At 38.4% G+C, this 57,671-nt stretch carries 47 protein-coding genes and 1 tRNA gene (1 of these 48 running past the window's edge); 22 read left to right on the top strand and 26 right to left on the bottom strand.

Annotation, left to right across the window (positions count from 1 at the left end; translation table 11 throughout):
* Nucleotides 1-48 precede the first annotated feature (48 nt).
* A complete protein-coding gene (guaB, locus tag AC1DDK_RS00840) occupies nucleotides 49-1,518 on the bottom strand; it encodes an IMP dehydrogenase (RefSeq protein ID WP_068887433.1) in 1,470 nt (489 codons plus the stop codon).
* A gap of 173 nt (nucleotides 1,519-1,691) precedes the next feature.
* Here guaB and AC1DDK_RS00845 point away from each other — a divergent pair, with 173 nt between their 5' ends.
* Both AC1DDK_RS00845 and AC1DDK_RS00850 read left to right on the top strand, forming a co-directional pair.
* Nucleotides 1,692-2,504, top strand: coding sequence for a hypothetical protein (locus AC1DDK_RS00845; RefSeq protein WP_172663787.1), 813 nt, complete (start codon nucleotides 1,692-1,694; stop codon nucleotides 2,502-2,504).
* 13 nt (nucleotides 2,505-2,517) lie between these two features.
* Nucleotides 2,518-4,188, top strand: coding sequence for an IPT/TIG domain-containing protein (locus AC1DDK_RS00850; protein ID WP_337715153.1), 1,671 nt, complete (start codon nucleotides 2,518-2,520; stop codon nucleotides 4,186-4,188).
* 78 nt (nucleotides 4,189-4,266) lie between these two features.
* On the opposite strand, the gene AC1DDK_RS00855 is transcribed toward AC1DDK_RS00850, so the two are convergent.
* The 6 genes from AC1DDK_RS00855 to AC1DDK_RS00880 all read right to left on the bottom strand — a co-directional run bounded on the left by AC1DDK_RS00855 (nucleotide 4,267) and on the right by AC1DDK_RS00880 (nucleotide 11,023).
* On the bottom strand, nucleotides 4,267-5,883 hold the full coding sequence (locus tag AC1DDK_RS00855) for a beta-N-acetylhexosaminidase (protein WP_477633754.1): 1,617 nt from the start codon (nucleotides 5,881-5,883) through the stop codon (nucleotides 4,267-4,269).
* Nucleotides 5,884-5,904: 21 nt separating this feature from the next.
* Nucleotides 5,905-6,675, bottom strand: a complete 771-nt coding sequence (locus AC1DDK_RS00860) for an SDR family oxidoreductase (protein ID WP_216854523.1) — start codon at nucleotides 6,673-6,675, stop codon at nucleotides 5,905-5,907.
* Between the two features lie 79 nt (nucleotides 6,676-6,754).
* Nucleotides 6,755-7,894: a DUF4861 family protein gene (locus AC1DDK_RS00865; RefSeq protein ID WP_337715157.1), complete on the bottom strand. Its 1,140-nt coding sequence runs from the start codon at nucleotides 7,892-7,894 to the stop codon at nucleotides 6,755-6,757.
* Between the two features lie 10 nt (nucleotides 7,895-7,904).
* Entirely contained in the window at nucleotides 7,905-8,747 is an 843-nt protein-coding gene (gene kduI, locus AC1DDK_RS00870) for a 5-dehydro-4-deoxy-D-glucuronate isomerase (RefSeq protein ID WP_172663791.1), read from the bottom strand.
* A 24-nt stretch (nucleotides 8,748-8,771) separates the two neighbouring features.
* Nucleotides 8,772-9,965, bottom strand: a complete 1,194-nt coding sequence (locus AC1DDK_RS00875) for a glycoside hydrolase family 88 protein (protein ID WP_172663792.1) — start codon at nucleotides 9,963-9,965, stop codon at nucleotides 8,772-8,774.
* Between the two features lie 23 nt (nucleotides 9,966-9,988).
* A complete protein-coding gene (locus AC1DDK_RS00880) occupies nucleotides 9,989-11,023 on the bottom strand; it encodes a LacI family DNA-binding transcriptional regulator (RefSeq protein ID WP_337715159.1) in 1,035 nt (344 codons plus the stop codon).
* A 342-nt stretch (nucleotides 11,024-11,365) separates the two neighbouring features.
* Between AC1DDK_RS00880 and AC1DDK_RS00885 the strand changes: the two genes are divergently transcribed.
* From AC1DDK_RS00885 to AC1DDK_RS00895, 3 genes are read left to right on the top strand one after another with little or no spacing between them, the layout of a single operon-like run.
* The gene (locus AC1DDK_RS00885; protein ID WP_288882353.1) at nucleotides 11,366-12,106 is read left to right on the top strand and encodes a (Fe-S)-binding protein; all 741 of its coding nucleotides are present in this window, start codon (nucleotides 11,366-11,368) and stop codon (nucleotides 12,104-12,106) included.
* A gap of 22 nt (nucleotides 12,107-12,128) precedes the next feature.
* Nucleotides 12,129-13,508: a lactate utilization protein B gene (locus tag AC1DDK_RS00890; protein WP_337715161.1), complete on the top strand. Its 1,380-nt coding sequence runs from the start codon at nucleotides 12,129-12,131 to the stop codon at nucleotides 13,506-13,508.
* The gene (locus tag AC1DDK_RS00895) at nucleotides 13,501-14,085 is read left to right on the top strand and encodes a LutC/YkgG family protein (RefSeq protein ID WP_337715164.1); all 585 of its coding nucleotides are present in this window, start codon (nucleotides 13,501-13,503) and stop codon (nucleotides 14,083-14,085) included. The genes AC1DDK_RS00890 and AC1DDK_RS00895 overlap by 8 nt, the downstream gene beginning before the upstream one ends.
* A gap of 8 nt (nucleotides 14,086-14,093) precedes the next feature.
* On the opposite strand, the gene uxaC is transcribed toward AC1DDK_RS00895, so the two are convergent.
* From uxaC to AC1DDK_RS00910, 3 genes are all read right to left on the bottom strand, one after another.
* Complete coding sequence (gene uxaC / locus AC1DDK_RS00900) at nucleotides 14,094-15,503, bottom strand: glucuronate isomerase (protein WP_337715166.1); 1,410 nt, start codon at nucleotides 15,501-15,503, stop codon at nucleotides 14,094-14,096.
* A 1-nt stretch (nucleotide 15,504) separates the two neighbouring features.
* Nucleotides 15,505-16,671, bottom strand: coding sequence for a mannonate dehydratase (gene uxuA, locus AC1DDK_RS00905; RefSeq protein WP_337715168.1), 1,167 nt, complete (start codon nucleotides 16,669-16,671; stop codon nucleotides 15,505-15,507).
* A gap of 161 nt (nucleotides 16,672-16,832) precedes the next feature.
* Nucleotides 16,833-17,372, bottom strand: coding sequence for a 5' nucleotidase, NT5C type (locus AC1DDK_RS00910; RefSeq protein ID WP_477633755.1), 540 nt, complete (start codon nucleotides 17,370-17,372; stop codon nucleotides 16,833-16,835).
* Between the two features lie 104 nt (nucleotides 17,373-17,476).
* On the opposite strand from AC1DDK_RS00910, the gene AC1DDK_RS00915 reads away from it, so the two are divergent.
* On the top strand, nucleotides 17,477-18,226 hold the full coding sequence (locus AC1DDK_RS00915) for a DeoR/GlpR family DNA-binding transcription regulator (RefSeq protein ID WP_172663799.1): 750 nt from the start codon (nucleotides 17,477-17,479) through the stop codon (nucleotides 18,224-18,226).
* Here the strand turns inward: AC1DDK_RS00915 and AC1DDK_RS00920 are convergent.
* The 5 genes from AC1DDK_RS00920 to AC1DDK_RS00940 form a co-directional block, all read right to left on the bottom strand.
* On the bottom strand, nucleotides 18,219-20,969 hold the full coding sequence (locus AC1DDK_RS00920; RefSeq protein ID WP_288882348.1) for a carboxypeptidase-like regulatory domain-containing protein: 2,751 nt from the start codon (nucleotides 20,967-20,969) through the stop codon (nucleotides 18,219-18,221). The genes AC1DDK_RS00915 and AC1DDK_RS00920 overlap by 8 nt on opposite strands.
* A 95-nt stretch (nucleotides 20,970-21,064) precedes the next feature.
* Entirely contained in the window at nucleotides 21,065-23,794 is a 2,730-nt protein-coding gene (locus AC1DDK_RS00925) for a TonB-dependent receptor (protein WP_337715171.1), read from the bottom strand.
* A gap of 91 nt (nucleotides 23,795-23,885) precedes the next feature.
* Nucleotides 23,886-29,465, bottom strand: coding sequence for a hypothetical protein (locus tag AC1DDK_RS00930; RefSeq protein WP_337715173.1), 5,580 nt, complete (start codon nucleotides 29,463-29,465; stop codon nucleotides 23,886-23,888).
* A gap of 70 nt (nucleotides 29,466-29,535) precedes the next feature.
* The gene (locus tag AC1DDK_RS00935) at nucleotides 29,536-32,052 is read right to left on the bottom strand and encodes a carboxypeptidase-like regulatory domain-containing protein (protein ID WP_477633756.1); all 2,517 of its coding nucleotides are present in this window, start codon (nucleotides 32,050-32,052) and stop codon (nucleotides 29,536-29,538) included.
* Nucleotides 32,053-32,057: 5 nt separating this feature from the next.
* The gene (locus AC1DDK_RS00940; protein ID WP_337715177.1) at nucleotides 32,058-32,879 is read right to left on the bottom strand and encodes a hypothetical protein; all 822 of its coding nucleotides are present in this window, start codon (nucleotides 32,877-32,879) and stop codon (nucleotides 32,058-32,060) included.
* Between the two features lie 144 nt (nucleotides 32,880-33,023).
* On the opposite strand from AC1DDK_RS00940, the gene AC1DDK_RS00945 reads away from it, so the two are divergent.
* Complete coding sequence (locus tag AC1DDK_RS00945; RefSeq protein WP_477633757.1) at nucleotides 33,024-34,553, top strand: choice-of-anchor I family protein; 1,530 nt, start codon at nucleotides 33,024-33,026, stop codon at nucleotides 34,551-34,553.
* Between the two features lie 12 nt (nucleotides 34,554-34,565).
* Here the strand turns inward: AC1DDK_RS00945 and AC1DDK_RS00950 are convergent, their stop codons facing one another.
* From AC1DDK_RS00950 to AC1DDK_RS00960, 3 genes are all read right to left on the bottom strand, one after another.
* Nucleotides 34,566-35,096, bottom strand: coding sequence for an anthrone oxygenase family protein (locus tag AC1DDK_RS00950; RefSeq protein ID WP_337715182.1), 531 nt, complete (start codon nucleotides 35,094-35,096; stop codon nucleotides 34,566-34,568).
* Between the two features lie 6 nt (nucleotides 35,097-35,102).
* Entirely contained in the window at nucleotides 35,103-35,954 is an 852-nt protein-coding gene (locus AC1DDK_RS00955) for an SDR family oxidoreductase (protein ID WP_172663805.1), read from the bottom strand.
* 92 nt (nucleotides 35,955-36,046) lie between these two features.
* The gene (locus tag AC1DDK_RS00960; RefSeq protein ID WP_172663806.1) at nucleotides 36,047-36,865 is read right to left on the bottom strand and encodes a helix-turn-helix domain-containing protein; all 819 of its coding nucleotides are present in this window, start codon (nucleotides 36,863-36,865) and stop codon (nucleotides 36,047-36,049) included.
* Between the two features lie 171 nt (nucleotides 36,866-37,036).
* Here AC1DDK_RS00960 and sufB point away from each other — a divergent pair, with 171 nt between their 5' ends.
* The 8 genes from sufB to AC1DDK_RS01000 all read left to right on the top strand — a co-directional run bounded on the left by sufB (nucleotide 37,037) and on the right by AC1DDK_RS01000 (nucleotide 43,598).
* Nucleotides 37,037-38,482, top strand: coding sequence for a Fe-S cluster assembly protein SufB (sufB, locus tag AC1DDK_RS00965; RefSeq protein WP_172663807.1), 1,446 nt, complete (start codon nucleotides 37,037-37,039; stop codon nucleotides 38,480-38,482).
* A 17-nt stretch (nucleotides 38,483-38,499) separates the two neighbouring features.
* The gene (gene sufC / locus AC1DDK_RS00970) at nucleotides 38,500-39,264 is read left to right on the top strand and encodes a Fe-S cluster assembly ATPase SufC (RefSeq protein WP_048904523.1); all 765 of its coding nucleotides are present in this window, start codon (nucleotides 38,500-38,502) and stop codon (nucleotides 39,262-39,264) included.
* 23 nt (nucleotides 39,265-39,287) lie between these two features.
* Entirely contained in the window at nucleotides 39,288-40,589 is a 1,302-nt protein-coding gene (sufD, locus tag AC1DDK_RS00975; protein WP_337715184.1) for a Fe-S cluster assembly protein SufD, read from the top strand.
* 1 nt (nucleotide 40,590) lies between these two features.
* Nucleotides 40,591-41,805 carry a cysteine desulfurase gene (locus AC1DDK_RS00980; RefSeq protein ID WP_337715186.1) on the top strand — a complete coding sequence of 405 codons (1,215 nt, stop codon included), beginning with the start codon at nucleotides 40,591-40,593 and terminating at the stop codon, nucleotides 41,803-41,805.
* Nucleotides 41,805-42,254 carry a SufE family protein gene (locus AC1DDK_RS00985; protein ID WP_288882334.1) on the top strand — a complete coding sequence of 150 codons (450 nt, stop codon included), beginning with the start codon at nucleotides 41,805-41,807 and terminating at the stop codon, nucleotides 42,252-42,254. Before AC1DDK_RS00980 ends, AC1DDK_RS00985 begins: the two co-directional genes overlap by 1 nt.
* An 11-nt stretch (nucleotides 42,255-42,265) precedes the next feature.
* A complete protein-coding gene (locus tag AC1DDK_RS00990; protein ID WP_337715188.1) occupies nucleotides 42,266-42,580 on the top strand; it encodes an iron-sulfur cluster assembly protein in 315 nt (104 codons plus the stop codon).
* A gap of 11 nt (nucleotides 42,581-42,591) precedes the next feature.
* Nucleotides 42,592-43,065, top strand: a complete 474-nt coding sequence (locus AC1DDK_RS00995) for an RrF2 family transcriptional regulator (RefSeq protein WP_172663811.1) — start codon at nucleotides 42,592-42,594, stop codon at nucleotides 43,063-43,065.
* A gap of 98 nt (nucleotides 43,066-43,163) precedes the next feature.
* Nucleotides 43,164-43,598: a PepSY-like domain-containing protein gene (locus AC1DDK_RS01000; protein ID WP_172663812.1), complete on the top strand. Its 435-nt coding sequence runs from the start codon at nucleotides 43,164-43,166 to the stop codon at nucleotides 43,596-43,598.
* 48 nt (nucleotides 43,599-43,646) lie between these two features.
* Here the strand turns inward: AC1DDK_RS01000 and AC1DDK_RS01005 are convergent, their stop codons facing one another.
* The 3 genes from AC1DDK_RS01005 to rnhA form a co-directional block, all read right to left on the bottom strand.
* Nucleotides 43,647-46,334: a PQQ-dependent sugar dehydrogenase gene (locus AC1DDK_RS01005; RefSeq protein ID WP_337715190.1), complete on the bottom strand. Its 2,688-nt coding sequence runs from the start codon at nucleotides 46,332-46,334 to the stop codon at nucleotides 43,647-43,649.
* A gap of 12 nt (nucleotides 46,335-46,346) precedes the next feature.
* Nucleotides 46,347-47,228 carry a sugar phosphate isomerase/epimerase family protein gene (locus AC1DDK_RS01010; protein WP_172663814.1) on the bottom strand — a complete coding sequence of 294 codons (882 nt, stop codon included), beginning with the start codon at nucleotides 47,226-47,228 and terminating at the stop codon, nucleotides 46,347-46,349.
* 207 nt (nucleotides 47,229-47,435) lie between these two features.
* Nucleotides 47,436-47,903, bottom strand: a complete 468-nt coding sequence (gene rnhA / locus AC1DDK_RS01015; protein WP_172663815.1) for a ribonuclease HI — start codon at nucleotides 47,901-47,903, stop codon at nucleotides 47,436-47,438.
* A 177-nt stretch (nucleotides 47,904-48,080) separates the two neighbouring features.
* Between rnhA and AC1DDK_RS01020 the strand changes: the two genes are divergently transcribed.
* Nucleotides 48,081-48,157, top strand: a tRNA-His gene (locus AC1DDK_RS01020).
* A gap of 104 nt (nucleotides 48,158-48,261) precedes the next feature.
* Here AC1DDK_RS01020 and AC1DDK_RS01025 read toward each other — a convergent pair.
* From AC1DDK_RS01025 to AC1DDK_RS01035, 3 genes are read right to left on the bottom strand one after another with little or no spacing between them, the layout of a single operon-like run.
* Nucleotides 48,262-48,585: a PIN domain-containing protein gene (locus AC1DDK_RS01025; RefSeq protein WP_477611798.1), complete on the bottom strand. Its 324-nt coding sequence runs from the start codon at nucleotides 48,583-48,585 to the stop codon at nucleotides 48,262-48,264.
* Nucleotides 48,564-48,728 carry a PIN domain-containing protein gene (locus AC1DDK_RS01030; RefSeq protein WP_477611733.1) on the bottom strand — a complete coding sequence of 55 codons (165 nt, stop codon included), beginning with the start codon at nucleotides 48,726-48,728 and terminating at the stop codon, nucleotides 48,564-48,566. The genes AC1DDK_RS01025 and AC1DDK_RS01030 overlap by 22 nt, the downstream gene beginning before the upstream one ends.
* Nucleotides 48,712-48,939, bottom strand: a complete 228-nt coding sequence (locus tag AC1DDK_RS01035) for a UPF0175 family protein (RefSeq protein ID WP_245870024.1) — start codon at nucleotides 48,937-48,939, stop codon at nucleotides 48,712-48,714. The genes AC1DDK_RS01030 and AC1DDK_RS01035 overlap by 17 nt, the downstream gene beginning before the upstream one ends.
* Before the next feature lie 133 nt (nucleotides 48,940-49,072).
* Here AC1DDK_RS01035 and AC1DDK_RS01040 point away from each other — a divergent pair, with 133 nt between their 5' ends.
* From AC1DDK_RS01040 to AC1DDK_RS01060, 5 genes are all read left to right on the top strand, one after another.
* Nucleotides 49,073-50,365: a TOTE conflict system archaeo-eukaryotic primase domain-containing protein gene (locus AC1DDK_RS01040; protein WP_337715194.1), complete on the top strand. Its 1,293-nt coding sequence runs from the start codon at nucleotides 49,073-49,075 to the stop codon at nucleotides 50,363-50,365.
* Nucleotides 50,366-50,928: 563 nt separating this feature from the next.
* On the top strand, nucleotides 50,929-51,324 hold the full coding sequence (locus tag AC1DDK_RS01045; RefSeq protein ID WP_477611734.1) for an ArsR/SmtB family transcription factor: 396 nt from the start codon (nucleotides 50,929-50,931) through the stop codon (nucleotides 51,322-51,324).
* Between the two features lie 5 nt (nucleotides 51,325-51,329).
* Entirely contained in the window at nucleotides 51,330-52,175 is an 846-nt protein-coding gene (locus AC1DDK_RS01050; protein WP_172663823.1) for an SRPBCC family protein, read from the top strand.
* Nucleotides 52,176-52,194: 19 nt separating this feature from the next.
* Entirely contained in the window at nucleotides 52,195-52,608 is a 414-nt protein-coding gene (locus tag AC1DDK_RS01055; protein ID WP_172663824.1) for an SRPBCC domain-containing protein, read from the top strand.
* A 481-nt stretch (nucleotides 52,609-53,089) separates the two neighbouring features.
* Nucleotides 53,090-54,187: a Fic family protein gene (locus AC1DDK_RS01060; protein WP_288882320.1), complete on the top strand. Its 1,098-nt coding sequence runs from the start codon at nucleotides 53,090-53,092 to the stop codon at nucleotides 54,185-54,187.
* Between the two features lie 447 nt (nucleotides 54,188-54,634).
* Here the strand turns inward: AC1DDK_RS01060 and AC1DDK_RS01065 are convergent, their stop codons facing one another.
* Nucleotides 54,635-55,084 (bottom strand): hypothetical protein, encoded by a 450-nt coding sequence (locus AC1DDK_RS01065; RefSeq protein ID WP_172663826.1) that lies wholly within the window; start codon nucleotides 55,082-55,084, stop codon nucleotides 54,635-54,637.
* Nucleotides 55,085-55,383: 299 nt separating this feature from the next.
* Here AC1DDK_RS01065 and AC1DDK_RS01070 point away from each other — a divergent pair, with 299 nt between their 5' ends.
* A complete protein-coding gene (locus AC1DDK_RS01070; RefSeq protein ID WP_288882319.1) occupies nucleotides 55,384-56,967 on the top strand; it encodes a Na+/H+ antiporter in 1,584 nt (527 codons plus the stop codon).
* A gap of 34 nt (nucleotides 56,968-57,001) precedes the next feature.
* On the opposite strand, the gene AC1DDK_RS01075 is transcribed toward AC1DDK_RS01070, so the two are convergent.
* Nucleotides 57,002-57,671 carry the 3' portion of a glycoside hydrolase family 43 protein gene (locus AC1DDK_RS01075; RefSeq protein WP_172663828.1) on the bottom strand. 395 nt of this gene lie beyond the right edge of the window, so 670 of the gene's 1,065 nt are visible here — the last part of the coding sequence; its start codon lies beyond the right edge, outside the window; the stop codon is at nucleotides 57,002-57,004.

The following is a 57,671-nucleotide window of genomic DNA, read 5'->3' on the forward strand; positions in this document are numbered from 1 at the left end:
GAATCACCACTGATTCAGGCCCTTTTTTGAATTATTTAATCCAAATTATTAACGTGAATAATTTGGAGCTTCTTTAGTGATTGAAATATCATGAGGATGACTCTCTCTCATTCCGGCAGCTGTAATGCGTACAAATTTAGCTTTCTGTAAATCTTCAATAGTTGCAGCACCACAATAGTGCATACCTGCTCTTAAGCCTCCTACATATTGATAAATCACCTCGGCCAATGTTCCTTTATAAGGTACGCGACCAACAATACCTTCCGGCACCAATTTGGTAACTACATCTTCCTCATCCTGGAAGTAACGGTCTTTTGATCCTTGTTGCATTGCTTCAACAGAGCCCATACCACGGTAAGATTTAAACTTACGTCCTTCGTAAATGATGGTTTCACCTGGCGACTCCTCTACTCCGGCGAATAAAGATCCTGCCATAATAGAGCTAGCTCCGGCTGCTATAGCTTTAACAATATCTCCTGTTTGTTTGATACCACCATCAGCAATTACAGGAATTCCTGTGCCAATTAATGCCTGAGCACATTCAAAAACTGCATATAACTGTGGTACACCAACACCAGCAATGATTCTGGTAGTACAGATAGAACCTGGACCAATACCCACTTTTACTGCATCAGCTCCGGCAGCTGCCAAAGCTCTTGCAGCTTCCGCTGTAGCAATATTACCTGCAATAACCTGTAAGTCGGGGAACTTAGCTTTAATGGCCTTAACCATATCGATAACACCTTTAGAGTGACCGTGAGCAGTATCAACTGTAACTACATCAACTCCTGCTTGTACCAGTGCAGCAACACGATCAATGTTATCAGCAGCTACACCTACTGCAGCACCTACACGTAATCTGCCGCGTTCGTCTTTACAAGCTTTAGGATAGTTTTTATATTTTTGAATGTCCTTAAAAGTGATTAATCCTGCTAGTTTACCTTCTTTATCAATTACAGGAAGTTTTTCAATTTTATAATCCTGTAAAATTTCCTCTGCCTGTAAAAGAGTTGTACCCTCTGCAGCAGTGATCAGGTTTTCGCTAGTCATCACTTCAGAAACTTTACGTTGCATATCTTTTTGGAAGCGCAAATCTCTATTGGTAATTATACCAACCAATTTACCATCTGAATCTATAACAGGAATTCCACCTATTTTAAACTCTTTCATGATCTGAAAAGCATCGGCAACCTTGGCATCTTTACTTAAAGTAACAGGATCCTGGATCATTCCGCTTTCTGAGCGTTTTACTTTTCTTACCTCCTCTGCCTGACGCTCGATGCTCATGTTTTTGTGAAGCATACCGATACCACCTGCCTGGGCAATGGCAATAGCCAATCCAGATTCAGTTACAGTATCCATTGCAGCAGAAACTACAGGAACATTAATACGTATTTTTTTTGTAAGGAAACTCCCTGTATCCACGTCACGTGGCAGAACTTCAGAGTAAGCTGGTACTAATAATACGTCATCGTATGTTAGACCTTCGGCGATAAATTTATTGGGATCGAGTTGCATAGCAAATAATTTATGAGTTACTATTTGCCGGGCAAAAATACGATTATTATTGATACTGTGCAACAGTTTTAGAAATATTGGGCTTAGGCACTAAAAGTTTACAATTAAATTAAATAGCGCCAGAAAATAATATTGAGCAAATTGTTTTATACTTTTGCGTAAAAATTAACGACATGAAGAAAACGCTCTTTTCAATTGCGCTTGCAATTGCTACAACGGCATGCTATGCCCAAACGCCAAAAGTTAAAACTGACACAGTTATAACTGATCTATCTTACACAACTGTTGATAAAACTACCCAATCTCTAAAGCCAACTACAGGTGCAATAGTTACAGAACTTAATTTCAATCCCTTTAAAGGAAACTTAAGCTTAAACAACTCTCTTAATCAGATTAAGGTAAGATATTTTATTAGCCCCGACATTGCTTTAAGACTAGGTTTTCACGCAAGTCAAAAGGATTCAACCGCAAACGTAAATAATCCCTACGGGCCACAGGGTATTTTTGTTAAAAATGAAAGAAAAAGCACTTTAATTGGACTTAATTTCGGTGTTGAAAAACATTTCAAAGGCACCAGGCGCTTATCCCCCTACATCGCTGCAGATATTTCGGTAAGCAGTAAATCTGCAAATCAGGAAATTAAGGACAATGGCGTTTCTACATCCATTAAAAATGGCTGGCTCGAGACAATCTATTTACCAAACAATCAGAGCTATTACACTCAACTTCAAGAAAATGCATACACTCGATATGGCATCAATCTAATTACAGGCTTTGATTTTTATATTGCCAAAGATTTCTTTTTTGGTTATGAGTTCAATTTTAACTTATCAAAAACGGAATATAAAAATATTCGAACCACAGTTACGGGACAAAATACTGGCACAGGGCAACCGACTACCAACTTCAACGATACAGGAAAGAAATCTGCATCAACATTTGGCCCTACACTAATAAATGGCGTCCGTATTGGCTATTCATTTTAATACGGAACTCGATATGAAAAAGAATATATTACTAATAGCGATTACTTTAATTTCTTTACTTCAGTTTCAAAGCTGCAAAAAAGACAATCTTACCGGTCCGGAAATTCAAACGTTATCAGCGACTGCACTGGCGCCAAACGCTGCAACCTTTATTGGCAACATTGTTAGTAAAGGTAATTTTAATCCTTCTGACTACGGTTTTATATACAGTACAACATCAGATGTTAGTGATGTAAAAGGAACAAAAGTTTCTTTAGGTAAAGATGTACCTCAAGGAGAATTTACAAAGGAAGTCCGTAACCTTAGCCTAAATAGTCCATATTATCAATCAACCCTTTTTGTCAGGGCTTATATAACAGATGAAAAAGGAACTGCATTAGGGAAAACTATACAAATAAACCTACCTACTCAACAGGCTGGGAATGTTAGTCCAAATTCCGGAAAAGTGGGAGATCAGGTTAAGATTACCGGAAAATTCTATATAGAATCCGATAGCGCAATTGAAGTTACCTTTAATAACATAAAGGCCAAAGTACTATCTATTTCCGATACAGAAATTGTAGCTGAGATACCTCAAGGGATTCAAGCAAGACATGGTAATCAGCTTAGTATAGAAGTAAGCATTAGCGGACAGAAGGTTTCAGTTTCAAATGGTTTTACTATATACGCCAATGTTAAAGATTTTTCTCCAAAATCAGGACCAATAGGTACACTGGTTACTTTTACGGGTGACAATCTTCCTGACTACTATAATTACCCAAGTACTTTTAGCATATTTTTTGGAAACATACAGGTAAATACCTTATATGGAAGCATCCCTCAAATATCCGTGCCTTCTACCGTTGAGGTGAAATCAGAAGTTTCAGTAAGATTAGCCGATAAAAAATTTGTTTTACCAGGCGAGTTTACAGTTACTCCTCCAGTAATAACTGGCCTGAATCCAGCGGTCACTTTACCCGGAACTTCAGTTGCAATTTCCGGTAATAATTTCCCAGGCAATTTCGAACATAATCAAGGGATGCCTACTGCTACTATTGGAAGCACGGATGCGCAAGTTTTTCCTGATTATCAAGGTGGTTTTACTATGATCGTTCCTGAAAGCTTGTCAGCAGGTGATTATACAATTACCTTTAAATCAGGTCCAAATACGGTAACCGCACCTAAGAAGCTTAAAGTCCTTTCTTATGCATTTACTAATTTTTCGCCTGCATCCGGTGCTCCTGGTATGGAAATAGATATTACAGGAAATTTTATTAAAGATCAGAGTTATTATGTTTACTTTGGAACTATACCTTCTTCTGGCGCCGCTACTTCCGCAACAAATTTAAAAATAGCCGTTCCAGGAGGAATTAATGCGGGGAATGTAAAACTTTATCTGGAATTTGCCGGAAAAAAATATACAATAGCTAAAGAATTTAAAATGCTTGGACCCGCTATTACTTCTTTTACACCAACATCTGCCGTTGCTGGATCCATTGTAACGATTAAAGGTGAGGGCTTTGCGCAGAATTATTATAGCACTGTTGTTAAATTCGGCACTATTGAAGCACCGATTACAAGCATCACCGAAAACACAATCACTGTAGCCGTACCTTCCAATTTAAATCCAGGAACGATGAAATTAACTGTGATTTCGAATGGACAAACGGTGATAAGTTCTACTAATTTTACCGCTACAAACTAAAGTAATAAACACATTATATTAAACTAAAGAGCTTATCTAATAAATTGAGATAAGCTCTTTTAGTTTAGAAACAAACCTTTACAATCCAGTATCAAAACGCTTAACCCCTGTCCCTATTCTAACAGGTTCAGGATTCTTTGCAGGATTAAATGGATCATAATAATAAATTGATGCTTGCTGAAACAGCGGCATATGCTTTTTTAAACGCTGAATAAATGCTTGGAAATCCTTTGCGTTTTTACTCCATGCAGCTTCTGCAAGTGCAGTTATTCGCGGAAACAACAGGTAATCTAATCGTTGATCGCTTTGAATCGTCTCGGTCCATAGATCAGCTTGTATGCCCAAGATCTGTTTTTTACTTACTGAACCATCTAAGTAATTATCCTGGGAAAAGGAGTAAGCGCTTTCTAATGCATTGTATAATTTATTGCTCCATTTGCGGCCGTAATTATGGGTGCTATCCTGAACAAAATCAAAATAAAATGGCAGTCTCGGACACAGGACAGTTTGGTATCCCTTTTTAAGAGATAGAGTTAACATATCGGGTTTATCATGTCTCCACCAGAAGATAATTGTCTTGTCTTTAGGGAGATCAACTTCCGCCATCTCATCCCACACAAGTAATTTCGCATTCATACTGTATACCGAATCTGCCATACGTTTCATGAAGTATTTTTCTACTTCTTTAACATTTGCCAGTCMTTTACTTTGCATTAGCGTTTTAATATCCGCATTTGTAGACCATTGCTGATTGCCATAGCTTACCTCATCGCCCCCAAGGTGAATCATTCCTGAAGGAAATAATGCATTGGTTTCGCGCAGGATATTTGAAAGATATTGATAAGTACCTTCTTTACCAGGGTTGAATGTGAATTCAGGATGTCCTTCAGACCCACCTCCACTAAATTCTGGATATGCGCGGTTCGCGGCAGAAGCATGTCCTGGCATATCTATCTCTGGAATAACAGTAATAAATCTCTGGGCCGCATAAGCGACTACTTCCTTCACCTGTTCTTGCGTATAATACTGTGAGGGTAAAGTTCCATTCAAAAAATCACCAATGCCACCAATTAGAGCGAGTCCCGGATATTTTTTAATTTCAATACGCCATGCAGGCTCATCGGTAAGGTGCCAATGGAAACGATTCAATTTATAGAAAGCCATCCAATCCAGAATAGATTTAACTTTTGCTACACCAAAGAAATGTCTTGATTCATCAAGCATCAAACCTCGCCATTCGTATAAAGGACTATCCTGTATCTTCCATCCTTCTAACGAAAGTGAACCTTTTAGATTTTTCGACTGTCTGGCAATCTGCAGCAACGACACAACCCCATAGAAAGCCCCTTCAGCATCACTAGCTGTTATTGCAACTCCTTTTGAATTGATTTCCAAAGTGTATATGTCTGAGCTCTTTTTTGATGTAAGTACTAATTTTACCCCAGGTTCTTTTGATGTATTGGCAACACTTAAAGGTAGACCCTGCTCTTTCAGTAATTCTTGTTGAAGATAATGAGCCACCGATTTTAAAAGTTCAGATTCTGCAAGTATAGGAGTATGCCGAGTGAGCACAAAAGAGCCATCGGTTTTAGCAAACTTTACTGGCTGAGGGATAATCGGACATACTTCCTGAGCATTTGTGATTTGATAACCAATCAGCAAACTACAAACCAGTATTAATCTTTTTAAATTCATTTACTCAATTATTTTATACCATTATCTGCCCATCCATCCCCCATCTACTGTCATCACGGTGCCGTGCATATAAGATGAGGCCTCTGTAGCCAGAAAAACTATTGGACCTTTAAAATCTTCTGGTTCACCCCATCGCCCTGCAGGAATACGCTCCATAATAGAGCGACTACGGTTCTCATCAGCTCTCAGTGCAGTTGTATTATCGGTTGAAATATATCCGGGTGCTATTGCATTTACATTTACCCCTTTAGCTGCCCATTCATTAGCAAAAGCTTTTGTTAACTGGCCAATTGCCCCTTTACTGGCTGCATAACCAGGCACGGTAATGCCACCTTGAAACGTTAGCAGAGAAGCTGTAAAAATTACCTTTCCTTGTCCACGCAAAACCATTTCTTTTCCAATTTCCCTGGTAAGGATAAAAGGAGCTGATTGATTTACGGCGACCACTTCATCCCAATACTCATCAGGATGTTCGGATATAGGTTTTCTTAAAATTGTTCCTGCATTATTTACAAGAATATCTATTATCGGGTGATCTCTTTTTACCTGATCAATAAATAGTTTAAGTGAATTGCGATTGCTAAAATCGCATTGATATGCGTAGAATTTCCTGCCAAGCGAGGTTATAGATTTTTCTACATCACTTCCTGATAGCTCTAAATTGGCGGATACGCCAATAATGTCGGCTCCTGCCTCTGCAAGGGCCTCTGCCATAGCCTTACCTATACCTCTTTTGCACCCTGTAACTAAAGCCGTTTTTCCTTTTAAATTAAATAAATCAAGTATCGCCATTTTTTCTTTGTTAAGAGAGTACCTCGTCATCTCGGCGCCAGGAGAGATGACGATTAGTGCTTTTTTAAAACATCATTTATTATTGAACATTAACCTTCAACGGTTGATTTAATTTCTGATTAAAAGTGTCCAGATGTTTAAACCATTCATTTGCAGTAGTAATTTCATTTCCCTTACTCCATGCAGAGCCATTATAGTAAACAACCGGCTCTTTGCCTTTAACCAAAGTATGGGTTAGCAAATGAACCTTATCGGTATTCATTTTTACCTTTCCACCTGGAATAATCGTTGCTACCCCGGTAATTCCATCTGCACCATGCTCTGGCTCCCAGTAACCCATTATGCCTTGTTTTTCATCCATTAGGATAACCCCTGGCTCAGCTCTTTTAACTATCCCTATTACCGCAGGAAGATCCGCTCCGTCTGAATAAGTGTAATCAGCTTGTATACGGTTAAAGTGAGAGCCTGCATCCAGAGATATTGTTTTTACTACTTTTACCGGTTTACCTGCCACATCCCACTCATCATAACCTAACTGAAATGAGGTACGCAAAGGCCCATTATCCAATACCTTCCAGTTATGATAATTTTTAGAATAGTAAACTGAGTCATTAACATAAGGAGCAATATCACCTGCCCCTAAAGTTAATCCTACACTATAATAATCCATTCCATCACCATGATCTGTATGGTAATCACCAGTTTTGTACCAATCATTAATTACCAGCTTACTTGATCTTTTAACCCAAATGTCTATTCCAAAGGCATTGTCCTTTCTAGTTTCTAATGCTTTACCGTACATGCGGTTAGCAACTTTATCGTTCTCCCACGCAAAGTCATCATAGCGTTCAGGGACATAGCGACCATATGTCTTTTTAGTTATAGCAGCAGGTTTGCCTGCGACTATTAGGAGTTTAGCAGTCCCTTTTGCTTTAACGTTAATTTGTACCAGTAAATTCTGTATAGCTACTTCTCCTTTGTGTTCCAACTGAAAAGGAATTTCTTTTTTGGTAGCTGCATCTAATACTTTGAAATTCGCAGTATCAATACCGGGATATTTTGTGATAATGGTAGCCCAGTTAATAGACAATACCTCACCTACCCGCGCTATATCAGATGAATTACTCACTATAATGGTTGTTTTCACCACATTGGTTTGTGCCTGTACAAAGAACGATGCTCCGGGCAGTAACAATAATAAAGCAAATACTTTTCTCATAATCTCTTTATTATTTAAGCTCATTAATTGCACAATGATCCATATCTCCATAGTCAAGATTTTCACCTGCCATACCCCAGATAAACGTATAATTACTTGTACCCGCTCCTGAGTGTATAGACCAGTTAGGCGAAATCACGGCCTGCTCATTTTGCATCCAGATGTGTCTGGTTTCCTGTGGTTCGCCCATAAAATGGCAAACACTTTGTCCTTGCGGTACTTCAAAGTAAAAATAAACCTCCATCCTACGGTCATGAGTATGTGCAGGCATAGTGTTCCAAACGCTTCCACTCTTTAACTCAGTCATACCCATTTGTAATTGACAAGTAGGCAAAACACTATTCACCAATAGTTTATTTATAACGCGGTGATTTGCTGTTTCAGGACTTCCGAGCTCAACAATTTCTGCCTCAGCTTTTGAAACCTTTTTACTTGGATATTTATGATGGGCCGGTGCAGAATTAATATAAAATTTTGCAGGCTTCTTTTTATCGGCAGATGCAAATGTTACATTTCTAGTCTCCTTACCAATATAAAGCGCTTCTTTAAAATCCAGATCATAATTAACTCCGTCGGCCACAACAGTACCTTTACCACCTACGTTAATAATCCCTAGCTCTCTTCTTTCTAAAAAGTATTCAGCTTTTAAACTATCAGGATTTGAAAGTTGTATAGTTTCATTTACGGGCATTATTCCTCCCGCTATATAGCGATCGTAATGAGACAAAGTAAAATGTATATGGTCGGCCTCGAATATCTCGGGGATTAAAAAATTTTTACGCAGATCCGCGGTGACCATTTGCTTTGTTTCATTTGGACTAAGAGCGTATCGGCTTTCAAAATGTGTTTGCATGTTTTATCTTTTTTATTAATATTTTTATAAATACCAGTTTTTATAGCGATGTAATGCCTCTAAAAAATAGTAATCTGCATAGGTCAACGGGACATCAACTTCGGATTTATGAGGTATTGAACCTACGCTATGTTTTAACAGAAATCCCCCATTCTCACCCAATTTTGCACGATAAGCATCAGAGGCTAACGTTTTTAATGCTGTTTCAGCGGCGCTCACATATTGTTTACCTTCCTTTTTATCTGAATACTGAGCGAGCTCCAATAATGCCGAAGCCATAACCGCACCCGCAGAGGCATCACGAAGCGCATTTGGTATTCCCGGAGCATCATAATCCCAGTAAGGAATCATGTCTGCAGGCATATTGCGATCATTTAACATAAATTTGGCAATATTTTTTGCCTGATTTAAATATTGTTTGTTTTTAGTAAAACGATACATCATGGTGTAACCATATAAGCCCCAAGCCTGTCCCCTGCTCCATGCAGATGAATCTGCAGCTCCCTGCGCGGTTATTTTTTGTAAAATTTTACCTGTTTTCATGTCATAATCAATAACATGATAGGAACTAAAATCTGGTCTGAAATGATTTTTAATGGTGGAATTTGCATGTCTAACTGCAATCTCTTTGTACTTTTTATCACCTCCATGGTCACTTACCCAGCTTAACAACTCAAGGTTCATCATGTTATCTATAATAACAGGACCAGCCATTTTTTTGCTGGAATTCCAGGATTGGATCACACCGGCCTCGGGATGGAAGCGTGTTGACAAAGATTCTGCGGCTGTATCTATTGTCTTTTTATACGACGGATCTTTCAGGATTCGGTAAGCATTACCAAAACTGCAATACATCATAAAACCCAGATCGTGATTACCTGTATAATGCTTTTCCTTTTCTAAAATAGAAAGACGTCCTTTAGCCTCCTTTAGAATGTCAGCATCTTTTGTATACTCATAGATATAAAGCAGCGTACCAGGAAAAAAACCACTACACCACCATTTGGTATCACTTGTTTCTACTTTACCTGTGTTTTCGTAATAGGTTTTAGGCATTACATCTGCAGGTACATTTTTGGCAAGCACCTTGTATTGCTGATCAGCAAATTTAAATTGCTCATCAATCAATTGGCTCATTTTTCCGTCCTTACTTTGGGCGCTTAGCATGCCATTATTTATCAGTAAAAAACAGATTACAACAAATAGTTTTCTCATCATCAATGTTATTTAATATTTAGTTTTTAGGTTGTCATTCTTCTAATTAACTGAACAGGTATCGTTATTGGTACTGTTCTTTCATCAGTTATATTGGTATTATTCTTCAAAGAATTTATTAAGGCTTCAACTATCTTTTTACCCACCTCGTCAGGAAACTGCTCTACTGTAGTTATCGCAGGAGTAATTATTGATGTTCTGGGGTCATTTGAGTAACCTATAATTTTTAATTCGCCAGGCACATCAATTCCCTTTTCTCTCGCAAATTCAAGAGCTGCTATTGCACTTGTATCATTGTCGGTAAATAAACCGTTAGGCACAACATCCCCGTCAAACATTTTTCGCATCGCTTCTCTCGCATTGGCATGTGTCAATTCCTGATGAAACACCCAGTTTTCATTTACAGAAAGCTTATGTTGTTCCATCGCTTTTACAAACCCCGCCGATCGGTCCTGATATAAATTTGAAGTTAAAGGCCCCGAAATATGAGCAATCTTTTTACAGCCAGTTTCAATGAGGTGTGAAGTTGCGATGTATCCTCCTCTAAAATCATCACCTTTTATTATGGTTGCTTTTTGTTCATTTAAAGGTACGCGATCGTAAAAAACTACTGGTGTACCATTTTGCAAAAACTTATCGAAATGGCTAAAATCTGTGGTACCCAACGTACATGCTGCAATTAAACCATCAACTCTTGAGGACAAAAGTATCTCTGTTAGTTCCTTTTCCATATCTAATGAGTCATTAGACTGGCATATGATCAGATTATATCCATACTTCTGTAAACCATTCTGAATAGTGGTAATAACCTCTGCGTGAAAAAACATTGAAATCCTCGGCACAATAAGTCCAATGGTATGTGTTTTATTGCTGCGTAAGCCTGAAGCCATATTATTGCGCCTATAACCCAGCTGAGCAGCCATTTTTAGTACATCATTTTTTGTTTTTTCCTTTACATGGGGATGATCATTAAGCGCACGTGAAATTGTTGCAGGCGAAAGCTTCAACGCTTCCGCAATATCCAGAATTGTATTTTGCTGTACCTTTTTTTGGTTGGCCATTTTAATATTATATGAGGCTATTGATTTAAGCTAATCCATATACCAAGCTAATCAATATTACAATTATATGAAAACGTTTTCATAAATTCCAACAAATTAATTCGGCAAGGTTTAAACATTATAAAAACACATAAGTAGTTCATGTAATTTAGGTTAAACTAAGACTTACCAACTTTTTTGTTACAAAAAAATGTCGAATGAATATCATTATATGAAATCGTTTCCGTTCTAAATAGCAAACTAATCTGCATAATATTCTTAATAACATTATATTTACCGCTGAGCACTGTATATTTGCTTGAACGCACAACCTAAACCAAATAAGATCAGATACTTTTAGCCATGACTGTTGGACTTTTTATTCCGTGTTATATTGACCAGTTCTACCCAAACGCCGCTATTGCAACCTTAACTTTATTGAAGAAACTAGGAGTTGACGTGGTTTATCCCACAAAGCAAACCTGTTGTGGTCAGCCTATGGCCAATTCGGGCTTTGAACATCTCACACAAGGATGCAATGATTTATTTATAGAAAACTTTTCTGAATTTGATTACGTGGTATCCCCTTCCGGGAGCTGTGTACTCCATATTAAGGATCATCTTCATGCCGATAAAGCCGAAGACAAGGCCCTTGGAATCAGAAAAAAGATCTATGAGTTAACTGAGTTCCTTATTGATGTACTTAAAGTGGAGAAATTAACTGCAAGTTTCCCTCATAAAGTCGGTGTACACCAAAGTTGCCATGGGCAGCGTGGATTAATGCTTGCGCAAATGAGTGAACTCGTTGAGGCTCCTTTCTCTAAGCCACTGCACCTGCTAAATATGGTTGAAGGTCTGGAACTGATTAATCTGAAGCGACCTGATGAGTGCTGTGGTTTTGGTGGTACTTTTTGTGTTGCGGAAGAAGCCGTATCTGTAAAAATGGGTAAAGACAGGGTTGCAGATCATCTTAACGGTGGTGCCGAATATATTACCGCAGCAGACATGTCTTGCCTGATGCATATGGAGGGTATTTTACGCAGACAAAACAGCAATGTTAAAGTAATACACATTGCCGAGATATTAAACGCACAGGAATTTTAAACCTACAACCAGCAATAATAAAATGAGTACAGGAGCAAAAGATCACGCTCAATTATCAGATATCTTTAATAAAGATGAAGCGCGTGTAGACTGGCATGATGAAACGCTTTGGTTTGTGAGGGCTAAGCGGGATAAGGCTGCCCATAGTTTACCAGAGTGGGAAACCTTGCGCGAAACCGCATCACAAATAAAAGACAATGTTCTATCAAACTTGCATGATTACCTTTTGCAGTTTGAGGCCAATGCTGAAAAGAACGGCATAAAAGTTCATTGGGCAGCCAATGGTGAAGAACACAATAAAATAGTGCATTCCATTTTAAAGGAAAGCGGCGTAAACCGCATTGTTAAAAGCAAATCAATGCTTACCGAGGAATGCCATCTAAATGATTATCTCCATAAAAACGACATAGAGGTTATAGATACTGACTTAGGGGAACGTATTGTGCAACTGGCTGAAGAACCACCCAGCCATATCGTACTTCCTTGTATTCATAAGAAAAAGGAAGAGATAGGAGATTTGTTCCACAAGCATCTTGGCACACCCGAAGGTGCTTCTGATCCGGTATTTTTGACTGCCGCTGCAAGGGATCATTTACGTGAAAAGTTTATTACCAGAAAGGCTGCTATCACCGGAGTAAATTTTGCAATAGCTGAAACGGGCGAGTTTGTTGTATGTACAAATGAAGGAAATGCCGATATGGGTGCACATCTTGCCGATGTACATATTGCTTGCATGGGAATTGAGAAAATAGTACCCTTACGTAAGCATCTTTCTGTATTTCTAAGGATACTTACCAGAAGTGCCACCGGACAACCCATTACCACCTACTCCAGTCATTTTAAAAAGCCAAGACCAGGGCAAACCATGCACATCGTTTTGGTAGACAATGGCAGGACTACACAACTTGGCAGAGAAGATTTCCGCAACTCACTTAAGTGTATCCGCTGCGCAGCATGTATGAACACCTGTCCGGTTTATCGCAGAAGCGGCGGACACAGTTATCACACTGCAATTGCAGGGCCTATTGGTTCCATATTGGCTCCAAACCTGGACATGAAAAACTATGCAGATCTTCCATTCGCTTCCACTCTTTGTGGGTCGTGCAGTAATGTGTGTCCGGTAAAAATAAACATTCATGAACAACTTTATAAATGGCGCCAGGTAATTGTTAAAGAAGGTTATGCAGATCCAAAAAAGGCAATGGCCATGAAAGCAATGGATTTTACATTATCAAATCCATCAATATATAAAATCGCTGGAAGAGCAGGTCGTTGGGTTTTAAAACATGCCCCCTTCACGGTAAACAATAAACTTAATCTTTGGTATAAGCACAGAGAAATGCCAGAATCTCCAAAACAATCATTTGGAGAATGGTATAAACAAAACAATAAAAATGACTAGCAGAGAAGAAATACTGGCTAAAATAAAAACCAATCAACCAAGCGCCAGGCCTTTACCGGCAGACCTTACTACTGTACCAGGTGGAATGGAAAGCATAACGCAGTTTAAAACGGTATTAACTACCATAGGTGGAGCAATAGTTGAAGTTTCAAATTTTGAAGAAATCGCACAATACATTCAACAGGAATTTAAAGATAAAAAAAGACTCATATCTACTCTTCCTGAACTTGCTTCGGTAACCGAATCAGGATGGGAGAATAAAGATCCGCATAGCTATGAAGATGTTGATCTGGCTATAATTAAAGCCCATTTTGGTGTTGCCGAAAACGCAGCCCTATGGGTTACCGAAGATCTGATGCAACAAAGGGTCGTACCCTTTATTTGTCAGCAATTAGCTGTTGTGGTAAACAAAGCCGACATTGTTGCTACCATGCACGATGCCTATAGTAAAATAGGCGACGCCGAATATGGATTCGGATCCTTTATTGCTGGGCCATCAAAAACTGCAGATATTGAACAATCTTTAGTACTTGGAGCCCACGGGCCTAAAAGTATGACCGTATTTTTATTAGGCTAGGGATAACCCTAGCCTAATTTAAAATATTCTTTAGCGTTGTAATAACAGATATCGCTGATAATCTGCCCAATCCATTTCTCGTCATTAGGTAATATTCCATTCTCCATTTCTGCCCCAAACAGGTTACATAATATTCTTCTGAAGTATTCATGTCGTGAATAAGAAAGGAAGCTACGTGAGTCAGTAAGCATACCTACAAAATTGCTCACCATCCCCATATTAGACAATGCGTTCAATTGTTTTTCCATGCCATCTTTTTGATCCAGAAACCACCAGCCAGAACCGAATTGCATTTTACCTTTCATCCTTCCATCGGCAAAATTACCAGTCATAGCTGCAAAAACCTCATTATCTGCAGGATTAAGATTATAAATAATGGTTTTAGTAAGCTGATCAGTTACACTCAGATTGCCTAAAAATCCTGACAATCTTTCAGCATGTCTAAAGTCGCCAATAGAGTCATACCCCGTATCAGCGCCTAATTTTTTGAACATTCCAAGATTGTTATTTCTAATTGCGCCCAAGTGAAACTGTTGCACCCAGTCCTTTTCATGATATAGTTTGCTCAATTCCGTTAAAACATAACCGGCAAAAGCATCAGGATTAGAAAACACAGCATCATCGGTTTTTAAGAAACTGATAAATTCCTTTTTCTCCCCGTCAGTTAAGTTATATGTTGCAGGCAAAGTAGCTAATCCATGGTCAGAAACACTGCAATTATGCGCAGCGAAATAATCAACACGCTGTCTTAAAGCCGCGAGTAACCCCTCAACATCTGTTATAGCAATTCCTGAAACAGCAGAAAGCTGTTTTACATAATCCTTAAATTGAACTGCCTTATCAATCAATAAAGCTTTATCTGGTCTGAACGAAGGTTTTACTTTTACTGAAAAGTCACGCTCACCTAACTGTTTATGATATCTAAGATCATCGCAAGGATCATCTGTTGTACCAACCATTTCAACTTTAAAATGGTTTAACAATCCTTGTGTAGAAAACTCATCTTTTGTAAGCAACGCATTACAGTCTTCATAAATTCTTTTACCGGAATCAGCATGTAGAAAAGAATTGATACCAAAAGGATTTTTAAGTTCCATATGCGTCCAATGAAACAAGGGGTTTCTAACTGTTGCAGGCACCACCCTTGCCCAGGCCATAAATTTATCCTGATCTGCAGCACTTCCTGTAATCAGCTCTTCGCTAACACCCAATGCACGCATCCCCCTCCATTTATAGTGATCACCTTTCAGCCAGATCTCAGTCAGATTAGCAAACTTCTTATTTTCTGCTATTTCTTGTGGTGGCAGGTGATTATGATAATCAATTATAGGTAGGTTTTTTGCATAATCATTAAAAAGTATTTTCGCTTTTTTGCTGCTCAACAAAAAATCTTCAGGTATTACTGCTCCTTCTATCATGTTATTTATCTAAAAACTGGTTTATTATTCCGAACTCTAATCCTCTCAACTCAGCGAGGCCTTTTAATCTGCCGATGGCTGAATAACCTGGGTTAGTTTTTTTCTTGAGGTCATCAAGCATCTGGTGACCATGATCAGGTCGCATTGGAATGTTAGCTTGTCTTTTCTGTTGTATCAAAATGATTTGTTTTACAACATTATACATATCTACATCGCCTTCCAAATGGTTGTCCTCGTAAAAATCACCCGCTTCATTTCTTTTTGTACTCCTTAAATGAATAAAATGAATTCTTTCTCCAAATACATTTACCATTTCAGGCAGGTTATTATCCGCTCTTACACCAAAAGAACCTGTACAGAAGCAAAGTCCGTTATTTAATGAAGGAACAGCAGTAAATAATTTCTGAACCTGCCCGGCTGTACTAACAACTCTTGGTAAACCAAAAATAGGATAAGGCGGATCATCAGGATGAATAGCCAGTTTTATTCCTGCAGCATCAGCAACCGGAACAATTTCTGAAAGAAAATGAATAAGGTTTTGAGAAAGTCCGTCTTCATCGATTCCTTTATACTTATCTAAAGCATCCTGAAACTGTTTTAAGGTGAAACTCTCTTCACTTCCAGGCAAGCCTGCAATAATATTTCTTTGCAACACTAACCGTTCCTCGGCAGACATTTGCTCGAAACGCAATCTACCCTTTTCAAGTTCCTGATAGGTGTAATCATTAACTGCATCTGGCCTGTTCAGCATATATACATCAAATGCCACAAGTGCTGCTTTTTCGAACTTTAAAGCTTTAGCGCCATTTTCAAGTTCAAAGGCAAGGTTGGTTCTTGTCCAATCCAGCACAGGCATAAAATTGTAGGTAACAACCGATACACCACAAGAAGCCAGATTCTTTAAGGAAGTCTTATAATTGGATATATAATTTTCAAAGCCTTTATCCTGAGTTTTTATAGATTCATGAACGGGTACACTTTCTACAACATTCCACTCGAGACCAGCTGTTTCAATTAGATTTTTATGTTTTAAGATCTCTTCAACCGTCCAAATTTCTCCATTTGGAATATGATGAAGTGCACTAACAACTCCTGTGCAGCCAGCTTGTCTGATGTCTGATAAGCTTACCGGATCTTTAGGACCAAACCACCTCATGGTTTGTGTCATTCTGTGTATTTTACTGCCTTGGCTCATATTATATTTAGTTTCCTTATACCGTAATTTACTTTTGTAGTAATAGATGGTATAAAAACTAAATATATATGTTGTTTACAAGATTAAATGCATACTAAACCGCATTTATTATCGAAAACGTTTGCGTCCGGTTATTATGCTGGCACTTCTTCTTTCTCGAACAAGTCCATTACATCATTCCAGTTATCAACTCTTTGATGATGTGTTTTGTAAACATTATGTGCAGCGGTAAACATAATCGTTTTGMCCTTAAAATAATCAAGATTTTTGCAATGGTCATCTATCATGTAATCTGTATTAATAATACTTTTATCGCCACAAAAAACTATGTTTTCCCAACTAATAAATGGAAAATATTCTTGCAACCATTCTTGCTTTTCAGATAAACATTGAGGAAATTCCATTGCTGCTGAAACAACGTATACATCGTAAGTTTCCATGAGTTCTTTTACCGCCTCAATTGCTCCTGGCATTACAGGTATTGTCCTGAAAAATCCAGGCGTATAAACAAATCTTTTTACCGCTGTCTTATCAGGAAACCCTTCCGATTCAAGTACTCCCAACATGTCTTTACGATTTACTTTAACACCATAGTCTCTCTCATACCAGTTTATGAAATGGGTCTCTGTATCGGCGAGCACACCATCCATATCAATAGCTATTGTTTTTTTCATATTTTATTTATTTATATCTTGTAAGAAGTTGCAACAAAAATACAATGTTTTGCAACATATTGCAATTTAATTTTCTTAATATTGCATAATATTGCAAACAAATTATGATAAAGGCAGAAAGACTACAGCAGATAATAGATCACATCACTAAAGAAGGCAAAGTTCTTTTAGGAGATTTAAGTAAACTATTAAATGTTTCTGAAGACACGGTAAGAAGAGATATTAAGGAATTATCAGATGAAGGTTTGCTTAAAGCAGTTCGCGGAGGAGCAGTCTTGCACTCTCCTATTCCAAGACATTATAGAGAAAGAGAAAATTACGACGTTGGCCATAAAGAGATAATTGCGGCCAAAGCCCTAAAATTCATTAAGGATGGCCAGGTAATCATATTCGATGCCGGAACATCAGCTTTAGCTGTTGCAACCGGCTTACCTAAGGAAATTAACATAACCGTAGTAACCAATAATTTCCCTGTAGCCAATATCTTGGAAGACCACCCAAATGCAGAGGTGATTTTTGTAGGCGGACGATTAAATAAATCCTCCTTCTCTACAATGGGGCATGATGCCATACAAGCCATTAAAAATGTTCGTGCCGATATTTGCTTTCTGGGTATCTGCAGCATCGACCTAAACATTGGGGTTACAGGCTTAAATTATGAAGATAGTCAGATGAAGAAAGCGATGGTTGAAACATCTAAACATATTATTGCACTTTCAACATTTGAGAAATTGGATACAGCTGAAAATTACTACATCTGTGCAACAAATGAGTTAGATACCATCATCACAGATATAGATCCAAAGGAAGGCAAGCTACAACGATATAAGGATGCTGGTATTGAAATTATTTAACCTGATAACGATAAACCTGTCTTCCAAGTAAACCATCTGCGTTGATCCCTTCTACAGTTACGCGGTAAGTTCCTTTGTTATCTGAATTGAAATAACTGAGCCTGGCTTTACCTTCCTTATCAGTAACCGTTGCAGGGTTCCAATAGATAGTGCTTCTTAAATCTGCAAGGGAGTTGTTAACTTCGTTATTACCATATTTAGGTACATAGAACTCCTTTACCGAAGCAAACCCTTTTGGAGCATAATAAACTACCGATGGATCATATTTTTGACGAAAATTACCACTTTTAGTATAAATTGCCATTACTGGCGGAGGCTTTAATCCAAACCTGCCACCAAGTAACCTCGCCCTCATCGCATAACTATCATATACGAAATATACCTTACTGATATTTGATCCATCCCCTAATAGCAGCTCCTGAAAATCACAACTTTCAAGAATCCATCCATCAATAGTTACAGCATAAACTCCATCCCCCGATAAGGTACGTGCTACCCACATAGGCCCACAGTCTTCCGACATGATCTGATCAAAACGCACACTTTTGTTGTTGTTCATTTTCTCCAAGCAGTCTTTAAATGTTCCGCAGTTTTGTCTGGAATCCGGTCTAAAAACCTGATCAGCCTGGTTTTCATGGATGGTATTACCAAATTTAGGCAACTTACTCGCCTGAATCCGAACTTCTTTCAAATGCTGGCCACGTCCAATTCTCCCATGTTTTTGCATGTCTAAATCTTGCTTTACACTATTTTCAATAGACGCCATAAGCGCCTTGGGAATATCGGAATTGATGTCACCAATATTAATATTAGGGGTGGCATCTTGTTCAACAAACTTATCAATTTGTATTTCTAATCTTTTACTATTTTTTGCTGTCCTACCCTGGATTGTAAAATCAATTCCTTCGGTAATAAGAAGATTGCTAAACTTAAATTTCCCTTTCCCGTCAGAAATAGTGTCTAAGACCAAGCCTAGCTTGTTATTAATTAGTGTAACCTTACCATCAGCGACCGGTTTATTGTTTAATGTCATTAACTTTCCGGTAATGTTTGTTACTAGCTTTTCAGCTTTATAGACCGGCGGCAATTGCTTGTTAGAAATCAGGTCTTTCCAGACAAACCTTCTATACCCTTGAGTAAGCATTAAAATATCAAGATTAGCTCTTGTTTCATCTGTTGGGTTATGAAAATAATAATTAGGTTTTTCTATATAACCTTTTATATCAGAGCTCAACAACAATTGAGAGAATATAGAGTTCTCGGTAGTTTCATCTGAAGGGACTACATCTTCATTAATCACTGACACTGAAAAATTCCCTACCAAAGGATTCCCCGCAGCATCTCGAGCATCCAATTCTATTTCTACTTTCTCTCTTAATGAGTATTCCTTTTTGGAACTGTTAACTTTTAAGTCCATATGATCATTCTTTTGTACAAAGACGATCCTTTCATTTAATGGATTCCCAGATTCAGAAAAGAGCGCAAATTGTAGAATACCAGATGGGAGTCCCTTCGAAGGAATTGGAATAGAAGTAACAGCCTTGTTTACATGAATATCAGCAGCATATTGAAGATCACCTTCGGATTGGGCAACTAAACTAACAACCTGATCTCCTTTTTTCAAAATGGAACTGCCTGCCCCTATCCTTACTAAAATGGTATCTCCCGTTGTATTATTATACACAGAAAGCGCATAACCTTCATTAACTGCATTAGGCAATTTTAACGTATTTACTGATCCGTCAGGATAAGTTATTTTTGCCTGATAGGTTTTGCCCTGTTCCGATTTCAAATTAAAATAACCCATACCCAAATGTTTCGTTTCCAACTTAGAAACCTCTTTATTTTCATTATCAATTATCACCCCTTGAACAGATACACCTAAACCATTAGCTCCAACCACTTTAACTCCAACCTTTGTCCATATATCGTTTACAAGATTTCCCCCCTCAGGAAAAAATTGAACATCTGTTTGCTGCGAAGCTCTTTTGATAGGAAATGATTTAGGGACATTTTCTCCATCAGCGATGGTAATCCTCGTCAAAATATAAGTGCTACCGGCCTTTTCTGATTTAGAACTTGGCAAGCTTACACTTAGTTCTCCCGACTCATTGGTTTTGCCACCGCCAGTAGCTATTGATTTATAACCTTCTTTTAATTCGTATCTAACGGCTTTATCTGCATACGGTTCTCCCTTTTGATCGGTATATTTTATCAATGCCGTTACTTTAGTTTGCTCCCCATCCTTAGCGTAGATGTAATCTATTTTTGCAAAAACAGTATTTGCTGCAGAGTTACCGACACTAAAGGTTCTGTCGTAAAAATATTCCGGTCCGGCATTACGCATCCATTGGGTATAGGCTCTTAAGCGATAATTCCCTTCTCGAATAGCGGTATCCGAGAGCACAATACTACCTTTAGCCATCCCCGCCATAAGCGGCAATTTAAGCGACTGAGCAATAGAATCACCTTCATTAATCAGCTCTACATAAACAGCCCCACTAAGTGCTGATAGCTGGTGTTTGCTACCAATAGTCACATACGTTTTAAACCATATCGTATCTCCAACAATATAATAAGGCTTATCAGTATGTAAGTAAACTTTTTCCTGAGGATTATTCTCTGCCCAACTTTGGAGAGAAGTTAAAAGCTTTTCAATAGGATCCTCTTCTCGGCCTGTAAAAGCCACCATGCCAATAAATGCTATTGAACAAAATAGGAAAATGGAGCGTTTCAATTTCATAGTTGTCTTAGTAAATGATTAAATACGTGCAATCAAATACAAAGACAACTATGACGTCTCCATTGAGGACACCCATTCAAGAAAAATAATGCTCATTATTTAACTTCGTATTTATAAACCTGCCTTCCTAGTAATCCATCTCCATTAATACCTTCAATAACTACGCGGTAAACACCTTTTGTATCTGCATTAAAAAAGCTAATCTTTCCTTTACCATTTGATCCGACTAAGACACCAGGATTCCAATACACCGTACTTCTTAGATCTGTTATACGACTGTTACTATCATAAACCGGAGCGTAAAATTCCTTTACAGGGTTAAAACCTCTTGGCGCATAACTTACTACTTCAGGAGTATATCCCGAACGCAATACTCCAATCCCTCTTTTCGTTGCTAAAAATAAGCTAGGTCCTCCGGTCATACTCATTATGGCAGCATTGGTACGAGCAACATCAACCCTATCAATATCTAATGGATCCAAATAAAACAGATCCTGAACCTCGCAATCATTAATTTCTCTACCATCAAGAAATACTTTCATCCTTTCATTTCTTGAAAACGGCATGGTAACTGGTCCGCAATCAGCTTCAGCCGATCTGAATTCAACATTGGTGACCGTAGCTCTTAACCACTCCAAAAGTGTCCCAAATGCCTGCACATTACTCGGCCTGTAAGTAAAATCTGCGTGTCCATCTAATACAAGATCATAGCCAAATAGCCTTTTACGCTTTTTTGCACTAATTATAACCTCATTAAGTTGTTGAGCCCGACCCATTTGTCCATTCCTCACCATTTCCGCATCTTGTTTTTTACTATTCTCAAGAGAAGCCATCAATGACTTACCCAGATCAGTATCAAGATCGCCAACATTCATATTTGGTGTTCTGTCCTGATCACGAATTTTATCAACCTTTATTTCTACGTTTTTGCCACCTTTTGCATTTCTGCCTTGCAAGGTGAAACTGATTTCATTAGTAATTAACAGATCACTAAATTTATAATACCCTTCAGCGTTGGTGACTGTATCAATTACCACCCCTAATTTATTATTTATCAATGTTATCTTTCCGCCGGCAATGGGTTTCTCTCCCAAACTCAATAACCTTCCTGTAACATTAGTGGTTAATTTCTCTGCTTTAAAAGCAGGCTGAAATGGCTTACCCGCGGTTATATCTTTCCATACAAACCTTCTGTAGCCCTGTGTAAGCATTAATAGGTCAAGATTTGATTTGGTTTCTTCAGTAGGGTTATTAAAATAATAGCTTGGTTTCTCTATGTAGCCCTTAATATCAGAGCTCAACAATATTTGAGAAAATATAGTATTTTCTTTAGCCTCATCAACTGGAACAGCATCTTCACTAACTACAGATACCGAAAAATTGCCCGAAATTGGAGCTCCATTTGCACTGGCGGCACTTACGTCTATTTCAACCTTTTCCTTTGCTGCATAAACTTTTTTAGCTGTCGATAATTTAACATCCATCTGATCATTGTTCTGGATAAAAATAATCCTCTCATTCATTGGATCTCCGGTCGAAGAAAACAACGTAAACTGGGTAATTCCAGATGGTAAATCTTTTGCCGGTATAGATAAAGATGTTTGTGCCTTACCTATCGGCATACTGCTTGCATAACTTACACTACCGCCCGATTGAGCAATCAAACTAACAGTTTGGCTGCCCTTTTCAAGTACAGAAGGATTTGCTATAATACGCACAAGAACAGTATCTGTTTCAGTATTATTATAAACAGAAAGAACATATCCACTTTCCAGAACAGGAGGCAACTTAACAGACTTTTCTGATCCATCAGGATAAGTCACTTTTGCCTGATAAAGTTTACCCTTTTCAGGCATTAATCTAAACTGTCCCATTCCAAGATGTGTTGCTTCAAATGTTTCTACTTCTTTGCCGTCATTATCAATTATAACTCCTTTAACCGGAACACCTAATCCATCAGTTCCCGTTGCCTTAAATGCAACCCTTGTACGAACACCACTTACTAAAGGACCACTTTCCGGAAAAAACTGAACATCAGTTTGTGTCGATATGCTTTTGATTGCAAACTCTTTTATCACAATTTCTTTCTCCCTGGTCTGAAGCTTGGCTGTTAGGTGCTTATCTTGTAATTTACCAGATTTACCACCTTGTAATTTTATTTTTAGCTGCCCATAATTATCGGTTTCTTTATTGCCGCTAAACACCTTTTCATAGCCATTTTCTAAAAGTGCATAATCAACCTTCCTGTTACTTAAGGCTTCCCCTTTATCATTTGAATAGGTTAACACAGCAGTTACAACATCTTTCGAGCCATCTTTGCTATATTCATAATTGATTTTACAGAAAACAGTATTTGCAACCGAATTACCAACTCTGAGTATCTTATCATAAAAAAACGCGGGATCCGAATTACGCATCCATTGTGTATAGGCTCTTATCCGATAATTGCCGTCACGTGAGCTGCTGTCAGGCAATACAAAACTCCCTTTGGTCATTCCGGCAATAAGTGGTAGCTTTAATGATTTTGCAAGTGAATCTGCCTCGTTATAAAGATCAACATATACCGCACCACTAAGTGCCGAAAGCTGATGTTTGCTGCCAATGGTTACATAGGCTTTAAACCAAATGGTATCACCTACCATGTAATAAGGTTTATCGGTATGAAGGTATACCTTTTCTTGTGGCTGAGTTTCTGTCCATTTTTGCAGTGAGGCAACTAGTTTTTCTACAGGATCGTTGTCCTTTTGCGTAAAAGAAAAAGCAGCTGCAACTAGCAGCACTGAAAAAACAGGAATAGCAATTTTAAGAGCGTTTTTAAATTTCATACGGTTTAATTTGTTTGGATGGTTGGAATTTCATAAATATAAAAAAATATCGTGAAGAGAATATTTATTAGGTGTAAAAATTAAGAGATAATCATTTGCTAACTGGTTTGGGTAATAATAGTTTATATCGTCTGCTTCCAATAACTCCGTTCATATTACTCCCTTCAATGGTAATTGTATAAGATCCAGGAATATCGGCGGTGTAAAAAGAGACATTTGCTTTTCCCTGGGCATCGGTGGTAACGTTTGGTTCCCAATGTATGGTAGCTCGAAGATCAGGATTCATCTCTGATACATTAGCGGCAATATACTTTGGTCTGTAAAATTCCTGAGGATACATAATTGGCAGAGGTCGGTAGTAACCAACATCAGGTTTGTTAATTCTATGCCAGCCAACTCCACTGTAGGTGGTCAATTCTATAAAGGCAACATCAATATCTCTTCTCGAGGTATTAGGCATCACCCCTCCATTAGCACCAAAATTACGTGCAAAAGCAGCCATATCAGCCTTTCCGACACCAGAAATCCTTCTTTCGTCAGAAAAACCTCCTCTACTATAAGAAGCGGTATATTTCCTGCTATACATTACTTCCAGACCACGAAAAGTTGCTATTTTAAGATCCTCCAAATCCTGTTTAATGTCATCAACTCTTGGATCAGGAATGTCGCTATAAAATAATGGTATACCTCTTCCATCCACGGTAATAGTTACATCATAATGATTCATCTTAATCTTTGCAAAACCATCCTCGTTGATTACCCGAAATCCGGGAACCTTTTGCTTGAGCAATTGATACAAACTCATAACACCAGATTCTTTGATATCCTTTTCATCAAAAATCAAATCAGCTTTACCAGGCCCATTCTGATTAAAAGAGCCCTTGATTAACTTTTTATCTATAATTTTCACTTCTTTTAATGCAATACCACTTGCACCAGGCCTTTCCTCTTTTAATAGAATAGCTTTATTTTTGACGTAATTCAATTGGGTAGTGTCAGTATTTACATACCAAGGCATCATCTTGTTTCGAAACATTTCGCGGGCCGGAGGAAACTTTTGACGATCCACTTCCACTTCGCCAAAATTCATAGTTCTACCCTTTGGGGTTCTCGCCTGAATAAAAAATGATCCGGAATCTATTGGGGGCAAAGCGGTGAATATAAATCCTCCTTGTTGATCAGTTATTGCTGTAGTAATAAAAAATGGCTTTTGTGAAGAGATTAGCATTTGAGCTCCAGACACCGGTTTTTTCAGAATATTGGTAACTCTACCTGTCACCCTAAAATCCTTCTCAGCAGCAAATTTAGGCGATACGGATTCATTAAATACATCCTCCCACTTATACCCTGTCCATCCCTGGGTAAGCATAAGATTATCAAGTGCTGTCCAGGCTTGCTTATCCATTTTATTGAAATAATACCCGGGGGTTTCTACAGTGCCTTTTAACCCTGCATTTAACAACAGGCTGACTTCAATATCATGATTACCTAAACTATCTGCTCTAACCTGCGAATCATCGGTTACTGATAAAGAAAAACTTCCCACTACAGGATTGCCATTTACATCTTTCACCTCTATAGATAATCCAACACTATCTCTTTGTAAGAAGGACATTTTATTAGGCAATACATTAATCTTAGCCTGATCCTGATGATCAATAAATGCCACACGTTCATTCAAAGGCTGCTTTTCTTTTAACAATGTAAATCGTGCAATGCCTGTAGCAAATTTACTTTTATCTACAATCAGCTTTGGTTTCTTAAAATCTACCTGTTCCGCGTAACAAACTATTCCTCTGGAAGTCCCTACTAAATAATAAATACTGTCAGGATTAATGGCACCCGGAGTAGCCATTACATTGACTACAAGAGAATCACTTTGCTTATCATTAATCACATGCAAACTAGTTCCTGCAGGTTTTACCAAAGGTAACGGATAGCTTTTATCCATTTCCATTGGTCTATTTAATCTCGCTGAATATATTTCGCCCTCCTTAGGTACAAATTCAAATGACCCCATTCCATTAACCAAACTCGCAATTGAGGCAATGGTATTCCCTTTGCTATCATACACATCACCTTCAAAGCTCACTCCTTTCCCATCTTCGGCAAGTGCTTTAAACCCAACAACTGATTTTAGTCCCGCTACAAGCGCTCCACCCTCTGGTAGAAATTGCAGATCAATATTTTGCTCTCGATTAATATTCAAGGGGACAATTAGAATCTGATTTCCGTCATTTTTAGTCAGGCTATTAATCTCTATTCTTATATTTTTGCCATCTGCCTTTTCCTTCAGGTTGAACATCAAAGCCAGATCACCTTCATTAGTAGTTCTTAATTGATCCTTAAAGAGCAGCTTATCCGCCTCCATCACTCTAATCCCTACATCACGCAATCCAACAGCAACTTTATCTGTACGCATCAGGTTAATATTTACTTTAACCTGATCCTTATCTGCAACTTTATTAACGGCTGCCTGCGATTTCACCAGCCATGTATTCTGACTAGGCTTACCCAAATAGAAGCGTTTGTTGAACAAATATTCATCTCCAAAGTTCTGCATCCAATTGGTATAAGCCCGTAAAGTATATCCCCCTTCATGAAAAATCTTTGCAGGTAGCGGAATCTGTCCCCAGCCCAAACCTTCCTTCATAGGGATACTTATTCTTCTAACCACCTCAGCACTATCATCATTAAGCTCAACATATAATAGCCCACTTTTTTGTGAAGCCGACAAATAGGAAGGATCAAACAAATAAGCCTTAAACCAAATCGTGTCACCAAGATTATAATAAGGCTTATCTGTGTGCAGGTAAGCCTTTTCTTCTGGCAGTTTATGATGAAAATTCTGCAATGCAGAAACTATATCTTTTGCGCTATGCGATGGTGGTTGCTGAGCCTGAAATTCATCACCCTCAACCTTATACCTGTAAACTTGTCTGCCCAACTCCCCGGCAGCATTAATCCCCTCAATAATCACTTTATAATTCCCTGGTCCATCTGCATTAAAAAAGTCGAAAGTGGTTTTTCCTGCATCAAAAGTTCTTACATTAGGATTCCAATATATAGTTGAACGAAAATCAGGAACCTGATTATTCAAACCCGGGCGATCATACCTTGGCGAATAAAATTCGCGTGCTTTATTAAAACCCCTTGGTAAAAAATTGACCATGCTTGGATCGTATTTTGTTTTCATGGATTTATAGGTGGTAATTAGCAAGGACGCTCCATTCAGGTATGATTTTAAAGCAGCATTCTGCCTAACAACCTCAATTTTAGCAACATCTTTAGCGTCTAGGGAGTTCCCCTCAAATATATCCGCTGCTTCACTAAAACTAAGTTTTCGACCATTTAAAATAACCTGCATAGGCATCCAAACTGGAGGGATCAAATCTGTATTTAGAAAATGAGGATAAAAAATATTCCGTTCGTATTCTGTTTTATACTCTCTAAATTGAATCCCGTTTAGTCTTCCTTCAATACAGTCCCTAAAACTTGCACATATTTGGGGGTTTTCGATGATATAGGTTTGATCTGCATGCCCTTCAGGAATTACCAGCGCACCTTGGGGCGAATAACTTTCAACTCTATTTTTTCTTGCATTGATTTTTACCTCCCGTAATCTCTGCACCCTATCCAGCTTACCCATTTTAACCAATACCTCTTCCTGCTTTCTTCCATTTTCCAAATAGGCTTTAGTGGTACCCGTAATGTCTGTATTTACATCCGGCAGGTTTTTGTTTTTACTTAATTTTTGCACGGGAATGCTGTCAAGAATAACTTCTACTTTATTTTTATTCTTTGCGGTTCGTCCCTGTATATTAAATTTCACACTATCAGTTAACACTACCTGATCAAATTTGAACCTTCCGGCCGTATCAGTCGTTGTGCCTTCCAATATGCCAGCCCTCATAGACATTAAGGTTACTTTCCCTTTACTTACAGGTTTATTAGCAAGGGATACTACCTTTCCGGAGATCACAGTTCCTAATTTTTCTGCAATAAACTTCGGTTTAACCGACAAGCCACTTGAAACTTCTTTCCAGGTAAACCGTCTGTAGCCTTGCGTCAACATTAAGTTATCTAGTTCCTTATTAACGGACTCATTTTCAGCAGTAAAATAGTAATTGGGTTGCTCTATGTATCCTTTAATATCTGAAGTAAGCAATGTTGAAGATAGTATTGTATGTTCATTACTTTCGTCCAGAGGCACTTTATCTTCGTTGACCACTGTAACCGAGAAACTTCCTGCCACCGGCTTACCCTTTGAATTAAAAGATTGTAGCCCAACACTCACATTTTCTCTCGATTTGTAGCTCTGCTTTGCCGTGCTTATTTCCAGCTTCATCTGGTCCTTGTTCTTTATAAAGGCAACTCTCTCGTTTAGCGGCTCTCCACTTTCATTAAATAAAGTGAACTGAGCTATTCCTGTCGGAAAATCTTTCTTCAATAACCAAATAGAGGTCATGGATTTGGTAATATTAAGGGGTGTAGCATAAATTGTCTCTCCACCCGTCTGCGCAATAAGGCTAACATTTACTGGTGTAACCGCTACCGGCGACAAATTAACTCTCACCAATATGCTATCCTTACTTGGTTGATAAACTGCAAGTACAAAACCTGTATTTTCTGCTTTAGGTAAAGCAATAGTGCTTTCAGAACCATCAGGATACTTTACTTTTGCAGTATAGGTTTTTCCCTCTTGGGGTTTTAATTTAAACGTTCCCATCCCGGCATGTTCACTTTCAAAATCAGCAACACTGTTACCTTGCTCATCTATTATGCTCCCCTTAATAAGAATACCCTTTCCATCCATCCCCAAGGCTTTAAAACCTATTCTGGAAGCAACTCCGTTTATCAGTATCCCTCCTTCTGGAAAAAACTGAACATCACTTTGTAAAAAGCCGGCCTTTATTGCAAAGTTTTTAGTAATCTTTAATTTACTATCCGCCTCTATAGTAGTCTGTATATAAGCTCCTCGTAAGTTCTCAGGCTTATCATTCTTGATATCTATATAAATATTCCCATTAGCATCAGTCTTTACAGTTTTTGCGATTACAGCTTCACCATTTGATACAACCCTATAGCTAACCACTCTCCCCGAAATCGCTTTCCCATCATCATCACTATAATTCAACTGAGCAGTTATTGCTGGTTTGTTATCAATAACTTTATACTTATAATCTATTTTAGAAGTAATTTCATTGCTATACGGACTGCCCACAATAAAAGTGCGGTCATAGAAATAATCTTCGCCTGCATTTCGCATCCATTGTGTATAAGCCCTTATCCGATAATTCCCTTCTTTAAGTTCTTCACTTAAATCAAAATTGCCCATTGCCATACCTGCTGTAACAGGTAGCTTTAAAGATTTTTCTATTGAATCTCTTTCATTTATCAGCTCCACATATATTGCTCCACTTAAAGCGGATAGCTGGTGCCTGCTGCCCACTGTTACATAGGCTTTAAACCAAATGGTATCGCCTAATGCATAATACGGCTTATCGGTATGTAAATACACTTTTTCCTGTGGATTAGTTTCTACCCATTTTTCTAATGTGCCTACTAATCTCTCAATAGGATCCTGCCCTTTTGGTACAAAAGCCAGGAAAGTTAGAACTGATAACAACAGTGCAATTCTAAGGGGTCTGGTGGATCTTTGATTTTCCATTGTTTAAATGTGATTGCGTAATTAAAAACAAAGACATTTCAGAATAACCAAATAGGGACAACATCTAAAATTATTTCACGCTGTATCTGTAAACCAACCTCCCAAGTTGCCCCGCAGCATTAATCMCCTCAACAACAACCTTGTAAACTCCTGGTTCACTCGCATTATAGAAATCAAAATGTGCCTTACCATTATTATTAGTTTTCACATCAGGATTCCAGTAAATTGTAGAACGGAAATCAGGTATTTTATTGTTTTTATCCCCATTTTCATATCTGGGCTCATAGAATTCACGTCGTTTATCAAAACCCTTTACCGAAAAATTGACAATGTTTGGCGTATATCTTTTATTTTTCATGTAATCCCGTTTAGTGTAAATAAGAATAGAAGCTCTCCCCAATAATCCCATTAATGCCAAATTGCTCCTAACAACCTCTATTTTAACAATATCCATGGGATCTATTTCATTACTATCAAATATTCCTGCAATCTCTATTGGATCCTCGATTTTCCTTCCGTTAAGTACAATCTGCATAAGTGACGCTGAATCGATTGGGTCAGGTCTTGAGAGTGGATAATTATTAACTATTCCCACCTTCCCGAAAAGCACTCCGTGTAATCTTCCTTGTAAACACACCCCCAAATTGGCGCAAACCTCAGGTTTTTCAAGAAAAAAGGTTTGATCAGCATGCCCTTCCGGAATCTGCAGCATTCCCTGAGGGGCAAGTTTTTCACTTTCCCTTTTTTTAGCTATTATTTTTACTTCTCTAAGCCTTTGAACACGACTTAACCTGCCAAACTTAGGTAATGCCTGATCCTGATTCCAGCTATTTTCAAGATACACTTTAATATCTGTGCTAGTGCCATTACCAACATCTGGCAAATTTTTATTCTTAGTAATACCCTGTACGTGAGCACTATCTAGTATTACTTCAACATTTTTTCGATTGTCATGCGTCCTGGCTTGCACTACAAACTTAAAACCATCTTTAAATATTAAGTCATCAAACTTAAATCTTCCATCAGAATATGTCCTGGTATCTTCCATAATGCCTCCATTTAATGAAAGTAGATTCACCTTGGCATTTACAAGCGGCTTATTTCCTAAGGCAACTACCCTTCCAGAAATCTCTATACCCGACTTTTCGATTTTGTAAACTGGGGCTAAAGCCCGACCAAGACTGTTCCACACAAACCTCCTATAGCCTTGTGTCAACATCAGGTTATCCAAAGCTCTACTGGTTTCTTCGCTTTCATTAATAAAATAATCATTGGGCTTTTCTATATAGCCTTTCAAATCAGAACTCAGCAATAGGTTAGACAGTATTGAACTTTCCGAGGCCTCGTCAAAAGGTACCTTACCCTCATTAATAACAGTGACAGAGAAGTTTCCGTCCACGGGTTTTCCGAAAGGATCCTTTGATTCCATCTCTATCCAAACATTTTCCTTAGTATTATAGCTTGTCTTTTCAGTGTTCAACTTCAATTGCATTAAATCTCTGCTTTTAACAAATGCTATCCTCTCATTCAAAGGGTCACCTTCATTGTTAAACAAGGTAAACTGAGCAATTCCTGTCGGAAAACTACCTTTAAATAGTCGTATTGACATTATCGATTTGGTTATTTTTATTGAAGAAGAATAAATAACCTCTCCAGAAGATTGTACGATTAAAGCAACAGTTTTGGCCGACTGATATAAACCTGAAGAAGCTTTAATACTGACATTTAAACTATCTTTATTATCCTGATTAATTGACACAACATAACCTTCATCGCTCACTTTAGGAAGCATTACTTGTTTTTCTGATCCATCAGGATAAACTATTTCTGCGATGTAACTCTTCCCTAATTCAGGCTTCAGATTAAAAGCGCCCATCCCGGCATATAAGCTAGAGAAACCAGCAATTTCTTTACCCTCATTGTCTTTTATTTTGCCTTTAATACTTATTCCAGTGCCATTAACTCCTATAGCTTTAAAAGCTACCTTGGAGGTTATTCCATTAATTAAATCTCCACTTTCCGGAAAAAACTGAACAGCACTATCAGAAAGTTCGCCTTTTAAAATAGCCTTTTTACTTACCTTTTCTTTAGTTTCCTTCTTTACAATCCTGGAATTCGATTTGGCATCTGTAGTGTTAAGGAAGGGATCACCAATCATAAAAGTATGGTCAAAAAAGTAATCTTTATCCGAATTGCGCATCCATTGCGTATAAGCCCTCAGTCTATAGCTACCCTCTTTAAAATCATCTGCTAGTATCAAATCACCAGCCGACATTCCTTTAGTCAATTGAAGCTTAAGCGTCTTCTGAATAGAGTCTTTTTCGTTAATCAGGTCTACATACACTATCCCGCTATGGGTTGATGGCTTATGCCTGCTCCCCATTGTTACATACGCCTTAAACCAAATGGTATCACCAACTGCATAATAAGGCTTATCAGTATGCAGGTAAACCTTTTCCTGTGGGTTAGTTTCTACCCATTTTTGCAAAGATGTAATTAGCTTATCAACCGGATCATTATCTCGGGGAATAAATGCTAAAACTAGGATTACAACAAAAAAGGAAGGAATGTAGAGCGCTCGTTTCATAATATTTAATAGTAGCTAATCTCTCTTTTGGTTAAATAAGTACTTACTTTATTTTTATTATTGAGTGTAAACCAATTACCCTTCTCATCATACTCGTATGAGTATTTTTTCTTCCAGTCAACAAAGCCTCCTCCGGTATATCGAATCTCTTGAACTATATTATTGTTATCATCATATTCATAAGTAATAGAATGTTTTAAATGTCCATTTGAAGCATACGCCCTTTCGCCGCCTAACAGTAAAGTGGGTTCAATTGAGTAGGCTATACTTCCACTATTTAAAGTCGTATCATAATCATTCCACACCTTTAGTATGAGGTTATTTAAGCCATCATACTTATAAACTTCCTTAAGCTTTAATTCTCCATATCCATCATAACAAACACGTAAGCTCCTATTATTTTTATCGTCATACTCATAACGTTCCAGGCTTTTCACCGAATCAGAAATATATTTTTTCGCCATCATCTTCCCGCTATCATAATACATGTATTTAATCCTGTAGCCATGTTCACCATCCCCTTGCTCTTCTGAGAGTTCCTTATCCTCATACACATAACTTATGGTTTGCTCGACGGCGTTACTATCTATCGTATCATATATTTTTTGCTCAATCAGTTTTCCATTTAAGTCATAACTATAACTTCTTTTTTGAACCAAAGTATTTATACCCCCGGTAGTTTCGTAACATTTCTCAGTAAATGACTGTACTTGCCCTTTAGGTCTTCGCATGTCCCCATAGAATGGAAGCTGAGCGAAACAATTAAAAGGAGGAAATGTCAATAAAAACAAAAGAAATAACAATAATCCGAATTGAGAATATTTCATAGGTATTGATTAGTTATAATGAAAGACAACTAAGTAATACCAAATAGGGACAACATCTAAAATTATTTTAACAATAACATAATCTTATACTTAGATAATAGTAATCTTCCAACAATACATTCGCTGCTTAAACATATACGATACATGAAAAGAACGCTACTATTTAGTTTCCTTGTAATTGGTTTACTCAGCTGTAAAAAAGAGAAGCCATCAACAGACCAGGAGGTTGTTTTAAATGAAGATCCGGCCACATACGCTGAGATTGGATCTCTTGATATCGGAGAACTTGGCGCAGCTGAAATCTCTGCATTTGATCCTGCAACAAATAAACTCTTTGTTGTAAAAAATGAAAATGAAGGCGAGCCAAATCAGGTTAATAGAATTGAGGTTGTTGATTTTGCAAATCCATCAAATATGAAAGCCACTGGTTATATAAGTGTTACTCCATATGGAGGTGCTGTTAACAGTGTTGCAGTGCATGATGCCAAACTAGCTGCAGCTATCCAGGCTAACAACAAACAAGCAAACGGTAAGGTTATCGTATTTAAAACCACCGACCACAGTAAAATCAGTGAAATTAATGTAGGTGCGTTGCCAGATATGGTTACCTTTTCTCCTGATGGAAAATACATTTTAACCGCAAATGAAGGAGAACCTAATACCGATTATACAAGTGATCCGGCTGGTACAATCTCAATAATATCTGTTAATGACAATTACGCGGTAACAACCATCGACTTCTCGTCTATGATAGGTCAACAAGCTGCATTAACAGCCAAAGGGTTTAGAATCTTTGGCCTGGGCAAAAGCTTTGTAAATGATATAGAGCCCGAATACATTACAGTTTCTGACGATTCAAAAACTGCATGGGTTACTTTACAAGAGAACAATGCAATAGCTAAAATCGATATCGCTTCTAAAACCATCACTAATATATTCCCGCTTGGTTTTAAAGATTACAATACTGACGGTAACGAAATAGATCCGAGCGATAAAGACAGTGGCTTTGCTCCTGCAAAATGGCCTGTAAAGGGCATTTATATGCCAGATGCTATTGCCGTACTTGAGCAAAACGGAACTCCATACTTATTTACTGCCAACGAAGGTGATGCAAGAGAATATGATGCCTTCTCAGAAATAAAAAGAGTAARGGATTTTGTGCTTGATCCTACAGCTTTCCCAAATGCTGCCGAATTAAGAAAAGATGGTAAACTTGGTCGTTTAAACATTACAACAACCCTGGGAGATGCTAATGGTGATGGAGTTTTCGATGCATTATATTCATTAGGATCCCGTTCGTTTAGTGTTTGGAATGGTAATAATGGAAGTCAGATTTTCGACAGCAAAAATGAGTTGGATGCTAAATGCGCCACTAACAACACTTATGATGATGGCAGAAGCGACGACAAAAGTGTTGAGCCCGAAGGAATAACAATTGGAACCGTTGGAACCAAAAAAGTTGCCTTTGTAGGTATGGAAAGAGCCGATGCAGTAGCAGTATATGATGTAACTAATCCGGTTAAACCAGTTTTCTTGCAGCTTTTAAAATGTGGTGATGCTCCTGAAGGAGTACTATTTATTTCTGCAAAAAATAGTCCTACCAAAAAAAGCTTATTGGTAGTAAGCAGTGAAAACGATGGTGTAATCAAAGTATATACACCAAAAACGATATAACAATTCTCATTATTAGTTGCTTGTTTGCGCCCCGTTGGGGTACAAACAAGCAATTATTACCAACACAATGGCCATAGTAGCGGCAACGGCCCTGATGGTATTTAAATAGCTCCATGTGTTCTCGAAGCCACTCCTTTGCAACCTCATGGCTTCCGCAGTTGCAGATTTCAGGTCGAAAGTATCCAATGCATTATTAAGTGGTACATTACCAAAAATAGTAACGCCAAAAGTGCCGATAATGTAACACAAAGCCGCAGCAACCAATAACCAGAACTTAAGCTGAACAGGTTGACCATAATGTAGGTATGCGCTTAATGGCAATAGCACCAATGCTCCAAAAAATCCGGCAAAGAATACCGGATTTAATATCGCTCTGTTAATTTCTTGCATTGCAGTTAAATACCCTTCATCCGACAGCTTTGCCAAACCCAGATTCACTGAACAAGACCAGGCATAAAACAATCCGGCCATCAGCGCAGTTGTGGTGCCCGCAAGCACCAATACTATATTTGTTAACGAGATCATACGATTTAACTTTTCCATAAATTACTAAAGATTTCTTAGATATTCCTTAAGCTCAAATGGTTTGCGCTTCAATAATTCCTCTAGTGTATCATCTACATAAGAAAACTCATCAGCTTTAATGCTATCCGCCAAACTCAACTGCCAGACTATCTGCTCATCCGGCATTTGAAACTTATCCAGCTCTTCAGCTAAAACAACATTAGGGATATTCACATAAGAAACCTCTATCCCCCTTTCCGCTGTTAAAATTGCAGCTACATCTTTAAAAGTATAAGCCTTTGAACCCGTTATTTCGTACCGCCTATTTTCATGGCCATTACCTGCAAGTACGTTACTTAGCGCCTCAGCAATATCCACACGCGACACAAAACTTACGGCTCCATTACCTGCCGGATAGTAAATATTGCCATGCTCCAATGCCTCGCCAATAAATATTGGAATAGTTTCCATATACAAACTATTGCCAAAAAAGGTATGCGGTATTCCTGAATCCAAAATAGCCTTTTCTGTTGCCAAACATTGTTGCGTTGCCATAAAGTACGCATCCAATTTTGGCTTTACAGCACCAGTATAAACAATATGCTGCACGCCCTGCTGTTTTGCGGCCGTAACCACATTAGCTTCCTCTTTAACACCCTGATCGCCTATACTTATTGCAGATATTTGCAATAGCTTATCAACTCCCTTCAATGCTTCATTTAACGATTCAAGATCATCATAATCGGCAATGCGAATTTGAATACCTGAATTTTTTAGATCCTCCATTTTCTTTGGATCTCTTACTATCGCCACAATTTGCTCTGGCTTAATCTTTTTCAATAGAAAACCTATAGTTGCTTTACCAAGGTTTCCGTTTGCTCCTGTTATTGCTATCATAATTTCTTTTTTTACCAAAATTATGAGCTATACAAAACCATGAATAGAACAAAACCGACACTAAATAAAATATTATTTAAATAAAAAATGGGCTATTTAATGAGCTCAGGAAAATTCTCAACCAGCTCGTTTGATTGTTTTTGATATTGCTCAGGACTGAATCCTGTAAATTCTTTAAAAGAACGGATAAAATGAGATTGATCGGCGTAGCCATTTTCAAAAGCTACATCTGTAAGGATATTATATTTATTATTTCTCAGCTGACTTAAAGATGCCTGAAAACGACATACTCTGGAAAACAATTTCGGACTGACACCAATATGCTGGTTAAACCTCCGCTCAAAACTTCTTTCAGATAATCTTAAATCCTGTTGCAACTCTTTTAAAGTAATATTACCATTTGAACTGATCATTTTAGATACGGCATGCTGTGTTAAATCATCAGGAACATTCCTGTTTTTAGCAATCAAATTAATCAGGTAGCCTGAGATAAGTTCTATTTGATGAGCCTGAGATGAGGCATTCAAAAGTCTTTCTGATAAGTTGTAATCCGTCTTTTTTGATGTCAGATCTACATCTAAACAAGTATTTGTAATTTCAACAGCACTAAACCCAAATATAGATTTTATTGCATCCGGATAAAAGTAGACCCCAATAGTATTGAATTTTCCTGCCGTACGGATTTCCGTGTGTTTAGTTGTTTGTCCGTATAAAAACACTTCCGGCAATTTGTAATCATGAGATTCCGAAAAGGTCCCCTCCTCTGCCTGTCCAAAAATCATTCCCGGACACCCATCTGGAAGTGCAACAAATGTTGTAGGTGCGCAACCATTATTTCCGCCCTCTAAAATCCAGAAGTAGCGAACATATCTTTTAAGATAATCAGGCGGCTGTACCAGTTTGCAATTCATTCTATTTGTTTGACTCAGCTGTTAGCATAAAATTACAAATAATTTGTAAAGTCATAATTCTTAATCTGTTTGTCAATTATTACATTACGCTGTTTATACTATTTTGTACAAATAGTAAATACCCCGTATCTTTGATATATATTAATATTTCAACAATTAATATAGGCTATCATGAAAGAAAAACCAGATACTCTGGAACAGGCCGTATTAACCGAATACAAATACGGATTTGTAACAGACATAGATACAGACGTAATTGCCAAGGGCCTTAGCGAAAACACCATCCGACTTATCTCGAATAAGAAGAACGAACCGGAATGGATGCTGGATTGGCGACTTAAAGCTTATAACCACTGGTTAAAGCTAGAGGAACCAAAATGGTCAAATGTTAAGTACCCTATAATCAATTATCAGGATATAATATATTATGCGGCTCCTAAGCCTAAAAAGCAGCTGAACAGCCTTGATGAGGCCGATCCGGAGTTGCTGGCTACATTTGAGAAGCTTGGGATTTCTCTGAACGAACAAAAACGACTTACAGGAGTAGCTGTAGATGTGGTAATGGATAGCGTTTCTATTGCTACCTCATTTAAAGAACAACTTTCGGAAATCGGGGTTATCTTTTGCTCAATCAGCGAAGCTATACAGCTACACCCCGAATTGGTAAAAAAATACCTTGGATCGGTAGTACCTATGACGGATAACTATTTCGCAGCGTTAAATTCTGCGGTATTTACCGATGGCTCGTTCTGCTATATCCCAAAAGGAGTCCGTTGCCCAATGGAACTTTCAACCTATTTCCGCATCAATACAGAAAATGCGGGTCAGTTTGAACGTACCTTAATTATCGCCGAAGATGAAAGCTACGTAAGCTATCTGGAAGGTTGTACCGCCCCGATGCGTGATGAAAATCAGTTGCACGCAGCTGTGGTAGAACTTGTAGCCCATACAAAGGCAGAAATCAAATACTCAACTGTACAAAATTGGTATCCTGGCGACAAAAATGGCTTGGGCGGTATATACAACTTCGTAACTAAACGTGGCATGTGTAAGGGCGATCATTCTAAAATCTCCTGGACACAGGTCGAAACAGGCTCAGCAATTACCTGGAAATATCCTAGTGTAATCCTAAAAGGAGATCACTCTATAGGTGAATTTTATTCGGTGGCGTTTACAAACAACCATCAACAGGCCGACACAGGTACAAAAATGATTCACCTTGGTAAAAATACAAGGAGCAGAATAGTGTCTAAAGGAATCTCTGCCGGACATAGTCAAAACAGTTACAGAGGATTGGTTAGAGCCAGCAAACAAGCCACTAATGCACGTAATTATTCGCAGTGCGACTCTTTACTGCTAGGCGATAAATGCGGGGCACATACCTTCCCTTACATAGAAGTTAAAAATAAAACCGCAATTGTAGAGCATGAAGCAACTACTTCAAAAATTGGAGAAGATCAGCTCTTTTATTGCAAACAAAGAGGCATTGATGCAGAAACCGCAGTGGCTCTTATTGTAAACGGCTTTGCCAAAGAAGTAATGAATCAGCTGCCAATGGAATTTGCCGTTGAAGCACAGAAACTACTAGCCATCAGCATGGAAGGCAGTGTAGGTTAAAAAAAATTATAAGAATTATGCTATCAGTAAAGAATATACACGCAAACATCGACGGAAGAGAAATTTTAAAAGGAATTAACCTCGATATTAAACCAGGGGAAGTACATGCTATTATGGGCCCAAATGGTTCCGGAAAAAGTACGCTTGCCTCTGTACTTGCCGGCAGAGAAGAATATGAAGTTACAGAAGGAGCCGTTTCTTTCTTAGGCAAAGACTTGTTGGAACTATCAACCGAGGACAGGGCTCGCGAAGGTCTGTTCCTTGCCTTTCAATATCCGGTAGAAATACCAGGTGTAAGTACCACCAACTTTATAAAAGCTGCTGTAAATGAAAAGCGCAAATACCTTGGTCAGGAACCTCTTGATGCCGTTGCTTTTTTAAAGATGATGAAAGAAAAGATGGCTTTGGTCGAAATAGATCAGCGTTTATTGAGCCGTTCCATCAACGAAGGTTTTTCTGGTGGAGAGAAAAAACGTAACGAGGTTTTCCAAATGGCTATGCTTGAACCCAAACTCGCAATCATGGACGAGACTGATTCAGGCCTGGACATTGATGCACTTCGCATAGTTGCAAATGGCATCAACAAGCTCAGAAGCCCCGATCGCGCAATATTGCTGATCACCCACTATCAACGTTTGCTTGATTATATCCAGCCAGATTATGTACATGTACTTTACAATGGCCGCATTGTTAAATCGGGCACTAAAGAACTGGCGCTTGAACTGGAAGAAAAAGGATACGACTTCATCACTGATGAGGTTGATTTAGCTGCCAATCAATAGCAGTCCATTTAAAAGACTTTACAATGAACAATATAACTTATTTTAAAGATCAGTTTGAACAGCTGCAGGAAGCAAATCCGAATGACACAATTGCCGATTTGAGGCAGAATGGATTTGATGCATTCACTAAAGATGGCGTTCCAACATATCGCGATGAAGACTGGAAATATACAAACGTAAGTAGCCTGTTCGACAAAGAATATCTAATAGCAGAAAACTCCACAATTACTTTGGCGGATGTGAACACTATCAGATTACCGGGCTACAAACAAGCAAATGAGCTAGTGTTTGTAAATGGACGCTTTATAGCTAACCTTTCTACCATCCGTTCCGGCACCACAGACCTTGTAGTATTGCCCCTTGAAGAAGCTGCTAAGGGAGAATATAAAGAAATAGTCGCTGCACACTTAAACCAAAGCAGTAATTACTTAAACGATGGCATTCATGCCTTAAATACTTCTTTTATCAATGGTGGTGTTTTCGTTCATGTCTTAAAGGGCAAAGAACCAGAACATCCTGTCTATTGCTATCATATTTTAGATGCGAGGCAAAATCCGGCCCTTGCGCAACCGAGGAGTCTGGTCTTGGCTGACGAAAATAGCAGACTACAAATAACCGAAAGCTATACTACGCTTGGTGCGTCAGACAGTTTTAACAACCAGGTAATGGAAGTAGTAGTTAAAGAGAATGCATATGTAGAGTATTATAAGATTCAAAATGATACCGCAAATGCCAGCCAGGTAAACAGCACTCATATCAGACAAATTGGACGAAGCTATGTACACACGGTAACCATTACACTAAACGGAGGCATAGTACGTAACAATATGAATCTGGTGCTTGATGCCGCTGGTAATGAAACCCATCTTTATGGTTTGTACCTGTTAAAAGGCAAAAGCCATGCTGATAACCATACACTGATAGACAATTTAAAACCAAATTGCTTTAGCAATCAATTATACAAAGGAATTGCTGACGATACCTCTACGGCCGTTTTTAATGGCCGCATTATGGTTCAACCCAATGCACAAAAAACCAATGCTTACCAGAGCAACAAGAACATCCTGCTATCAGAGAATGCAACCATAAATACAAAACCGCAGCTAGAGATTTTTGCAGATGACGTTAAATGCTCACATGGTTGCACCATAGGTCAGCTAGATGAAGAAGCAATGTTTTATCTGAGGGCAAGGGGCATTCCAAAAGAAAGCGCTGAAGTGCTTTTACTACAAGCTTTTGCTGCTGATATCGTTGACCAGATCAAGCCGGAACCTTTACGTTCTTACGTATCTAAACTTATCTATGAACATTTAGCAATTCAATAACATGGCCATTTTAGATCTCAGACAGCAGTTCCCAATACTTAACCGCATGGTTAAGGGCAAACCTTTGGTGTATTTTGACAATGCTGCCACTTCTCAAAAACCGCAAGTGGTTATTGATGCGCTTACACATTATTACACGCATTACAATGCCAACATACACAGAGGGATCCATACCCTTGCAGAAGAAGCCACTATGGCTTATGAGGCTACCCGTCGTACTGCACAAGAGTTTATAGGTGCAGTATCTGAAGAAGAAATCATCTTTACAAGAGGCACTACAGAAGGGATTAACCTGGTTGCATATACCTGGGGCCGGCAAAACATAGGAACGGGCGATGAGATTATTATTTCTGGCATGGAGCACCATTCTAACATCGTTCCATGGCAAATACTTTGCGAAGAAAAAGGTGCTGTTTTAAAAGTTATTCCTGTTAACGATAATGGCGAGCTTGTAATGGATACCTACAAAGCTTTGCTTAACAGCAAAACCAAGTTGGTTTCTGTTGTTCATGTTTCAAACTCATTAGGTACAGTTAACCCGATTAAAGAGATCATTGAAGCAGCGCATCAGGTTGGTGCTAAAGTATTGATAGATGGTGCACAGTCAGCTGTACATCTTGATATCAATGTACATGAAATGGATTGCGATTTTTTCGCTTTCTCTGGTCATAAAGTATATGGGCCAACAGGTGTTGGTGTGCTTTACGGTAAGAAAGAGTTACTCGAAAGCATGCCTGTTTTTCAAGGTGGCGGCGAGATGATCAAGGAAGTTACCTTCGAAAAAACTACCTATAATGATCTGCCTTATAAATATGAAGCAGGTACACCAAACATAGCCGATACCATTGCATTAAAAGCAGCACTAGATTTTATTAAAGAAACCGGAAAAGCTACTATAAGAGCCCATGAAGAAGAATTACTTGCTTATGCTACAGCTCAATTCCAAGCCATTCCGGGTCTTAAAATTATTGGCAATGCCAAAGAAAAGGTAAGCCTGATCTCTTTTATTATTAAAGGTGTACACCCTCAGGATGTTGGCGTTTTGCTGGACAATCAAGGAATTGCAGTTAGAACAGGACATCATTGCACACAGCCGTTAATGGCACGCTTTGGCATTCCGGGCACTATAAGAGCATCCTTTGCCCTTTACAACCAAAAAGAAGAAATAGATGCACTGATTACAGGTTTGCATAAAACCATAAAAATGCTTTCATAATGAATATTAAGCCGATACATGAAATAGAAAAAGAGATAATTGAGGACTTTGCATTGTTTGATTCATGGGAAGACAAGTACGAGTACATTATTGATATGGGCAAAAAGTTGCCTGTTCTGGAGGATGAGCATAAGCTTGATGAAAACAAAATAAAGGGATGCCAGAGTACCGTGTGGCTGGTGGCCTCCTATAATGATGGCCGTGTATTTTTTAAGGCCGATAGTGATGCAATAATTGTAAAAGGTTTGATCAGTATGCTTATAAAGGTACTATCTGGCCATACCCCTACTGAAATTATTGACGCCCGATTGGATTTTATAAGAGAGATCGGCATGATGACCCATTTGGCACAGACCCGTTCTAACGGTTTACTGTCAATGATAAAACAAATGAAAAATTACGCTATCGCTTTTCAGGCGATTAACAGTCAAAAAACTGATCATAAATAAATTAAAAGGTCATGGATAAAGAAGAATTAAAGCAGAAAGTGATTGATTGTTTACAAACCATTTACGATCCTGAAATTCCTGTAAGTATTTATGAACTGGGGCTTATCTATGAAACAGAGATATTGCCTCCGCTAAACAACGTGCAGATTGTGATGACGCTTACCGCTCCCGGATGCCCTGCTGCACAATCTATCCCTTTAGAAGTAGAGCAAAAGGTAAAAGAAATTGAAGGTGTAAATGAGGTTACTGTAATTGTAACCTGGGAACCTGCCTGGAACAGAGACATGATGTCGGAAACAGCACGGCTCGAATTAGGAATGATGTAATAATAAGAACAATGAAAATTACTGCTCAGGAAGAATATGGCTTAAGGATACTACTCCACATAGCCCGACATGGTGATAAAGAAGGAGCAAGCATTCCTATGATTAGCGATGCAGAGGGACTTTCTGCTGCCTATGTGGCCAAGCTTACCCGTACGCTTCGTCTTGCGGGTTACATAAACAGTACACCAGGTAATAAGGGGGGGTATATTTTAGCTAAGCCTGCCGAAGACATAAACATTAATCAGGTGATGAAGGTGCTTGGCGGTTCTCTATACAGCAATAAGTTCTGTGAGGACTACTCCGGATCATTAAAACTATGCACCAACTCTGTAGATTGTTCTGTGCGTTCTTTATGGCAAATGATCCAGTTATCTGTTGATCAGTTATTGGATCATATTTCACTTAAAGAATTGATTAGTACAGAGCAGGAATCTAACCTTCAGATCATCAACAAAATAAATGCCCTAAGAACGGCTAAACTATAATTTAGCATCTTGCTATAGTATTTGAATAACTTTTTTTCATTTTCTCAGGAGATTTTCCCTTTTCCTTTGTTATAGTTAAAACACTAATTCAACTTATTATGAAAAAGATACTACTGTTTGCGGTTTGCTTGCTTATTTCTGGCTTATCCTACGCTCAGGATATAACCGTTAGTGAGGTTCCTCCTGCTGTATTAAACGCTTTTAACAAGTCGTTTCCAAAAGCTACAAGAGTAGAATGGGAAAGAAAAGGCGACTTATATAATGTCGAATTTGACATAGCCAGAAGAGATCATGAACTTTGGTTAACCAGTAAAGGAGGCATTGTTAAACATAAAAAAGAACTTCGTTCCTCAGAATTACCGGCAGCGGTGTTGAATACCCTTAAACAAAACTATAAAGGATTCAGAATTGATGATGTAGATCGTTATGAAGAGGGTAAAAAATTCTTTTATAAAATTGAATTGAAGAAATTACTCGAGGAACAAAAAGTTATTGTTGACCAGAATGGTAAAATATCAAACAAGATATATTAGATGACGGCAGCTTTAAAAGCATGCCGTCATCGGTAATTTATTTAAGCCCTAAAGGTTCTTCATACTAATTGCCTTTAAGCGGGCAGAAGGCTCTGTAAATACAAAATAAACATTGTATTTACCTTTAAGCACCTCAATATCAGCAATGGTATTTAAACTGCCGTTTTCTTTCGAAGATGATTGCCCGATAAGTTTTCCTTCCGGTGAATCGATGCGAATCTCAATTTTACCTGCCGACACATTGTCTGCACCAATAAATTCAATCTTCTTAATATCCGTTAAATCAACTTTATTTAGTTGCAGATAAGCACCTTTGCTCTTAGCCGTCGCAACAGACTTGTTGTCGTTAAAGCTAATCTCATTAGCGTTATCCGTATTGTTAACAAGCACAAAAGGATGGCGCAAAACAACTATATCTTCACCAAACTGCGCTGGCGCAAGTTTAGTTCCATGATCTTTATAGGCTGCTCTAAAAATAAAGCTTCCTTTGTTAGGCTGATCTGGTTGAACATTTGTAGTGTATGATCCTGTTACCGGAAGTGATTTCTGCGTAGTTTTCTTTTCACTAAAGCTCAATACATATTTAATGATCGAGTTCACTTCATTAGTAGACATAGATGAGTGCGCTGGCATCATTGCATCACCCCATACACCCGAACCGCCGTCAATAACCTTTTTAGTAAGCTTTCCTTCTGCAGTTTTATCTCCTTTATACTTTAACGCCACTTCTGTAAATGATGGACCTAAAGATTTAGTATCCACAGCGTGACAAGCATTACAATCACTTTTCTTGATTAAAGCCTTTGCTTTAGCATATTGTGCAGAAACATCGAATTGATTCTGATTTTGCGCTACAACAGTTAAGTCATACCCCTCAGACAAGTAATTGATGGCTACAGAAACCTGGGAAGCCGGTATTCTTTTATCAGCAAGGCTTCCATCCTCCTTATCTGTAACACTAACCGCATAATTGATTATACTGGCAGGGAAATAGAAACTAGAGTTCCCTTTTGTAAAGTTAAACTTAACTACAGGGGTTGCATTTCCGGCTACCAATTCAACCGATTTACTATTTTTTGCACCATGCGGATCTGTAACAGTAAGTGTAGCTTTGTAAACACCAGCTGTTGCCAGTTGTACTTCAGGGTTAGCCGTTTTAAACGTTTGTTTTAACATTCCGCCTTTGGTAATTTTCCATTCGTACTTTAATACATCACCATCACTATCAGTTGTACCTGCCGAAGATAATTTTACTTTTAAAGGCAAAGCACCGGCAGTTTTATTTGCAGTTGCCTGTACCTGAGGTTTGCGGTTACCGCCATTAAACTCAATTTTGATTAACTCAGCTTCCGGATTATCTTTAAAGTATCCGTTTCCATATTCAAGCACATATAAACTACCATCAGGGCCAAATTTCATATCAATCGGACCTCTTAAAGTAAGCTCAGGCAAGAAACGCTCCATAGATTTATACATGCCATTTTCATCAAAAGTTACCGCTAATATCCAGCCACGTACCCAGTCGGTAATTAACCATTTACCTTCATAATATGCAGGAAACAAATATTTAGCATTGGCAAAATCAGACTTGTGAAATACCGGACCACCAACTGCACTTCTGCCACCACTACCCATCACCGGAAACTCTTCACTGGCCGCATAAGGATACCAGATCATGGCTGATACCGCAGGAGGTAATTCTTTTAATCCCGTATTATTTGGGGAATTATTTATTGGTTTTTGTACATCGTACAACTCTCCCGATTTCTTAGTCGCAAAATCATAATAACGATATGCCTGGTTATTCCCTATAAAATAAGGCCAGCCATAGTTACCCGACTTTTTAGCCACATTAAATTCATCATAGGATCTTGGACCTCTAGATTCTGAAGAGTTTGAACCATCCGGACCAACTTCACCCCAGTATAACCAACCAGTATGACTATCTATAGTTAACCTCCAGGGGTTTCTATTACCCATGGTATAAATTTCAGGGCGGGTATTTGCTGTCCCCTTAGGAAACAGGTTGCCTTCTGGAATGGTATATGTACCATTTGGTTCAGGATGGATACGCAAAATTTTACCTCTTAAATCGTTAGTATTACCAGACGATTTTTGAGCATCACGCGGAGCCTCTCCCGGACGTTCGTCGATAGGTGTAAAACCATCCGAAGATCTTGAAAAGGTATTATCACCAGTACTTAAGTACAAGTTTTTATCCTTATCGAATAACATACCGCCCCCTACGTGGCAGCATTCTTCACGTTGAACCACCACGTCTAATACTTTCTTTTCAGTAGTCATGTTCAGTTTACCGCCAGCCCATGTAAATCTGGAAAGCCTGTTTACCGATACATCTTTTGGAGAATAGTAGATGTAAATCCATTTGTTTTTAGCATAATCAGGGTCAAGGATAACCCCCTGCAGCCCGTCTTCACCTTCGGAACGCTCACCTTTTTTGCTTACGTACTCCCTGCTAACAGCAAAATCTGCTATTACATCCATTTTATTAGTTGCAGGATCGTATATTTTTAATTTCCCTTTACGCTCTGCATACAAAACCTTTCCTCCATCCAGAATTTGGAATTGCATAGGTTCTTCTAATTTTTGTTGAAGCACAACTTTGGTAAACCTGTTATCGTCAGGTTTTTCCGGCGATTGCGCCTTTACTATATATGAAGAAACCAATAACAGCGACAATGCTGTTATTGGTTTCAATAATGATAATTTTATCATGTTTGGGGTTAATTACAATTTAGATACAAGGTTACGGAAGTTAACTACACTAGCAGCTACATCAGCGCTGTTGCTTTCCCAGTTGTATTCATATTCAGCTGAGATAGCTCCTTTAAAGTTTTGTCTTTTTAACTCTGCGATAACTGCAGGGATGTTAGAAACACCTTCTCCCCAATGCACGTCATGTCCGCCTTTACCTTTTTCATGAAGATCTTTCATGTGCGAGTGTAATACGTGTCCGTCAAGTTTTTTCAAGCACTCAACAGGATCTAATCCTGAACGTACCCAGTGGCCTATATCAGCGCAAGCGCCTAAGCGTTTGCTTTTCCCTTTAATCGCATTTAACACGATATCAGGATTCCAATAATGAGATGGGTTTGGGTGATTGTGAATAGCAACATTGATCTGATATTTATCGCATAGATCAGATACCAACTGCAAATCTTTCTCATTAGGTTCTGAAGTAATGGTATGAATGCCCATGGCTTTGCAGAATTCGAATAATTTAATCCATTCAGCTTCGCTGTTAGCGCCTGTTACACCAAATGCTACAACTTTTACGTTGTTTTCTTTAAGCTTTGCTAAAACAGCTTGTCTTTTCGCGTCATCCATATCAGGTCCCATTGTTCCTTCTATACCGCCACCTATTTTTTGACCTGGGAAAGCCTCTACATATCTTAAGTTACAGCTGTCGATCTTTTTAATTGCCTCAGCAAATGTGAATAATCTGAAAGTATAAGCTTGAGAACCAAGTTCCCAGCCCAATTTTACTTCCGGATTTTTAGCAGAAGCATTAGATGCTCCTGTCTTTACACTTTTACAGGCAGCAAGACAAGCCAATAAAACAACAGCAAATTGTAGTTTTAAAGCAAATCTATTTTTTAATAAATTCATGTTTGGTTAATTAAAGTTTGAAAATTATCTAGGTTACATTTGTTATTCTATCTCTCCAAAATCTTATTCTGTAAAAAGACGCCAACAATATAGTTATTCTTGAAGTTTTTCCTTTTACTAATGAATCGAAATATTTTGGTTACTAAAAATCGTCTTTTAAATAAGCCGTAAGAATGGACTTAATAAGTTAAATCATGGATAATATGATCAGACAGTCTTACTCCTCTCTATTTCAAACTCCGTATCAACACCCAAAGCACTTCTGTTTTTAGAGGCGGCAACAGCAAGTTCATCGCAGCGTTCATTTTCGGGATGGTTATTATGCCCCTTTATCCAAACGAATTTAACATGGTGTAGCTTATAAACGTTAAGAAAACGCATCCAAAGGTCTTTATTCTTTTTGCCTTTAAATCCTGTTTTAACCCAACCAAATACCCACTTCTTTTCTACAGAATCAATCACGTATTTGGAATCTGAGAATATGGTAATTTCTTGTCCTGGATTTTTTAGTGCATTTAAGCCTACTATAACTGCCAGCAATTCCATTCTGTTGTTCGTAGTTAAACGGAATCCCGCACTCAGTTCCTTATAGTGAGACCCTGAGCGTAAAATCACTCCGTATCCACCTGGCCCTGGGTTGCCGCTAGCTGCTCCATCGGTATAAAGTTCAATCATATGTTAGGCAAATCTAGCTTTTTAAGCCATAAAAGCAATTTTTAGGGTACTTTTTATATTTCCACCAGAATTTAATCCACTGAGATTTAATCGATTAAAAAAAAGATCCGATCTAACTGAAAAAAGATTTGAATAAAATATTTTAAATCGTACTTTTGTAGCGTTGAAAAACACATGGTGGTTTTAGCTCAGTTGGTTAGAGCATCGGTTTGTGGTACCGAGGGTCGTGGGTTCGAGCCCCATATTCCACCCCAAGTTTTTGAAAAGCAGTCTGAAAAGACTGCTTTTTTTGTATACAGGGTATTTTGGTATGTCAAAAAGGGACAGTTTAATAGAAGATCCTTGGTTTAGATCGCGATCATTCTCCAGCGTCTTTAATAATCTGTGTAGTTAACCAATCAGAAATCCGAAAATTAGTTTGTTGTATTTTGACAGTGTATGGTTTAACTGCTGGAATGATACCGTTAAGTTTTGCGTTAAGTATAACACCAACGGTTCCGGTGATGTTAAGTTCAAGCTTTTTAGCAAATCTCCTAGCTCCTGCATCATCTATAATGAGTAGGTCAGCATGGATTTCTGATGCAAGCGCCATCGCACTGGCCTCACCTATATCCACAGTTTCAGCATAATTATATAATAAATCACGATTCTGCACGGCTTTTACATCAACCCAATTAGGTATAGTCTTTTACCAAATTCAGCAGCTATCTCAGGAGTTGTTATTACTTGTTTGTACAAGGATTGGAGCAAATGCATACCATCTATTTTGTCCAGCGTAATGAAACAGCTGGCATCGGTAATGACAATTTTATCCTGTATGAGCATGCCTAAATGTTTCAAGATCTTCAGCTGCACTTTCGTCCAGGTAGTGCACGTCGTATTTGATTAAGATTTCAGCAAAATCCCATTTTTTCATTTGGCACATTTCAGCGGCTTGTCTTAAAGTAAGCTTACCTGCTTCATATAGCTTGGCTGCAATAAGGCGTGTTGTTTCATCATGCTCTCTCTCAAGGGCATCAGGAACTTGTATGGTCATTGTAGTCATGATATAAAGATACGTATTATTAAAATTTAAAACAAAATGGGTGCTGATGATAGAATGGATTTTGATATATTACAAAGGGTAATTATTCTACTTTTGTTTAATTTGCTATCTCAGAATTTCAACAGTGGACAATCTACTATTATACAGGTCTTTATTTAAAGGGCGCGAAGATGTTTATGCTATTCATTGGTCAAAAGGAACTAAAAGTGGTTACATGCCTGCTAAATTGTATGATCCTTATATCAGCAAGGTTTATAAAAAAAGTACAAACCCCAATAATTCAGAGACCGCAAATTATCTTCCTTTGACTGACGATCAGATTCAAAGACATCTTGAAGGTAGACAGCTAACAGGATTGTATCCACTTTTACAAGACAATACGTCTTGGTTGATAGCGGCAGATTTTGATAAAAAAAGTTGGTTGGAAGATTGTAGAAGTTTCATTACTATATGTGCAAGCTACAATATCCCTGCTTACCTGGAACGTTCGCGCAGTGGTAAAGGTGGGCATGTTTGGATATTTTTTAATCAACCATATCCGGCTTTTAAGAGCAGAATAATTGTACTTACTTTATTAGAGAGAGCAGGGATAGTCTCTACTTTTGACAAAAACTCTAGTTTTGACAGATTATTCCCCAATCAAGATAAACATTCAGGTAAAGGATTTGGAAATCTGATTGCCTTACCTTTGTATAAACCTACATTGGAACTTGGGAACAGTTGCTTCATTGAGTCAGAAACAGCTCTCCCTTATAGAAATCAATGGGAGTTTTTAAGCAGCATTCGCCGAATTTCTATCAATGACTTAGACCAAATATTTCTTTCGTTGACCAGTTCTAAAAGTTTAAACGTTATTGAACCAGGTAAGCTTGTAATTAAGTTGTCAAATACTATTGAAATCAATCGAAATGGAATAAGTACTGCCTTGGCATCTTTTCTGAAGGATGAACTTAATTTTTTCAATCCAGACTTTATCATTAAAAAGAATCTATTTAAAAAAGGAAATCTTTTAGGTAAGAATGTTGAAATGTTCCAGCTTAGCGCCGGTGATGCTAACCAGACATTATATGAGTCGGGAGAAGAATTATTAAAGGATGTATTGATTAGAGGTAATTATCGGCACAAAATACAGCTAAGATATTTATCAGACTTACATCTTGGAAATGTATTGAAAATAAGATTTGTGTTAAGTCCGTTTGCTTTTGTTTTTCTTCTAACTGGAAAAGAGCAATATCATATTGTAATGGAGACACTGGATACGGATGAGGCTACTTATATATGGCATACCTCAAAAGAAGTTTCGGAGCTCAAAAATGCGCTTCATAATGTTGATAAAGATCTTAATAAGATTCGAAATGACGGGAGATTTGCATTTTTACAATCAGTACCGATAAATTTCAGCCGCGTTTTTACATGATTATTCGGATGAACGAAATGGATTTGTGATCTGGAAAGATGATTTAGAGCAATATCTGACTTAATTAAAATATTTCGTCACTACTAGGGATGTTACAACATCCCTAGTAGTGACGAATTTCAGACGATATAAAATCATTTTCGTGGACTAAAATAGTTTAACTTTTTAGCAGCTTTCCAAGCTCGTCCATTTCATCCATTTTTCTTTATAAATCGGCTAATCGCTTCAAATCAGCAATAAAACGGGATGAAATTTGTCCCATAAATGACCCTTTATGGGACGAGGACTTTAAAACAGATTTTCGTCTTTTTTTTACTTGTAACTCTTTGTTTTTCAAATAAATAAGATCAGCCGTTTTGTTCATGGAAGTGGTTCGATACAGGGCTCCATCAAAGGTCAATTTTTCCGGATATAGCATCCCTAGTAGATATCTTTTACCCTCTATCCGATTATGCTCGCATTTGCTGACAAAGCCATCCGGATTTTCTGGATGGCTTTTTTTGTTTGATTTCTTCCAATGGCAGGGCCTAAAACATGAATTTAAAATAAATTTGTGTAACCAAGTGGTTTCTTTTATATTTGTAACCAAATGGTATCAGATTATGGAAATGAGAAGAGATGTTTTTCAGGCAATTGCAGACCCGACGCGCCGGGAAATTATTGGTTTGCTCAGTGAGCGTTCCTTAAACCTGAATGCTGTGGCCGGTCATTTTCAGGTGAGCAGGCCTGCAATTTCCAAGCACATTAGGATTCTGACCGAGTGTGGGCTGATCATGGTGTCGCAAAAAGGAAGGGAGCGTTTTTGCAGCGCGGATATGCGTAAGCTGAAGGAAGTAGACCTGTGGCTGAGCCATTATAGGAAATTCTGGAACAGGAAGCTGGATGCCCTCGGGGAATTTCTGGAAAGGGATAATGCGGAAGATTCAGTCTTAAAGAATAAAAATCAACCAAAAAAATAACAGCTATGGAAACTAAACCACTGATTGTAGAACGTGTTTACAATGCCCCTATTGAGAAAGTCTGGAAGGCGATAACCGACCGGGACCAGATGAAAGCATGGTATTTCGACTTCGAAGAATTTAAACCCGAAGTGGGTTTCAAGTTTCAGTTTACCGGCGGGGATGAAAATGTGCAATACCTGCACGAATGCGAGGTCCTGGTGGTGGATCCCCCGCATAAACTGAGCTATTCCTGGAGGTATCCGGATTATAAGGGTTATTCGGTTTTAACCTGGGAGCTGTTTGAAGAAGGCAAACACAGAACCCGGCTGAAACTCACGCATGACGGTTTGGACAGCTTCCCTCAGGATAATTCGAACTTCAGAATAGAAAGCTTTACAGGGGGCTGGAATTATTTTGTCAACGAAGGCCTGGTTTCATTTGTGGAAACAGAAGTGATCAGCAAGCAGATCACCATTTCGGCTGCGGCGGAAGCTATCTGGGATATTTTACTGCATCCTGCAGACCAGTGGGGCAAGGCTTTTGGTGAGGGCTCGTTTGTAAAGACGGACTGGCAAACTGGCTCTGAAGTGATCTGGACGGACGCCAGTGGGGACATTGGCGCCAGGGGTATGGTCAAAGCGCATCGGCCGCAGGAGTATTTACAGGTAGATATGTACGATGAACTTAACCCGGCCGCTGATGCACAGACCGGAGAATATTCGGAGGTATACCGGTTAGTAAAAGCTGAAAGCGGGGCCTATGAACTAAGAATCGAATCGGGGCCGCTGGCAAAAAAATATATCCCTCAGCATGAAAAAATGTGGGACCAGGCCTTAGAGATCATTAAGGATTTATCGGAAAAACGGTAATCCACCATCTGGCTGAACTATGTCCTGGTGGAAGAACAATATGCTCATTCGAAAACCCACTAACCTCGTTTTTGAAGCTTTCATCAATCCGGAGATCACCAAACATTTCTGGTTCACTAAAGGCAGTGGCCGGCTTAGCTCGGGTGCCAGGGTGACCTGGGAATGGGGAATGTATAATGTCTCTACCCCGGTGCAGGTGGTGGAAATTATTAAAAATGTAAAGATCGTTATTGACTGGAACGACCCTGCGACCCGGGTGGAGTTTAACTTTAAGGCGATTGACGCCGATTCGACTTATCTGGAGATTAGCCAGTATGGTCTGCATTCCAAGGGTGAAGCACTTCTGGCTGAAATTAAATGGGAGCAAAAGTGGCGGTGGTCGATGTACTGCAAATCACGGATTGGCGCTACTTTATTAATCTATTTTGAATAGCTTATAAATTCCTTTTGTAATTCTAAAATTTCTAAAAACTGTCCATTTCAAGCAAACAGTCGGACATATAAAAGGGTTTAGTTTTATCACTACTAGCGATGTTTTGGATATCCCTAGTAGTGATAAATTTCAATTTACATTCAGATCATTTTCGTGGACGGGAATTATTGGCTTTCATCCGTTTTCCAAGCTCATCAAATTCATCAATATTTCTTTGCAAATCGGCCAACCGCTTTAAATCAGCCACAAACCGAGAATTTATCGGCACCATCAGCCACCCCAGTTTTGAAAGCAGTCTGAAAAGACTGCTTTTTTTGTTTAAGGGTTCGAGTCCCTTCTTCCGCACACTATCTATGGGTTGGATCGGTATCTTTTATAATCATCAAAACATCATGTATATAATCTTTGCATGATTAAGTTGTCATGTATAAAAAATTAAATTATCTTTACATGATAAGAGTCTCATATATAAAAACTTTGTATGAAGAAATTGGCCAAATTGAGAAGTGATGTACCTTTTAATGAATTGCCTCCGCTGCCCCCTGATCAAATTAAAGTGGAGACAATTCCTGTTTTAAGGCAAGTCGTCCAATCTTCAATAGCCCTTTCCGAATTAAAAGGACTAGCCTATACACTCCCTAATCCTTCTATACTTCTGAATGCTGTAATACTCAAAGAAGCTCGCATGAGTTCTGAAATTGAGAATGTAATTACAACTCATGATAGGCTCTATCAAGCATTGTCTGCAAGTGGCTCACAAATAGATCATGCTACCAAGGAAGTTTTACGCTATAGGGAAGCTATGCTCGCCGGGTTTAAAATGATCGTTCAAAAGGGATTTTTGAATACAAACGGAGTATTGGCTATACAGGAAATACTGGAAGAGAATAAAGCAGGACTTAGAAGATTGCCTGGAACCTCATTAAAAAATGCTGTTACTGGTGAAGTCATTTACACTCCGCCGGATGATTATGATACAATCCTTGCGTTAATGAAAAACTTAGAGGAGTATATAAATGAACCCGATGTACTTTCTCCATTGATTAAGTTGGCAGTTCAACATTACCAGTTTGAAAGCATACACCCATTTTATGATGGTAACGGCAGGATCGGAAGAATTATTAATGTTCTTTATTTGTGCCTGAATGAGCTTTTAGACAGTCCCGTACTTTATTTAAGTGATTATATCATAAAACATAAACCTGATTATTATAGATTACTTGGAGAAGTGAAGACAAAGGACAATTGGGAAGAGTGGATATTATTTATTCTAAAAGCCATAGAAGAAATTTCTAAACAAACCACTGATCAAATTAAGTCAATCAATCAGCTCTTTTTGAAATTACAAAATGGAATAAAAGAGAAGGCGCCCAAGCTTTACAATAAAGAACTATTAGAGTTGTTATTTGAGCAACCATACTGTAAAATAGAATTTGTTATTGATCGACTTAACGTTTCAAGGATAACAGCTTCCAAATACCTTAACGGATTAGAAAAGATCGGAATATTGCATTCTAAAAAAGTCTGGAAGGAAACTATATATATCAATATAGAGCTATTTGAACTTTTGAAAAAATAAACTATTAGAGATTTTGAACTTCTCTAGTAGTGATAAATGTAAGGCCAGCTCAAAATCATTTTCGTGGACAAAAATAGCTTAGGATTTTAACAGCTTTCCAAGCTCGTCCATTTCATCCATTTTTCTTTTTAAATCTGCCAACCGCTTCAAATCAGCCACAAACCGGGATGAAATTTGTACCATAAACAACCCAGATAGTTTTAAACCCCTTTAATTTACTTTAAAGGGTTTTTTTATGCCCAAAAGGGGATCAACCCCAAAACTTGCCTGTTAGCAATCAGCCAGTTACATTGCCACAGGTAAGACATATCGAATGTGAACCTCTGTCATCCACCTTCACATCCACAATTGATAACCACAACGCAATCACTATATGACTACTTTTCGCACACTTGCGTGTGTATATCACTTAACGTGGTTATAGTTAGAACAAGTTTTTTGATTCTATTAGGCTTTTTTATAAGTGAGGTGAAAGTCGTGCTCCCAGTTTTTAGCATCTACGGACTTCTCCCAGTATCCCGAGATGATGTTTTTATCTTTGTTGATCTCACCTGTAAAGCGTTGTATAAATTGGGGTCCATTGCGCCATATCTTCCATATTCTATTTTCAAAACTCATTTCATATACCCGAGAAGATTGCTGATCATCTATGTAAAATACGGTGTAGTTCTGTGCATCTTTATCATGACCAATAAACCATATCGCCCACGGCGTTTCCATATTTTTTGTACCCTGCCTCAAAATTAAAAATTCACCTTCTTCAAACCATTCAAAGGATGCTCTTGCCGTAATAATTGCATTGGCATCCGGTAAGAAAGATGCATTTGATATTTCCATTTCCCATGTGCCAATAAATTGCTTTAACTCTTGTAATGCCGGATTGATATTGTTTTTCATTGGAAGATAAGTTGATAATTATGTTTATAGTTACTATTCTTTATTGATTTTTTTTTTCAAAGATTCGCTCAACTAAGTTGATCTGATTGATCTATAATACAAAGATGGGAACTAATATAGCGTCAAGTGATGTGCAAAAGCGACTATCTTAGGGGGTTATCACGTCAAAATTATCTATAGGCAACTTTTTAATTTGGTTTATAACTCAAATTCGGAAATTCAGCCAGAGTATATCTCAATTCTGAAGGAGAATTTATAACTTGATGCATTAAGAAACTGAACAACCTTAAATACCAGTCATGCATACCATTTTACCTTTCTTTTTGGCCATGATAGCCGCTATTGTATTATTGAATATGTGGGCTAATAAACTAAAGATCGCATATCCTATACTATTGGTGGTAGCAGGGCTGCTGATAAGCTTTATACCAGGATTGCCTGTAGTGAGAATTAATCCAGACCTTATCTTTTTCATATTTCTTCCACCACTACTTTGGGAGGCAGCCTGGTCCATCTCGTTCAAAGAGATGAAAAAATGGTGGCGCATTATTGGCAGCTTTGCATTTCTGGTGGTGTTTTTTACAGCACTTTCGGTAGCATTAATCACTAATCATCTTATTCCGGGCTTTACTATTGCGCTGGGTTTTTTATTAGGTGGCATTGTATCACCACCCGATGCAGTAAGTACAGGAGCCATTACAAAATTTGTAAAAATCCCAAAGTCTACTTCTGCTATTTTAGAAGGAGAAAGCCTGTTAAATGACGCCTCTTCGCTTATTATCTTCCGCTTTGCGCTGGTTGCGGTAGGTACGGGTCAATTCATCTGGCAAGAGGCAGCACTAAGCTTTCTGTGGATGGTGATCGGCGGTGTTGGGATTGGCCTGTCATTGGGCTGGTTATTCGTGCAGGCACATAAACGTTTACCTACTGATGCACCTTCCGACATAGTCTTTACACTTATTGAACCCTATTTTATATACTGGATTGCGGAACAAGTCCACAGCTCTGGTGTAATGGCTGTTGTAAGCGGAGGTCTGTTCATGTCGACCAGAAGAATGATCTTTTTAAACAGTTCCAGCCGTATTAAGGGGTATAGCGTATGGGAGAGCTTTGTGTTCATTTTGAATGGTATTGTTTTTCTGATCATTGGCCTGGAACTTCCCGAAATCGTAGATGGTCTGCATTCAAAAGGCATTCCTTTACGCACTGCCATTGGCTACGGATTGCTGGTAACCGGAATATTGGTCGCTGCACGAATATTAAGCTCCTATGCCGCGTTGGTAGCCACAATTATTTTTCGTCCAAGCGTAAGACCTCACGCATCTTCGGTAAGAAGACGTTGGCTGATGCCATTGTTGCTGGGCTGGACAGGAATGCGGGGTGTAGTTTCACTGGCTGCTGCTTTAGCTATTCCCGTAGCACAAGATAATGGTGCAGAATTTCCATATAGAAACCTGATCTTGTTCATCACTTTTGTAGTGATATTACTTACGCTTCTGGTACAAGGGCTTACCCTCCCATATTTTATAAGCCGCACCAATCTTTTCGGTTCAATATTTAATGAAGAAGGGGAAGAATTGGCCAGAAAAACAATGAAACACGGACTAAAGCAACATGTATATCAATTCCTTAAAGATAAATACGACAACGAACTAATTGGCCACGCCGGTATGGAGAAATTCCTTAAACAATGGGAAGAAAGAGCAAAGTCTGCAGATGATAGCTGGATGAACGAAAAGATGAAAGTAATTTTTGTAGAAGTACTCGAAAGCCAACGTCAGTACCTTGTCGAACTCAATAAAGACCCCAAGGTTGATGAAGAAATCATTCGTCAGCAATTGTATCAAATTGATTTAGAAGAAGAGCGATTGAAAATAATATAGTATAGGATCAGACAGATCAATCTCAAAATGAGCTTTACCTTTGGAGTGCTTGTTCAATCTTTACTTCCCCAGAAGGTCGCTTCACCGCTCCCCTTCCATTAGGAATGCCAAACACAGGATTTCCATCCTTTCCAAAAGTAAATCGCTGCAGATATACCTCTCTGTTATCCCAACCCCCATCCAAAGCGGCTTTGGAATGGTAATAAATCCAATATTCACTGTCATCAGGCGAAGTTGTCATACTTGCATGTCCTAATCCATGAACTGTAGAAGTACCTTGGAAAACAGGTTTTGAAGATTTTATCCACGATGAGGGGCTCAGCGGATCTTTACCTTTTGTTAAACGAAGCTGCCCTAATTTATAGTGCTCAGTCCATGAGCCTCGGGTAGAGTAAATAACAAACACATCATCATTGTGTTTTAATATTTGGGGTCCTTCCTGCAACACGATATTATCACCCTTTTCCCAGTTGAGTTCTGGCTTTGACAATAACACACGTTTTCCAAGCGTCCATGGATTTATCATTTCTGCGATATAGAGATTCTGATCTACATCATGATGGTCGTGAAGTGTTTCCCAACCAGACCAAACGGCATATTTCTTATCATTTAACTCCAGAACAGTCATGTCTATAGCCCAGCAATTGTCTTTCTTTTGATTAGGATCATCACCTGTGTACAGCCTTTCCTTATCTGTATAAGGG

The sequence above is a fragment of the Pedobacter sp. 05T44 genome, from assembly GCF_056395985.1.

Bases quoted from the DNA above. Each gene is read 5' to 3' on its own strand.
- AC1DDK_RS00940 (WP_337715177.1), bottom strand. From the start codon at position 32,879: ATGAAATATTCTCAATTCGGATTATTGTTATTTCTTTTGTTTTTATTG.
- AC1DDK_RS01010 (WP_172663814.1), bottom strand. From the start codon at position 47,228: ATGAATTTATTAAAAAATAGATTTGCTTTAAAACTACAATTTGCTGTT.
- AC1DDK_RS00995 (WP_172663811.1), top strand. From the start codon at position 42,592: ATGAAAATTACTGCTCAGGAAGAATATGGCTTAAGGATACTACTCCAC.
- sufD (WP_337715184.1), top strand. From the start codon at position 39,288: ATGAACAATATAACTTATTTTAAAGATCAGTTTGAACAGCTGCAGGAA.
- AC1DDK_RS00920 (WP_288882348.1), bottom strand. From the start codon at position 20,969: ATGAAATTGAAACGCTCCATTTTCCTATTTTGTTCAATAGCATTTATT.
- AC1DDK_RS00930 (WP_337715173.1), bottom strand. From the start codon at position 29,465: ATGGAAAATCAAAGATCCACCAGACCCCTTAGAATTGCACTGTTGTTA.
- AC1DDK_RS00865 (WP_337715157.1), bottom strand. From the start codon at position 7,894: ATGAGAAAAGTATTTGCTTTATTATTGTTACTGCCCGGAGCATCGTTC.
- AC1DDK_RS00915 (WP_172663799.1), top strand. From the start codon at position 17,477: ATGATAAAGGCAGAAAGACTACAGCAGATAATAGATCACATCACTAAA.
- AC1DDK_RS01035 (WP_245870024.1), bottom strand. From the start codon at position 48,939: ATGACCATACAAGTTCCTGATGCCCTTGAGAGAGAGCATGATGAAACA.
- AC1DDK_RS00885 (WP_288882353.1), top strand. From the start codon at position 11,366: ATGACTGTTGGACTTTTTATTCCGTGTTATATTGACCAGTTCTACCCA.
- AC1DDK_RS00925 (WP_337715171.1), bottom strand. From the start codon at position 23,794: ATGAAATTTAAAAACGCTCTTAAAATTGCTATTCCTGTTTTTTCAGTG.
- AC1DDK_RS01065 (WP_172663826.1), bottom strand. From the start codon at position 55,084: ATGAAAAACAATATCAATCCGGCATTACAAGAGTTAAAGCAATTTATT.
- rnhA (WP_172663815.1), bottom strand. From the start codon at position 47,903: ATGATTGAACTTTATACCGATGGAGCAGCTAGCGGCAACCCAGGGCCA.
- guaB (WP_068887433.1), bottom strand. From the start codon at position 1,518: ATGCAACTCGATCCCAATAAATTTATCGCCGAAGGTCTAACATACGAT.
- AC1DDK_RS00875 (WP_172663792.1), bottom strand. From the start codon at position 9,965: ATGATGAGAAAACTATTTGTTGTAATCTGTTTTTTACTGATAAATAAT.
- sufC (WP_048904523.1), top strand. From the start codon at position 38,500: ATGCTATCAGTAAAGAATATACACGCAAACATCGACGGAAGAGAAATT.
- AC1DDK_RS00955 (WP_172663805.1), bottom strand. From the start codon at position 35,954: ATGATAGCAATAACAGGAGCAAACGGAAACCTTGGTAAAGCAACTATA.
- AC1DDK_RS00985 (WP_288882334.1), top strand. From the start codon at position 41,805: ATGAATATTAAGCCGATACATGAAATAGAAAAAGAGATAATTGAGGAC.
- AC1DDK_RS00880 (WP_337715159.1), bottom strand. From the start codon at position 11,023: ATGGCCAACCAAAAAAAGGTACAGCAAAATACAATTCTGGATATTGCG.
- uxaC (WP_337715166.1), bottom strand. From the start codon at position 15,503: ATGATAGAAGGAGCAGTAATACCTGAAGATTTTTTGTTGAGCAGCAAA.
- AC1DDK_RS01050 (WP_172663823.1), top strand. From the start codon at position 51,330: ATGGAAACTAAACCACTGATTGTAGAACGTGTTTACAATGCCCCTATT.
- AC1DDK_RS00890 (WP_337715161.1), top strand. From the start codon at position 12,129: ATGAGTACAGGAGCAAAAGATCACGCTCAATTATCAGATATCTTTAAT.
- AC1DDK_RS00860 (WP_216854523.1), bottom strand. From the start codon at position 6,675: ATGGCGATACTTGATTTATTTAATTTAAAAGGAAAAACGGCTTTAGTT.
- AC1DDK_RS01055 (WP_172663824.1), top strand. From the start codon at position 52,195: ATGTCCTGGTGGAAGAACAATATGCTCATTCGAAAACCCACTAACCTC.
- AC1DDK_RS01005 (WP_337715190.1), bottom strand. From the start codon at position 46,334: ATGATAAAATTATCATTATTGAAACCAATAACAGCATTGTCGCTGTTA.
- AC1DDK_RS01030 (WP_477611733.1), bottom strand. From the start codon at position 48,728: ATGCTCATACAGGATAAAATTGTCATTACCGATGCCAGCTGTTTCATT.
- AC1DDK_RS00895 (WP_337715164.1), top strand. From the start codon at position 13,501: ATGACTAGCAGAGAAGAAATACTGGCTAAAATAAAAACCAATCAACCA.
- uxuA (WP_337715168.1), bottom strand. From the start codon at position 16,671: ATGACACAAACCATGAGGTGGTTTGGTCCTAAAGATCCGGTAAGCTTA.
- kduI (WP_172663791.1), bottom strand. From the start codon at position 8,747: ATGCAAACACATTTTGAAAGCCGATACGCTCTTAGTCCAAATGAAACA.
- AC1DDK_RS00950 (WP_337715182.1), bottom strand. From the start codon at position 35,096: ATGGAAAAGTTAAATCGTATGATCTCGTTAACAAATATAGTATTGGTG.
- AC1DDK_RS00845 (WP_172663787.1), top strand. From the start codon at position 1,692: ATGAAGAAAACGCTCTTTTCAATTGCGCTTGCAATTGCTACAACGGCA.
- AC1DDK_RS00990 (WP_337715188.1), top strand. From the start codon at position 42,266: ATGGATAAAGAAGAATTAAAGCAGAAAGTGATTGATTGTTTACAAACC.
- AC1DDK_RS01070 (WP_288882319.1), top strand. From the start codon at position 55,384: ATGCATACCATTTTACCTTTCTTTTTGGCCATGATAGCCGCTATTGTA.
- AC1DDK_RS01060 (WP_288882320.1), top strand. From the start codon at position 53,090: ATGAAGAAATTGGCCAAATTGAGAAGTGATGTACCTTTTAATGAATTG.
- AC1DDK_RS01000 (WP_172663812.1), top strand. From the start codon at position 43,164: ATGAAAAAGATACTACTGTTTGCGGTTTGCTTGCTTATTTCTGGCTTA.
- AC1DDK_RS00960 (WP_172663806.1), bottom strand. From the start codon at position 36,865: ATGAATTGCAAACTGGTACAGCCGCCTGATTATCTTAAAAGATATGTT.
- AC1DDK_RS00850 (WP_337715153.1), top strand. From the start codon at position 2,518: ATGAAAAAGAATATATTACTAATAGCGATTACTTTAATTTCTTTACTT.
- AC1DDK_RS00980 (WP_337715186.1), top strand. From the start codon at position 40,591: ATGGCCATTTTAGATCTCAGACAGCAGTTCCCAATACTTAACCGCATG.
- sufB (WP_172663807.1), top strand. From the start codon at position 37,037: ATGAAAGAAAAACCAGATACTCTGGAACAGGCCGTATTAACCGAATAC.